Below are 57671 nucleotides of genomic sequence, written 5' to 3' on the forward strand. Positions count from 1 at the left end.
TGGGCTTAAAGATCCCTTTAGCGGTCAATTCCTTTTATGAAACGCATGGCAAAGGGCTAAACACTTCCCTCTTTTTCAAACGCCTTGTGGTGTTCAACGTGAGTTATGTTTATAGTTTTTAGGGGGGGTAGAAATAAGCACCCCTTACATGCTTTAAGTGTATCGCAATCTTTGAATTTTAAAAACTAGATTCAGTTTTTTTGTCTCAAATGATGGACACTCTCGCCCCCAAGACCATAATTATTAGAATCGACCTCATCTATAATAACCACAATAGAAGCCTTATTTTTGTTTAACACCTTAACCATCAAATCTGAAACCCCTTCAATCAATTGCTGTTTTTGCTCATTTGTTGGCCCTCCATTTTCTGGCACAAGTTTGATATTGATAAACGGCATGTTATTCCTTTAATTTGAGATAACGCATTATAGCGTTTTTATTTAAACGCTTTATTAGCACCTTTCATCATTAAACCCTCTTTTAAAAAACAATAAAAGCCCTTTTAGTGGCTTTCAAGTCAAGTTAAGTTTGATATACTAACAAAATGAATACTTATAAAAACAGCTTGAATCACTTTTTAAATTTAGTGGATTGTTTAGAAAAGATCCCCAATGTGGGTAAAAAGTCCGCCTTTAAAATGGCGTATCATTTGGGTTTGGAAAACCCTTATCTGGCGCTCAAAATCACGCACGCTTTAGAGAACGCCCTAGAAAACCTTAAAACATGCACATCTTGTAACGCGCTCAGTGAGAGTGAGGTTTGTGAGATTTGCTCTGATGAGAGCCGACAAAATTCTCAGCTTTGCATGGTTTTACACCCAAGAGATGTGTTTATTTTAGAAGATTTAAAGGACTTTTTAGGGCGCTATTATGTGTTAAATTCTATAGAAGAAGTGGATTTTAACGCCCTAGAAAAACGCCTGATTGAAGAAAACATTAAAGAAATCATTTTTGCTTTCCCTCCCACTTTAGCTAATGATTCTTTAATGCTTTATATTGAAGATAAATTACAACGATTCCATCTCACTTTCACTAAAATCGCTCAAGGCGTGCCTACTGGAGTGAATTTTGAAAACATTGACTCCGTTTCGCTCTCAAGGGCGTTTAATTCAAGGATCAAAGCATGAATTTAAACTTTATGCCCCTATTGCATGCTTATAACCATGCGAGCATTGATTTTCATTTCAATTCTAGCGCTAGGGATTTTTGCGTGCATGAAGTGCCTTTGTATGAATTTAGCAACACAGGCGAACATGCCGTTATTCAAGTGAGGAAAAGCGGTTTAAGCACTTTGGAAATGCTTCACATTTTTTCTCAAATTTTAGGGGTAAAAATCGCTGAATTGGGTTATGCGGGCTTGAAAGATAAAAATGCACTGACGACTCAATTCATCTCACTCCCTAAAAAATACGCCCCTTTATTAGAAAAAAATACGCATAATTTGCAAGAAAGAAACCTTAAAATCCTGTCTTTGAATTACCATCACAATAAAATCAAATTAGGGCATTTAAAGGGGAATCGCTTTTTTATGCGTTTTAAAAAAATGACCCCCCTAAACGCTCAAAAAACAAAGCAGGTTTTAGAACAAATCGCGCAGTTTGGCATGCCTAATTATTTTGGTTCGCAACGCTTCGGGAAGTTCAATGACAACCATAAAGAAGGGTTAAAAATCTTGCAAAATAAAACGAAATTCGCCCATCAAAAATTAAACGCTTTTTTAATTTCAAGCTATCAAAGTTATTTGTTTAACTCGCTTTTAAGCAAACGACTAGAAATCAGTAAAATCATTAGCACTTTTAGCTTAAAAGAAAATTTAGAATTTTTTAAACAAAAAAATTTAAGCGTCCATTCAAACACCCTAAAAGCCCTTAAAAACCAAAATCACCCCTTTAAAATCCTAGAAGGCGATGTGATGCGCCATTACCCTTATGGGAAGTTTTTTGATGCTTTAGAATTAGAAAAAGAAAGCGAAAGGTTTTTGAAAAAAGAAGCTGTGCCTACAGGGTTACTAGACGGCAAAAAAGCTCTTTATGCAAAAAATTTGAGTTTTGAAATTGAAAAAGAATTCCAGCATAACCTTTTAAATAGCCATGCTAAAACGCTAGGATCCAGGCGGTTTTTTTGGGTGTTTGCAGAAAATGTAACTTCTCAATACATGAAAGAAAAAGCGCAATTTGAATTGGGATTTTACTTGCCTAAAGGGAGTTATGCGAGCGCGTTGCTCAAAGAAATCAAGCATGAGAAAGGAGAAAATAATGACGAATTTTGAAAAGATTATCGCGCAAAACAGGCTCAAAACGAACGCGGTTTTAGCCACTTACTGCGCGATTTTTGCTTTTATCGGGTTGTTGGTGGATGCTATTAGAATCAACGCTAATGATTTAGGCATAGCCCTTTTTAAACTCATCACTTTTCAAATTTTTCCTACGATCACCATTATCATGTTTTTAGCGGCTTTTGTCGTTATTGTTATTTGTATCCAAAATTTTAGCTCTATCATGTTAAGCGGTGATGAATACAAGCTTATTGATTCAAGCAAGGTTTTAAGCTCTAAAGAAAATCAAATCCATCGCCTTTTGTTAGAGCTTTTAGAAGAGGCTAAGCTTCATTTTGAGCCTAAACTTTATATCATTAACGCCCCTTACATGAACGCTTTTGCGAGCGGATGGAATGAATCCAATTCTCTTATCGCTCTTACAAGTGCTTTAATAGAGAGGTTGGATAAAGATGAATTGAAAGCCGTGATCGCTCATGAGCTCAGCCATATCAGGCACAACGACATTCGCTTAACCATGTGCGTGGGGATTTTAAGCAATATCATGCTGTTAGTGGCTAATTTTAGCGTGTATTTTTTCATGGGGAATCGCAAGAATAGTGGGGCGAATTTAGCCCGAATGATTTTATTACTCTTACAGATCGTTTTACCTTTTTTAACGCTTATTTTGCAAATGTATTTGAGCCGCACACGAGAATACATGGCCGATAGCGGGGCGGCGTTTTTAATGCATGACAATAAGCCCATGATTAGAGCCTTACAAAAAATTTCCAACGACTATGCGAACAACGATTATAAAGAAATAGATAAAAATAGCACCCGATCGGCGGCTTATCTTTTTAACGCTGAAATGTTTAGCACCCACCCTAGCGTTAAAAATCGTATCCAATCCTTAAGAAAGCGTGTGATTTAAATGGAAAATTTTTTCAACCAATTTTTTGAAAACATCGGCGAAGACAAGAATCGAGAAGGTTTGAAAGAGACGCCTAAAAGGGTTCAAGAATTATGGAAATTCTTGTATAAAGGCTATAAAGAAGACCCTAGAGTGGCTTTAAAAAGCGCGTATTTTCAAGGCGTTTGCGATGAAATGATAGTGGCTCAAAACATTGAATTTTACTCCACTTGCGAGCACCATTTGCTCCCTTTTTTTGGGAATATTAGCGTGGGATACATCCCTAAGGAAAAGATTGTAGGCATTAGCGCGATCGCTAAACTCATTGAAATTTATAGCAAACGCCTACAAATCCAAGAAAGGCTGACCACTCAAATTGCAGAAACTTTTGATGAAATCATAGAGCCAAGGGGCGTGATCGTGGTTTGTGAAGCCAAACATTTGTGCATGAGCATGCAAGGGGTGCAAAAACAAAATGCGATCATTAAAACAAGCGTGTTAAGAGGCCTCTTCAAAAAAGACCCTAAAACCAGAGCTGAATTTATGCAACTCTTAAAATCTTAGGTTATAATTCTATGCATGAGTAACCCTAATTTATCCTTTTATTATAATGAGTGCGAGCGTTTTGAAAGCTTTTTAAAAAACCATCATTTACACCTTGAAAGCTTCCACCCTTATTTGGAAAAAGTCTTTTTTGAAATGGTGCTTAATGGAGGTAAAAGATTCCGCCCTAAGCTTTTTTTAGCCGTGCTTTGTGCGTTAGTGGGTCAAAAAGATTATTCTAACCAGCAAACAGAATATTTTAAAATCGCTTTAAGCATTGAATGCTTGCACACTTATTCGCTCATCCATGACGATTTACCATGCATGGATAATGCCACTTTAAGGAGAAACCACCCCACTTTACACGCTAAATACGATGAAACCACAGCCGTTTTAATCGGCGATGCGCTCAACACTTATTCTTTTGAATTGCTTTCAAACGCTTTACTAGAAAGCCATATCATTGTGGAATTAGTCAAAATCTTAAGCGCTAATGGGGGGATTAAAGGCATGATCTTAGGGCAGGCTTTGGATTGCTATTTTGAAAACACGCCCTTAAATTTAGAGCAACTCACTTTCTTACACGAGCATAAAACCGCTAAATTGATTAGTGCGAGTTTGATGATGGGGCTTGTTGCAAGCGGTATTAAAGATGAAGAGCTTTTTAAATGGCTTCAGGCTTTTGGGTTAAAAACGGGTCTTTGTTTTCAAGTGTTAGATGATATTATAGATGTTACACAAGATGAAGAAGAAAGCGGTAAAACCACTCATTTAGACAGCGCTAAAAACAGCTTTGTGAATTTATTGGGGCTAGAGAAGGCGAATGATTACGCTCAAACTTTAAAAACAGAAGTTTTAAACGATTTAAATCTACTAAAACCCGCTTATCCTTTATTGCAAGAAAATTTAAACGCATTATTGAACACTCTATTTAAAGGCAAGACATGAAAAAAATTTTACTCACCAACGATGATGGCTACCATGCAAAAGGCATTAAAGCTTTAGAACAAGCTTTAGAAGAAATGGCAGAAATCTATGTGGTCGCCCCCAAGCATGAAAAAAGCGCATGTTCGCAATGCATCACGATCACCGCGCCTTTAAGAGCGGAGAAAATTAAAGGCAAAGAAGGCAGGCATTACAGGATTGATGATGGCACGCCAAGCGATTGCGTGTATTTGGCGATCAATGAGCTTTTTAAACATGTTTGTTTTGATTTGGTGATTTCAGGGATCAATCTTGGATCTAACATGGGCGAAGACACGATTTATTCGGGAACGGTGGCCGGAGCGATTGAAGGCACGATTCAGGGCGTGCCTTCCATTGCGATTTCTCAAATCCTTTCCAACAAAAACACCCCTTTCAGTTTTGATCTAGCTCAAAAGATCATCCAGGATTTAGTCCAAAGCGTTTTCACCAAAGGCTACCCTTTAAAAGGGCGCAAACTCCTAAATGTGAATGTCCCTAATTGCTCCTTACAAGAATATCAGGGCGAACGCATCACCCCTAAGGGCTATAGGCTGTATAAAAAAGAAGTGCATAAACGCACAGACCCCAAAAATGAAAGCTATTTTTGGTTAGGGTTGCACCCTTTAGAATGGCAAAAGCGCGAAAATGAAGACAGGCTCTCTGATTTTGACGCTATCGCTTCAAACCATGCCTCTATCACGCCTTTAAATTTAGACTTAACCAGTTATGATGATTTAAAAAGCTTGGAATCTTGGCATGAGGGAATGTTAAAGTGATTAAAAAGCACCGCTTGGCTTTTTTAGGGCTAATTGTTGGGGTGTTTTTTTTCTTTAGCGCATGCCAGCACCGCTTGCACATGGGGTATTATTCAGAAGTTACAGGGGATTATTTGTTCAACTATAATTCCACTATCGTGGTGGCTTATGACAGAAGCGATGCGATGACTTCTTATTATATCAATGTGATTGTTTATGAATTGCAAAAATTAGGCTTTTACAATGTCTTCACGCAAGCGGAATTCCCGCTAGATAAAGCCAAAAACGTGATCTATGCGCGCATTGTCCGCAATATCTCGGCCGTGCCGTTTTATCAATACAATTACCAACTGATCGATCAAGTCAATAAGCCTTGTTATTTTCTTGGGGGACAGTTTTATTGCTCCCAAACCCCTACGGATTATTACGCTATCAATGGCTTTAGCGAGCAAATTTTAATGAGCGCTAATTCGCATTTTATTTTGGATTGGTATGATGTGGTGCTGCAAAAACGGGTTTTATATGTAGATGGGAGCGTGAGCGGAAGGACTTGCGGCTATCAGATGCTTTATAGGGATTTGATTAAAAGCACGATCAAACGCATTGATTTTAACCGCCCTGAACGCTACTACTACAATTTAAGACTGCCCCTTTATCAGCCATGTTATAGGCAATGAGCAATGGTTATCAGGCGATTGTATAAATTTTGCGCTAGCCATGTGGTGCGCAATTGCTCTTCTTTAAAATGCGCTCAAAATATCCATGGGCATAATTATGAAGTGGAAGTCTTTATTGAAACCAACCGCTTGGATAACGCGAACATGGCGTTAGATTTTGGACTGATGCAACAAGAAATGCAAGTTTTCATTGAGTCGTTTGACCATGCCCATCATTTTTGGGATAAAGAAAGCGTTGAGTTCCAGCGTTTTATAGAAAATCATTGCGTGCGTTACGTGAAATGCTCGTTTAATTTGAGCGCGGAGAGTTACGCTCTTATGTTTTTATACTACCTTTCAAGGATTTTACAAAAAAGCGTTTTTTCTAATAATGAAGGGGAGTTAAAAATCTCTAGCGTGCGCGTGCATGAGACTAAAAACGGCTACGCTGAAAGCTTTTTAAAAGATTTAGAAAACCCTCATTTTAAATCTTTAGTGCATGATCATTGCGTCTCTTTCTCGCAAGGCATTCAAAGTTTGTGGCATGATAAGGATTTTTTCCATAAAATCATCAGCGATGAAAAACAATGCTTTTTTCACGCTAAGCCCTTACACCAGATCCCTTAAAAATGAAACTCCCGGTCGTTGAGAGCTTTTTTTCCTTACAAGGTGAAGGAAAAAACATAGGCAAGCCCAGTCTTTTTTTGCGCTTAGGGGGGTGTAACCTTTCATGCAAAGGCTTTAATTGTAAAACCCCATTCAATGATGAAATCCTAACAGGTTGCGATAGTTTGTATGCGGTGCATCCTAAATTCCAAACATCTTGGGATTATTACAATGAGCCTAAGCCCTTGATTGAACGATTAGTTAATTTAGCCCCTAGTTATAAACATTTTGATTTCATTCTCACAGGCGGGGAGCCAAGTTTGTATTTTAATAACCCTATTTTATTGAGCGTTTTAGAACATTTTTATCGCCAAAAAATCCCTTTATGTGTAGAGAGTAATGGTTCTATTTTTTTTGAATTTAGCCCTATTTTAAAAGAATTGCATTTCACCCTAAGCGTCAAACTCTCTTTTTCTTTGGAGGAAGAAAGCAAGCGGATCAACCTCAAAGCCTTACAAAATATCTTAAATAACGCTAAAAGCGCGCATTTTAAATTTGTTTTAGAGAGCAAAAACGCTATTCAATCTATCGCAGAAATTCAAAACCTTTTGAAACAACTCTCCTTAAAAAATAATGAAATCTTTTTAATGCCCTTAGGCACAAATAACAACGAGCTAGACAAAAATCTAAAAACCCTAGCCCCCCTAGCCATAAAGCATGGTTTCAGGCTGAGCGATAGGCTTCATATCCGCTTGTGGGATAATCAAAAAGGGTTTTAAAAAGTTAATCATGACCATCAAAGTTTTTTCGCCCAAATACCCCACTGAATTAGAAGAATTTTACGCTGAGCGCATCGCTGACAACCCTTTAGGGTTTATCCAACGCTTGGATCTTTTGCCTAGCATTAGCGGGTTCGTTCAAAAATTGCGCGAGCATGGCGGGGAATTTTTTGGAATGAGAGAGGGTAACAAGCTCATTGGGATTTGCGGGCTTAATCGTATCAATGAAACAGAAGCAGAGCTGTGTAAATTCCACATAAATACCGCTTATCAATCCCAAGGGTTGGGTCAAAAACTCTATGAGAGCGTGGAGCGATACGCTTTTATTAAAGGCTATACTAAAATCTCTTTGCATGTGAGCAAGAGTCAAATCAAGGCATGCAACCTCTATCAAAAGCTGGGTTTTGTGCGTATCAAAGAAGAGGATTGCGTGGTGGAGTTGGGCGAAGAGACTTTGATTTTCCCTACTCTTTTTATGGAAAAGATCCTGTCTTGATTGGCGCATCCATTTGAAACACGCCTTTTAACCATCAAACTTTTATCAACACAGCCTAATTAATGCTAAATAGTCCCTAAAACAAACGCTTGTTTTTAAAAATTTGTTTCAAGCGCTTCGCAGAGTTTTAGAAGCCCTATTTTAGGGGTTAATGCTAAGATAGGCTATCAAAATTACTTTAATGATTTCATAGGGTTAGCTTATTATGGCATCATCAAATACAACTACGCTAAAGCGAGCAGTGAGAAAGTCCAGCAATTGAGCTATGGCGGTGGGGTGGAATTGTTGGTGGATTTCATCACCACTTACTCCAATAAAAATAGGGGTTAGGGGATTTTAATGAGATTGCAGAGGGGAATATAATATTCCCCCACCCCCTTAAGAGTTTTACAACAAAATGAGATCCAAAACGAAAAAATTTTATCATCACCAAAACCCACCAACGCTATCGGCTAAGTTTTGATTGAATCACTCAAAGGTTTGCGCTTCTTTCATGCCGTGGGCGACACTTCGTGTTGGGGGTTAGATTTGTTGTAAATTGGTGCCATTAAAAGCGATACGATAAAAGCGATTAAAGCAACCACAAAAATATAAAAGCTTAGACCATAACTTTGCAAGCTTTCAGGCGCTGCTATGGCTTTTGCATTCAACCAGCTTGAAAGTTGAGGGGTAAAGCCAGCGGTTATAGCATAGGCTATGTTATAAGCAAAGGAAATCCCGCTAAAACGGATTTTAGCGCTAAACACATCGCTCATGAAAATGGGACAAAAATTCATAATGCCCGCGCAAAAGCAGGCTAAAAAGTATAAAACTATGGTATTGATTAAACTTGGTGCGTTAGAATAAAATTCCTTAAAGAATAAAAAGCCAAAAAACCCAAAGGCCACACTAAAAGCCATACAAACTTTGTGCGGTTTGATTTTATCAGCCAAAAACCCGGTTAAAATAATAGAACTTACAATACCAACAAGTCCTAAAATTTGAAAATAGGTTTTTTCAAACGGAGTGAAATGAAAATTGGGATGCGTAAGAGTAAAATTGGGAACAAAAAGGATAAAAATCAAAATACAAGCGGTTAAAACCCAAGTGATAAGCATGGAGATTGATATACCAAAGAGAGAATTTTTAAACACCTCTTTAAGCGGGAATTTGACTAAGGCATTGTCCTGCTTCATTTGCTGAAAAACAGGAGTTTCTTCTAAAAAGCGCCTCAAATACACAGAAATGATACCAAAAATCCCTCCAAGCCCAAAAGCAACCCTCCAAGCCCAAGCTTCAACAACAGGCTTGTCAAAAACCATGTAAATCCCCATATAAACCAAACTCCCAAGCAAAATCCCAGAAACTACGGAAGCGGTTAAAAAACCGATATAAGTGTTTTTTTGTCCTTGCGGGGCATGTTCATGGACAAAAACCCAAGCGCCAGGCAATTCGCCACCCACAGCGACGCCTTGACAAATCCTAACAAGCACCAAAAAAACAGGAGCTATGTAACCAAGATAATGAGCGTTTTTAGGGGTAAGCCCCATGCTATCCACGCCAAAACCCACCAAATGATTAAAAGTTGGCATCAAAGCTAGTGCAAAGGTTGGGATCACCATTAATAAAATAGAGAGCATGAACATGTTTTTACGGCCAAATCTATCCCCAAAGTGGGCCATCACTATGCCACCAAGCGGGCGTGCCAGATAACCTGCAGCAAAGATACCATAAGTGTTGATTTCAGACCAAATGGGGCTAAGCGTGTTTGGGAAAAAGTGTTTGGCAATGATACTTGTAAAAAATACAAAGATAATAAAATCGTAAAATTCTAAAGTCCCACCAAGCGAAGACAATCCTAAGATTTTCACCTCTTTTTTGCCTAAATATTTCATTAATTACCCTTTCAATTATCCTTTCACTAAGGCTATCGCCCTGTTTTAAACTTGTCATTTTGAAACTAAGATTGATAGAATTAATGTTATATAGCTACCCCACACCTTAACGGCATTTTTTAGATAACAAACATTAAATGAAATTTGATTAGCGTTCAAAAAGTGGGTTATTCTATCTTTTTTATCATTAAACACCACTTAAACAAGTTTAAATTTTGTTTACCCATTTTGTCAAAACGCTTTACCCGATTCTATCAGCCAAAAAAATACTCCTATTAAGACTTGGGTAATAACGCTTCTTTTAATCTTTCAATGATAGCTTCTTCTCTTTTTTCACGAAATTCCTTGATATTTTCCCATTCTAATTTTAAATTAGGGTCAATATAATTTCTTTTTTTATACTCTTCTATGGCTCGCTCATCTTTATATTCTTCTTTGAGCCACACCTCAGGGTCTTTATCCTTTTTAGCGCTGTTTTCTTGGCCTTCTAAAAGCTGGAGATTAAATAAATAATCCCTCCACCCATAGAAATCTTGATTTAATTTTTTATTTTTCTCATTAAACTTGGACTTTGGATAAATATGGTCTATATGAAAAATGGTGGTCTTATAGTTCAAGTTTGGGTATAAGATTTGCAAGATAGGAAAGACTAAAGCATGGCTACTAAAACACATCATTTCTTCTATAGCATCGTTAGTGATTTTTAAAGGCCATGTTTGGTGTTTGGCTAAATTGTGGTTGAATGATTCAAAGGTTTTCACATCCTTCATGCTATGGGCTATGTTGTTTAATTTTGTATCCGTTGAAGGAGTGAAATAACTCGTGATTTGAGCGTTACGGACAAATTTTAGGGCTTGTTCTTTATCGTTCTCATTCATTTTTGGATTTAAAAAATAAAAATAAGCTAAACTGGATAAAATATAAGCTGAACCTAGATAGTCGGCATAACCAAAAGTTTCTAATAGTTTTGCAGCATTATAAATGCTCTCTGTAATTTTTTCCCAATTGTCTTCAATCTCTTTGATATTTTTTTTATTAAAATTTTTTAATTCAAAAGTAGTGTCTTTGCCAATGAGAAGCAAACAGGTTTTTAGCACCTGGTCTTGCTTCATGTTTGGAAAGCCTCTGTCTTTTAAAGCGTCCACTAGCTCATTCATTTTTTCTCTAATATCGCTTGAAAAGCTCAAAATAGACATCAATAAATCAGAATAGCTTAACTTAACCCCGCCACTATTGACACGGATAAAGATATTTAAAACTTTATTAAGATTTTTTTCTGTTTCTTCAAAAAATGAAATGAGTTGTTTGTCGTGAAAAGCTTTGTTTAGTGTTTCTAGTAATTCCAATTCATTACCTTTTAAACCATGTTCGTTCGCATAATTCCAAACATTTTTCAACCCTAAAATATCCCCCACCTTAAACCAGAAATGTTTTTTATCATTCTCAGGCTTTTGAGCATGAAATTCAAACTCGTAATTGTCTTCTGGATTGTCCATGTTTGGCTGGTGTTTCAAGTTCAAATACAAACGCTTCTCTTCATAAGCGTTAGGGTTGTTGATTTTAGCGTTCTTTTTCTTAAGCGTTGCCTTTAAGCCCGATATAAAGCGAGGTTAAACGCTGTTGGCCATCTAAGACAATAGACAAATCATCGCACTTGATTTCTTCAATACGGATTTTTTCATTGTGGGGCTTTCGCGCATCGTAGTTTTCAATGAATTGATAAAGTTGGAAATTGAGTTTATTATTATCTTGTTCGTTACTCGTTGCTATATCTTTTCTTTGTAATTTCCAAAATAAAAAAGAGCCGATAGGATAGCCCCTAAGAATGGAATCAAAAAGTTGCTCTATCTTTTTTTCATCGGCTTTTTTGAGCCACACGTATTCACGCTGAATGTCAGGCAAAAAATAACGCCCATTCAATTCATCTACCACTTCTTTAATGCTCTTATCCAAAAACATACTCATGAGAATCTCCTTATCTTGTATTATTTAGGCTGCATTATAATCAAATATTAGAATGAGCTAACTTTAATTTAAGATTTTTTCCACGCGCTTTTGGATCACTTCTAAAATCAAGCAAAAAAGCCAGTAAATCAAAGCGGCTTCCAAATAAATAGGCAAAAAATCATAGCTGGCGTTCGCTTTTTGCTGCGCGATCCTAAAAACCTCTGCGATAGTGACCACAGAAGCTAAAGAAGTTTCTTTAAAAAGGCTGATGAAAGTGTTACTTAGGCTTGGCGTGGCGACTTTGAGTGCTTGAAAAAAGATGACATGCCAAAAGGTTTGCAAGTAGTTCAAGCCCAAACTCAAGCTTGAATCCCATTGATCTTTAGGGACAGAAAGAAAGCTCGCCCTCAAAGTTTCTGAAGCGTATGCCCCCACATTAAAAGAAAACGCAATAATGCCTGCTGGGATTGGATCCATATAAACCCCAAGGGCGGGCAAGCCATAAAACACGACCACGATTTGGACCAATAAAGGCGTGCCTCTAATGAGCGAGACATAGAAATTCACGCCCGCTAATAAAGCCTTATGAATGAAATGTTTAGGGGGCGCGATTTTAATGAGGGCCACCATAACCGCAATGAATAAGCCCAAAATAAAAGAGATAACCGCTAAAGGCAAAGAAATGCAAAAAGCGGCTTTTAGCATGGGGTAGAAAGCCTCTAATAGTAATTCCAAACGCTCCTTGCTTAAATCTAAAGATTCAAAAAACAAAGACAGATTAGGGCTGGCTGACATCTTTTCCAAAAAATTGTTCGCCTAAGCGTTTTAAAACCCCTTTATTGATCAATCTTTGCATCGCCTGGTTGATAAGCTCTAAAGCTTTTTCTTGGTGCTTGTTAATAACAAAGGAAGCACCCCCATCCTTTTCTTTGGACTCCCATGCGATTTTAAAGGGGCTGTTTTTATGGGTGTTTAGGTAGTTTAAGATCGCTAAAGAACTATTTAAGGTCAAATCGGCTCGTTTTTGCGCCACTAACAACAAAGCTTGCGCCATAGAATCCACCGAAACGATTTGAGCGTCGTATTTAAAAGCGATCTCCCCATAAGTGGAGCTTAAGGTGTTAGCCGCCTTTAAGCCCTTAATATCTTCAATGCCTTTAATGCGGTTTTCATCTTTCCTGACCAGCATGATCGTTCCTGAATAGCTATAAGGCAAGCTTTTGTCAAAAGTCGCTTGGCGTTTTTTAGTCGTCAAACTCACCTGATTAGCGACCATATCAAAACGCCCTGATTTCAAGCCTGTCAGCATAATATCCCATGAAGTTTCGTGGAATTTGATCTTCACGCCAAGCTCTTTAGCCAACTCCCTAGCCACTTCCACATCATAGCCGGTGAGCTTGCCCTCTTTATTATGGTAAGTGAAAGGGGGGTAAATGCCTTCTGTGCCAACGCTGATCGTTTCTTTATTAATAAGTTTTCCATACAGGCTAGAAGCGTTCAAAAAACCCAAAAAAAAGCTTATTACTAATAAAAATAAAACTTTTTTCATTTTATATTTTAATCCTAAATTTTTCAAGCATTCTAGCGCAAAATAAAAATTTTGCATGGTTTGATTTTAAATATAGACACGCTCCAAGCGTTTGGATAGGGTGCTGATGGTTTCATAAGCAATGGTGTTTAAAAGTGCAGCGATTTCGCTTGCGTCATTAGCCTTAGTGCTTTTATCCCCAAATAAGATGACCTCATCGCCCTCTTTAGCTTGAATATTATTGAGTTTGACAAAGCACTGATCCATGCACACCTTGCCAATAAGGGGGGCTAGTTGGTTATTGATCGCTACTTGAATGCGATTGCCTAAAGCGCGCGCTAACCCGTCCGCATACCCTAGCGCTAAAACGCCCACTAAAGTTTCTTCATTGGTATAAAAATGCTCGCCATAGCCAATAAATTCGCCTTTTTTAACGCTTCTGATTTGAACGATTTGCGCTTTTAAACTGATAACATTTTTCAAGATGGTTGGGCATGATTCTTTCATTTCATTAGAGGGGTAAAAACCATAGAGCATGATGCCTGGGCGATAAAGGTTTAAGAAGCGGTTTTCATTCCCGTTACACAAAGAAAGGATGCCGGCAGAATTGTAGGCATGGCGGTATTGGAACTCTATTTTTTGATCCAAAAGTTGCTCTAAAAAAGCGTTAAAGGCTTTCATCTGGTTTTTAGCATGGGTTTTAATCTTAGCGTCAGCGTTGCTTAAATGCGTGAATATCCCCTCTATTTCCAAACCTTTTAAAGCGCGGATTTTTTTAATGGTTTCTATGCTTTTAAAATTAGGCTCTAAACCCAAGCGGTGCATGCCGGTATCAATTTTAAGATGAATTTTTAAGCGTTTTTTGGCTTTTAAAGCCATTTGAGAAAAAATTTCCGCTTGTTCAAGGCTAAAAACCATAGCGCTCAAATCGTTATCAATCAGCATGGAAGCGTTAGCGTTAGGGCTATAACCTAAAATCAAAATGGGGGTTTTAGAAAAATGAGAGCGCAATTCTAAAGCTTCATCTAAGGCCGCTACCCCTAAATAATTAGCCCCTTCTTGTAAAAAAATTTCGCTCGCTTTGATCGCCCCTGCCCCATAAGCGTTCGCCTTGACAACCGCCATGACACAAGCGCCTTTAGGGACAATGCTTTTGACTGCACTAAAATTATGCCTTAAAGAAGCGGTATCCACTTCTACAAAACTCGCCCTTTTTAACATGTTATTTTACTTGTTAGAATGCTTGCTAAAATACCAACGAGTTTCAGAATAAACCACTTTATGCAATAAAATCAAAGCGATTAAATTAGGGATAGCCATAAGCCCATTAGAAAGATCCGCTAAATTCCACACAAAATCAATTTTGGCCATAGCCCCCACCATCACGCTCGCTAAAAAGATCAAGCGGTAATATTTCACTTTTTTTTCACCAAAGGCGTATTCAGTGCATTTTTCCCCATAATAAGCCCAACCAATGATCGTAGAGTAGGCAAAAAAGATCATGGTCAAAAAAATCACCACCGCCCCTAACGAGCCTAGAAAATACTCCGTGCTTTTTAGAGTGAGCAAATTAGCGCTTAATTTTTCCCCATTAGGGAGCAAGGTGTTGTATTCTGGAGCCATTAAAATCACGCTCGCTGTTGCCGAACACACTATTAAGGTTACAATAAAAGTTTGGAGCATGGACACTAAGGCTTGACGCACTGGGTGGCGCGTTTGAGCGCTTGCGGCAATAATGGCTGAGCTCCCCAACCCCGCTTCATTAGAATACAACCCCCTAGCCACGCCCGTTTTTATCATCGTCGCCATTAACGCGCCTGCCGCTCCGCCCACAACGGGTTTAGGGTTAAAGGCTTCTTCAAAAATGAGTTTGATCGCTTGAAGGGCTAAATCAAAATGGCTGACAATAATATAAATGATAGCGATCAAATACAAAAGCACCATAACAGGAGCTAAGTAAGAAGTGAATTTACCAATGGATTTAATCCCCCCTATGACAATGAAAGCGGTTAAAATCGTGAGCAATAAACCTGAAACCCAATTAGGCAGGTTCGCTTGTTCGCTTAAAATGGAAGAAACCGCATTAGATTGCGTCATGTTACCGGTGCCAATGCTCGCAATAATCGTAAAAATCGCAAACGCCATGGCGAGTTTGGGCATGTTAAGGCCGTTTTTAATATAATACATAGGCCCTCCGTTGTATCCAAACGCCCCTTTTTCCCTATATTTCACCGCTAAAATCCCCTCAGAATACTTAGTCGCCATGCCAACAAGCCCGGTAACCCACATCCAAAACACCGCTCCTGGCCCTGCAATGCTGATAGCAGTCGCTACGCCTACGATACTCCCAATGCCTACAGTCGCCCCTAAAGAAAGCATGAGGGCGGAAAATTGCGAAATATCGCCCTTAGATTGGGACTCTTTGTCAAAAAGGATTTTGATCGCATAAAAAATCTTACTGAATTGCAATCCCCTAAGATAAAAGGTTAAAAACAAGCCGGTGCCTACTAATAAAATTTGCATGGGAATCCCCCACACAAAATTAGATAATAAACGCACCACCGAATCAATCGTTTCCATAAAAACTCCTTAATAAACTAGGGTTTAAAAAAGAAATTCCTTAATCCCTAAAAAATGCAGAAAAAAGCATAATATCGGCATTTTTTTCATTCGCTCCGTCTTGGCTTAAATTGGCGATGATTTTACCAATGGCTGGGCCAAAAGTGATACCAAGCCACCCTAGTCCTGTCGCATGGATTAAGTTTTTATAGCGTTTGTCATAGCCCAAATAAGGAATATCATTAGGGGTTAAGGGCCTGAAACCGCACCACTCTGTGGCGTCTTTCATTTCAAAAGGCTGCGTGAAAGCGGCTAAATTCTTTTTCATGTTAGCGATTTGTTCTTTATCAATGAGGGCGTTGTTGGTGTTTAATTCTAATTTAGAAGTGATCCTTACAGTGTCTCTTCGTGGGGTCATTGCCATGAAAATATCCGCAAATAAAGAAGAGGTTTTGGGTTTTAATTCTTCAGGCATTTTAAAGGTGATGCTATATCCTTTAGCCCCCATCATTAAAAAATCGTTCTTGGTTTTTTTAATGAGAGTGGGGTTAGCCCCAGTGGCTAGAATGATTGTTTCTGCTTGGATTTTTTCCTTGTGCGTGATGACGCCATCAATAAGGTTGTTTTTAAACTCAAAATCGATCACTTCTTCATTATAAAGAAACTCCACACCCGCATTTTGTAAATATTCTTGCAAAGAGCGCATCACTTCGCCCGGATCCACATGCGCGTTTTCGGTTAAAAGCACGCTCCCGCAGATATTGTCATTAACAATGGGCATGTATTCTTTGGTCTCTTTGGCACTAAGGATTTTATAAGCGCCACTGTTATCGCAAGTTTTAATCTTTTTTTCAAAACTTTCTTCTAGAGTGTAGATCATTAAAAGCCCGTCTTCTTTATACCAAAAATCCATGCCGTCTTTTAGCATTTGATGATACATATCAACACTCAGCCACCCGTAGCGTTCAAACAACGCCATGGTGCGGTGCGTGGACTTAGCGTTCGCGCTTGTCATAAACTTTAAAATCCATTGATAGAGCTTTAAATTAAGCCCAAAATGGAATTTTAAAGGGGCTTGGTTTTTGAGCATGAGCTTTAGGGTGTCTAACACCACACCAGGGCATGAGAGTGGGGCTTTTTTAAACGCAGAAATAAGCCCAGCATTCCCAAAAGAAGTGCCGTTTGTGCCATCGTTTTTTTCAATCACGCAAACCTTATGCCCTAACTTGTGCATAGAATACGCGCAAGAAAGCCCCACAATCCCACCGCCTATGACCACGACTTCTTTTTTCATGCTAATAGTCCCTTTAATAAATTACTTAATGGCTATCGCTTCAATTTCTACTAAAGCGTCTTTAGGCAGTTTAGCCACTTGAAAGGTCGCTCTAGCCGGATAAGGCTCTTTAAAATAACTCCCATAGATTCCATTCACCACAGCAAAATCGTCTAAACTTTTCAATAAAATAGTCGTTTTAACCACGCTATCCATCCCTAACCCTGCTTCTTTTAAAATCGCTTTGATATTTTCCATGGATTGCGTGGTTTGAGAATGAATGTCTGTGCCTTTAAATTCGCCGGTGCTCGCATCAATGCCTAATTGCCCAGAGACAAAAACAAGATCGTTAGTAGCGATAGCTTGAGAGTAAGGGCCTATAGCCTTTGGGGCTAGCGTTGAATGGATGACTTCTTTCATGATTGAAACTCCTATGATTATGTGTTGTGTCAGCTATTATTATGCAATCAAATTAAAAAGAAATAAAAAATGAGCGCAAAACGCCATGAATTTTCATCTTATTATTAAGGTATTGTATATTTTTTACCCATATTTAGAAATTCTTAAACGGGTTTTATTTGAATTTTAGGCTTTGTTATCATCAATTTTAAAAGCTACCACTCGCTTGCAAGCCCTTTTATTATGACTTATTGTAAAAAATGCTTTTGAGCATTTTTATAGACACTCATTGCCACTAAAAGAGGGCAAAGCCACAATCTGTTTTTAAAATAGAATTAGAAATTTGGACAAAACCTTGACTTTTATTATTGAGTTTAGATACAATAACAATTGTCTTTTTGAATAAAGAGTGCGGGAATAGCTCAGTGGTAGAGCACGACCTTGCCAAGGTCGGGGCCGCGGGTTCGATCCCCGTTTCCCGCTCCATATTTTGATTTAACTTCTAGAGCATGGTTTCTATTTAGTTTGCCCAGGTGGTGGAATTGGTAGACACAAGGGACTTAAAATCCCTCGGTAGCAATACCGTGCCGGTTCAAGTCCGGCTTTGGGCACCATTTTTGAGTGCGATTTGATTTTATTTTTTGGATACGCTAGTGTTAAAAATTAAGGCGACATAGCCAAGTGGTAAGGCATGAGTCTGCAAAACTTTGATTCCCCGGTTCGAATCCGGGTGTCGCCTCCATATTGTAGTCATTTAGGGACTTTTGTAAGGGACTTTTATGAAAATAGCGGGAGATGGCTGAGTGGTTGAAAGCGGCGGTCTTGAAAACCGTTGAGGGTCATACCTCCGGGGGTTCGAATCCCTCTCTCCCGGCCACTTGATTAAAATCTTTTAAGCGATTTGTTTTGGCAAATTCATCTCTTCTTTTAACAAAGAATTTTGTGAATATTGATTGTCTCTTTTAATTGAAATTTAAAGATTAGTTTAAAGGATTTTATTCGGTGGGATTGTCAGCATCAAGCCTTATTGTTCCTCTTAGCGTTATTTTAATGGTGGTTTTCACTAAAAGAGTCGCACTCTCGTTGTTTGTGGGCATTTTAGTGAGCGCTGTTTTAATACATTCGTTACACCTTTCTCAACTTGTAGAATATATTTATCATAAAATCACTTCCGTTTTTTACACTTACGAGCCAGAAAAAGGGCTTCATTTCAATCTTTCCAACCTCTATGTTTTTGGGTTTTTAATCTTTTTAGGCGTCTTAAGCCAGGTGATTTTAAAATCCGGTAGCGTGCAGAACTTTGTCAAAAAAGCTAAAAAATACTCAAAAAACGCCAAAACCCCCGAATTTATCGCTTTTTTTTCAGGCATCATTATTTTTGTAGATGATTATTTTAACGCCCTAACCGTGGGGCAAATCTCAAAATCTTTAAACGACGCTCATAACTCCACACGAGAACGCCTAGCTTATATTATAGACTCCACTTCAGCACCGGTGTGCTTATTAGTCCCTATTTCTAGCTGGGGGGCATATATTATGGGGATCATGAATAACGACAGCTCGCCCTTATTAAAAGATAGTTTTTCGGTGCTTGTGCAAAGCTTAAGCAGTAATTATTATGCGATTTTTGCGCTCATTGCGGTGTTTCTTACTATTTTATGGCAAATCAACCTCCCTAGCATGAGAAAGTATCAAAACATAGGCGTGAAGGATTTTTATAGCGAACAAGAAGAAAGCTCTCCAAAACTAGCCCCCTTAAGCCTGTTACCCCTTTCTATTTTATTATTGATCGTGTCCATTTCATCATTGATTTTTTATACAGGAGTGATCTTAAAAAACACTGATGCGAGTTTTTCGCTCTTTTATGGGGGATTGTTTTCGCTCATTGTTACCTATCTTCTAGCTTATAAGTTTTTAGAAAAAGGGAGTTTTTTTAAACTCATGTTGGATGGCTTTAAGAGTGTGGGGCCGGCAATATTAGTCTTAACGCTCGCTTGGGCTATTGGGCCTGTGATTAGGGACGACGCTCAAACAGGGCTTTACTTGGCTCACATCAGCAAGGGATTTTTAAATAGTGGGGGAGGCGTGTATATGCCTTTAATCTTTTTTTTAATCTCTGGGTTTATCGCTTTTTCTACCGGCACAAGCTGGGGGGCGTTTGCGATCATGCTGCCCATTGGAGCGGGCATGGCCAATGAAAGCGATATTATTTTGATTGTTTCAGCGATCCTTTCTGGGGCGGTTTATGGGGATCACACAAGCCCCATTTCTGACACGACTATACTATCGGCTGCAGGGGCAGGGTGTTCGGTGCAAAGCCATTTCATCACACAACTCCCTTATGCGACTATTGCGATGCTTTGTAGCGCGGTGAGTTTAGGGGTGGCAAGTTTTATGCATTCGCGCTCGCTCGCTCTTTTAATCGGTGTGGCTTTGCTTGTGGGGGTGTTTTATCTTTTAAAAAAATTTTATGGTGAAAATCTAAAAACTTGAATATTGACTGAAATAAAGCTTAAAAATCCCATTTTTTAAAATTAAAATAAGGTTTTAGCGATCCCTATTGGATTAAAAAAGAGTCTTATTCCATTACCAATCAATTAAAAAAGGTTATTCAAAAATAACCATACAATTATAAAAATCTTCACAAACCTCTAAATCGTAACGCTTTTTTAAAAAATACATTTTTTTTAATTTTTTAATCAACCATTAAGGTGTTTTAGGTTAAATTTCCTTATCTGTTAAACATACGGATAATGTTATATCTTAAGGAAAGAAAATGGGGTTAGGACACTAATAAGTTTAGGGATTTTGTTAAGCGTTTTGAATGGCGATGATCTGAGATTGTATCCAAAGCCTTTAGTCTATTCAGCTGGAAGTGGGATTATTGGGATTGATATTGACAAACGGACATTTTACAAACGAGCGTTCGCTTTCACGATGAAATCGTTGTTTGGTGAAAACTTGCTTTTGTTTGTCAAATTAAATCATTCTGCGTTGACGAGCAAACACATGAAAGGGCCTTTGGAAAACCGCCATCATCATTCTTTCACTAAAAATTATGAAAAAGCGGTTAATGGTTGTCAAAAATATGTCCATATCAAATTGCCTGAAGGTGCTCCTAGCAACTTCAAATCAGGTTCATACATGGCCACTATGGTGGTGCGTTTTTAAAGCGTTATTTGGGGTATTCTTTAATACCCTTTTGTCTTTTAAAAACACAAATTTGTTCCTTTAGCCATTTTTTAAATCTTCTTAAAACTCTTTTCATCGTGTTGATTAAGCAAAGTATTTTTAAAATACGGATAAAATTCATAAAAAATTTAAAAAATAAAAAAAGCTCTGTTTTCATCAAATACGGGTTACTAAAACTTTTTATGGCGGGTTAAAACATATTTTTGGCTTTAATTGTTTCTTTTAGGATTAGTTTCATCAAGGTTTAAAGGATTGGTGTCTTTCCTCTTATCATTTGGTGCTAAAAACGACTCCATTAGCCCATTTCTTGAATTTTTTGCAACCATCTATTTTTATCTGCCCTAAAAACATGAAGCCAAACAAACCCCCTACAAAAACGCTTCTAACTTATAGGCTTTTTTATGCTCTTGTTTCAAATCCATGTAAGCGTTTAAAAGCATGTATTCTTCAAAGGATAAAACCGCTAGATGCTCCTTAGCGAGATCGTTCATTTCTAATTCTAACAACACGAATAAAAAGGCTTTTTGCGCCTTATCGTCTTCTTGGCTTAAAATCTCAAAAAACTGGAACCATTGATCGGGGACAAGAAATTTTTGTGCTTTTTGCGCGAGCTGTAAATAATCGTTCTTGTCATAACCCACCCTTTTGCAAAGCTCTGAAATCTTTAAAGTGTCTGTGTTTAAAGATTTTTCAAAAAAGGCTTTTAAAAAAGACTTCACGCACTCTTTATCCAAGTTCTCTTGCATCGCGTTCAAAGCCTTTAAAACCTCTTTTTTGTTGCCTTTTTGGGCGATTTCTATAAAAGCGTAGCGGCGTAATTCCAAAGGGATTTGCGCGTTTGTTAAAACTTCAAAGGCGTTTTTCAAATCGTTATGAATGAAAGCCTTCAAGCGTTTAGAAAAATAAGCATGATCATAAGCCAACGAATGTTTAGCGTGATCTTTAGGCTCAAGGGTGTTGTTTTCTATATTGTGGTAATGTTTAAAAAGGTTATCCACTTTTTCGCACCCGCTATTTGGCGTGTTTAAATCAGCTTTTAAATCATAGCGGGCTAAGATTTGGGAGAGGTTTTTAGCGAGATCGCTTTTAAATTTCGTTTTTAAAAAAGTCTTTTGGGTATCTTGGGATAGGATTTGTTTGAGCAATTTGTCAAAATCCCTTTTTTCATGGTATAAGCGGATTTTATGGCTGAGATTGTGTTTGAATAAAAAAACCCATGAAAAAAAAGCGAACATGCCTAAAACGCCCATAAGCCATACCGCAATGGGAAGATTAAAGCTGTAGCTCCCTAGATTGAAGGCGTAAGCTTGCGGATCAATACTATAAACAAACACACCAAAACCCACAATAAACAAAAATGTAAAGATAATGTAAAAACGCATGCGCACCTCCTATTTGTGGTATGGATGCTTAAAAATAATGCTTAAAGCCCTATAGATTTGCTCGCACAAGACAATTTTAGCCACTTCATGGCTAAAAGTCATCTCGCTCAAACTCCAAGCTTGACAATCCTTCAAAAAATTTTCTTCAAACCCATACGCTCCAGCGATAAAAAAATTAATATTAAGATGATTTTCTAACATTTTACTAAACGCAAAACTATCGCCCCTTTGAGCTTTAGGGTGTAAAGCAATGTTTTTTGCCTTAGGGTTTAAATACGGCTCAAAGGCTAGAGAGTAGCTTTTTTGAGCGAGTTCTCTAGAGATTTTTTGAGCGTTGGCGGTATTTTTAGGGAATAAATCCACTAATTCCAGCTCGCAATCAAACCGCTTGCATTGCTTTTGATAGATTTTCACTAACTCTAAAGGCGAACTTTTAGCGATAGAATACACCACGCAACGCATCAATGTTAAAACTTTAAAAAATCTTTGAAGTCTTATGCGTCATCATAGCGATGAGATCGCTCAAAGTTTTCTTCAAATCCTTCCTGTGCACAATCATATCAATCAAGCCATGCTCTAATAAAAATTCCGCCGTTTGAAAGCCCTCAGGCAAATCCGCCCCTATGGTTTGTTTAATCACCCTAGGCCCTGCAAAACCTATCATCGCCCCTGGCTCTGCGATAATGAGATCCCCTAAAAAAGCAAAAGACGCGCTAACGCCCCCATAAGTGGGATCGCTTAAGAGCGAAATGAAAGGGAGTTTGGCCTCACTCAATCGGTTCAAAGCCGCGCTCGTTTTAGCCATTTGCATGAGCGAATAAGTGGATTCTTGCATCCTAGCCCCCCCACTCGCTGAAACGATCAATAACGCTTCTTTTTTGGCGACCGCGCGATTGATCGCTCTTACGATCTTTTCGCCTTCCACAGAGCCTAAACTCCCCCCCATAAAGCTAAAATCAAACACCACGATCTGCAAAGGCATGCGGTTGATTTTAGCCTCACCGCTGATCACGGAGCTTGGGCGGTTAGTCCTTTTTTCGTATTTTTTGATGCGTTGCTTATAGCTCTCTTTATCCACGAAATTTAAAGGATCATTAGGCCGTAAATGCTTGTCAAACTCTTCAAAACTCCCCACATCGCATAAAAATTCAATCCTTTCAGTCGCGTTCATGCGGAAATGGTAATGGCATTTCAAACACACGCTGTATTTACCAAACACTTCTTTATGATACATTAACGCATAACATTTAGGGCATTTCACCCAATGGCTTGGTTGTTCTTCCTTACTTGGCACTGTCCGCAATTTATTAATCTTAAAATTTTTAAAGAAATCTGCAAATCCCATGTTTTTCCTTAATTTTGCAGTTTTATTAGGATTGTATCCAAGTTTTGCTTATAATAAACCAAATTATCTTAAGAGTAGTGATGCAAGGGTTTCTTTTACAAACACAAAGCATAAGAGATGAAGATTTGATCGTGCGCGTTTTAACCAAAAACCAGCTCAAAACCCTCTATCGTTTCTATGGCAAACGCCACAGCGTGCTGAATGTGGGGCGTAAAATTGATTTTGAAGAAGAAAACGATGATAAATTTTTACCCAAGTTAAGGAATATTTTGCATTTAGGCTATATTTGGGAAAGAGAAATGGAGTGCTTGTTTTTTTGGCAACGCTTTTGCACTCTTTTGTTCAAACATTTAGAGGGCGTGCATTCTTTGGATAGCATCTATTTTGACACTTTAGATGATGGGGCTAACAAACTCTCCAAACAGCACCCCTTAAGAGTGATTTTAGAAATGTATGCAACGCTTTTGAATTTTGAAGGGCGCTTGCAAAGTTACAATTCTTGTTTTTTATGCGATGCAAAATTAGAGCGTTCTGTCGCTTTAGCGCAAGGGTTTATTCTAGCGCACCCCTCTTGTTTGAAAACTAAAAGCCTGGATTTAGAAAAAATCCAAGCTTTTTTTCGCACTCAAAGCACGATTGATTTAGAATTAGAAGAAGTGGAAGAATTATGGCGCACGCTGAATTTAGGATTTTAAAAGGTTAAAGATGAAATTTAAATTTTTGAATATGGATAATGAGAGCGGTTTTATTTTGATTGAAAAGGAATTGAAACGATTGAAGATTACCGCTCAAGTCAAAGAAGATGGCATTGAATTAAAAGGCGAAAACACAGAACAAGCGAGAATTTATCTTCAAACGCTTTTTAACTCTAATATTGTGGAATTAGACGATAATCAAAAAAGCGCAAACGCTGTAATAGAGCGCTTGAAATCTTTAGGTTTAAAAATGGCGGTGGCTGAAAGCTGCTCTGGGGGGTTATTATCGCATGCATTCACTTCCATTAGTGGGGCTTCAGCGGTTTTTATGGGGGGTGTTGTGTGTTACAATGAAGAGGTTAAACGCGAATTATTGAAAGTCAATGCCACGACTTTAAAAGTCTTTGGGGTTTATAGCGAAGAATGCGTGAAAGAAATGCTATTAGGCGTGTTTTTAAATTTTAAAGTGGATTTAGCGCTGGCGATTAGCGGGGTGGCTGGCCCTAATGGGGGGAGCAAGGCTAATCCTGTAGGCACGATTTATATTGGCGCACAAAAGTTAGGATCTCAAGCTTTCATTGATCGTTGTTTTTTTAAAGGGGACAGAGAAAACATTCAAAATAAAAGCGTAGAGCATGCCCTAAACATGCTCGCTAGAATGCTATAAAACTACCTTAACGTGCAAACGCTACCAAATTCTTTTTGAGCGACCTTAGCGATGTAAGCGATTTCATTATCGTTAAGGTTTTCAACGCTCGCTTTTAAATACCTTTTGATTTGCTCAATCTGGCAACCCACTAGCTTGATTTTCACCACAGCCACCTCCGATTTTAAATTCGTATAGGTGTAGGCTACTTGGATCTTAGTCGCTAGGTAATTATAGATAGCGTAGCTGATATTCGTAGCCGTTTGCTCAGACTCATGGAATTGCTCCATGAAGCGTTTTTTATACTTCAACATGATTTCATGAAAAACCACGATCAAGCTCAATTTAGCGTTTAAAGTCGCTTGCTCAATCCCTAAATATTTATTATTAACAGGGATATACGCCACGCCCATTTCTTCGTAGGGGACTTTAGGGTCTTCAAAAACCCAAGCAGGCGCATCAGACAGTTCTGATTTCATGCCCTTTAAATCAGAAACTAAAATCCCATCATCTCTTAAAAGACTCTTAGCGCTTAATGAAACGCTTGAAAACACCCCTAAAAGAGCGATTAAAACCATTCTTTTAAACAAAATACCACTCCTTAAACTTAATTTAGGTTTGATTATAGTTAAAAAGTTTTTGATTTCGTTTAATCACAACCAAGTAATTGCATCAATCTTTGATTTTCTTGATTTTTTGCTCGCTTCTGCCACCCTCTTACCCAAAGCGATCAAACACACGATTTTAGGCTTATTGATACGCTGTTCTAAAATCTCGCCCACTTTCAAAGGATCAAAACCTCCAATAATGCAACTATCCAATCCCATTAAGCTCACGCCCATGCAAATTTGCCCCACCGCAATATAGCATTGCTCCAAAATATAGCTTTCTAATTTTTGCATGCTGTGGTTGAATCTCACGCCAAGCATTTGAGCGAAAGACGGGATCACTCTAACTTTATAAGACTCTGGATAGAGGTTTTGCATGTAATGGCTATGCGGTAACAACTCGCTAGGTTTTAAAGAGCATACCACCATTAACGCTGAAGCGCTTTTAATCATCTCTTCATTAAAATAGCTGTGCGCTGCAATTTGTTTTTTTTAAATCCTTATTAGTAACCATCACAAAATGCCATGGCTGCGTGTTGTAAGAGCTTGGCGATAGCCTGGCGATTTCAGCGATTTCTTCTAATTCTGTGCTAGAGAACTCATAATGGCTGTCAAACATCTTGCAAGAATGGCGCTCGTTCAATAATTGTCTTCTTTTTTCGTGATCCAAAAATTTCATTATTCTTCCTTTATTTTTCTAGAATCTTTCGTAGCATACAATAAAATCCCTAACGAAACAATTACCATAAGTAAGCTTAAAATCTGCCCCATGCTCAAATTCAAAAAATAAACCCCTAATTGGCTGTCTGGCTCTCTGTAAAATTCCGCAATAAAGCGCATCAAGGAATACCCCAAACCATAAACCACGATGAGCAACCCATGCGTTTTGGTGTGTTTTTTAGCCCACATTACCATAAAAAACACGACAACCCCCTCTAAAAACGCTTCAATCAACTGGCTGGGATAACGCAATTGATTATCCACCATAATGCCTATGATTTGCCCTAAATGGCTGTCTTTGGGGACGATTCTCCCAAAAAGCTCCTGGTTTAAAAAATTCCCAATCCTCCCAAAAACATACCCTAAAGGCAGGCTGATCGCAATCAAATCCAAATAAATCAAAAGCTTTTTCAAATCCTTACGGCTATAAAGATACGAAGCGATCAAAAACCCCACCAACCCCCCATGATAGCTCATCCCACGAATGCCTATAAAATTCCCATGGCTATCAAAAGGGTTAAAGATTTGCCAAAAATGCGTCAAATAATAGCTGGAATTAGGCTCATAAATAAGAATGTATCCTATCCTTGCCCCTAGCACAATGCCAAGCTCCGCCCATAGAAAATAACTCTCAAATTCCTTCCTTTCAATGGGGAATCGCTTGGGATCTTTTTGGATCATTCTTAACGCCATGTAAAAAGCGACAACAATCGCGCACGCATACGCCAAACCATACCAATGCACATCAATACCACCAAGACTAAAAGCGATGGGGTTAAATCGTTCATAAATCGTATTCCAAGCGTTCATGCTCATCCTTAAATTTCAAATTCTTTAGGGGGGATCGCTTCAAATTCATACCCTAGCAGCGCGATTTTATGCGCATGGAGCATCAAGCGTTTGGCTGAACTTGGCTCGTTATTATAAAGCGTATCGCCTATAATGGGGTGGTTGATGTGCTTTAAATGGACTCTGATCTGGTGGGTTCTTCCGGTTTTGATCCCCACTTTTAAAAGGGTTTTTTTGTTGATGATTTTTAAGGGCGTGATGATCGTAACCGCTTCTTGCCCTTTTTTAGAGATTTTACTGAAAGCTTTAGTGGTTTTAATCGTAAGAATGGGAGCGTTAATTTCTCGCTCTTCTTCTATAATCCCTTGAACGAGAGCTAAATACTCTTTTTTAACCGCCCTGTCTTTAAAGGCCTTTTTAGCTTTTAAGTGGAACTCTGAATTTTCTTTCACCAATAAAATCACTCCGCTTGTTTCTTTATCCAAGCGGTGCAACAACGCCCAATCCTTGAAAAAAGAGGCTAGATCATAGCTCTCTATAAAAGGGGGTTTAAAAAGGGCTAGAATGTTTTCATCTTCAAAAATCACGCTGGGTTTTTCAACTTTTTGGACGCTAAAGCGCGTGTTTTGGGGTAATTCTTTTCTGGCAACCATCAATTTCTGCCCCCCTATACTCACTAACCCTGAATCGATCAAAGTTTTAGCTTTTTTATGCGAAATGTCTTCTTGAACGCTCAATAATTTGTAAGCTTTTTCCATGTTTATCCTTTATTTTTTTAATGTTTAATGAATGCGAGCAATTCGTTTAAATCATGCCCGTTTTCTAAAAAACGCGCCACGCCTAAATTTTTGTAATCTAAAAGAGCGTCTAACAGATCCTCTTTTGGAACGATTTTATAAGGCTTAACTAATTCAAACAACGCTACTTGGTTGAAAAGATGCTCCCCTGTGATCAGGCGCGTATTAAAAAACGCCGGCTCTAAAGGGTTATGCCCCCCCATTTTGACAAACGAACCCCCTAAAATGACAATATCAGCGATCGCATAGAAGTTATTCAATTCCCCCAACCTATCCACTAACAAAATATCGCATTCCACAAAACCCTTTGAAGAAAAACACTCCAAACTAAAAGGCGTCGTTTTTAAGGTATTTTGCAATAAATCTTGCACGCTTTTAAAACGCTCAGGGTGGCGTGGCACGACAATCAGTCTTGCGTTTTTAAAAGTCTTTTTCAATTCTAAAAACGCTTTTAACCCTAATTCCTCTTCGCCCTCATGCGTGCTGGCTAAAACAATGTTTAAAGCGCTTGGGTTTTTAGGGTAAAACGAAGTGATCACAGGCTTTGAAAAACGCTTGATATTCAAAAAATCCACCACTTTTTTAGCCCCTAGATTCAATAAGCGCTTTTGATCGGCTTTGCTTTGCGCCAAAATCAAATCAATGCGTTTGAATAAAAGCGCATAAAAAAAAGAAAAACGCTGGTACTTGGGGTAAGAGCGAACGCTGATCCTAGCGTTAATGAGCATGGTTTTTGCCCCTAATTTTTGAGCCGTATCAAACGCGTTAAACCACAATTCCGCTTCTGTAACCACCAACGTTTTCAAGCGTTTTAAGTTTTTTTCCCATGCAAACAATAGGGTTTCAAAAGGCAAGTAACGCACTTCTATGTGTTGAGAATGTTGATAAGTTTGAGCGGCTAATTCAAAGCCGGTGTTGGTGGTAACGCTGATTAAAATCGGCTCTTTTAAAGCTTGAACGATCGGCTCTAAGGATTTGACCTCCCCATAAGAACATGCATGAAACCAAAAAACCGGCTCGCTTTTTAAAAGATTGTCTTTGAGAAAAAAACGAGCCTTTAAAGAATGGCGGTATTTTTCCTTAAAACTCCAAAGCAAGATGAAAGGTGCACAAAAAAGATGCCCCAAAGTCAAACATAAAAGGTAGAAAAACTTAAACAATCAAACGGATTCTTGGCTTTCTTTTGGTTGGCTTTCTTTTGGAGGTTGAGCGTTACTTTCATGCGCGCTCTCAGCGTATAAAATACGCCCGCAATACGGGCAAGTGATCATATCCCCACTCGTTAGCACTTCGGTATAAATCTTATCGTTTAGTCTAATAAAACAACCCCCACAAGCCTGTTTTTTGATCGTTACAATGCTCGTGTTTTTCGCCCATCTTCTGATCCTTTCATAAAAGCTATAGATTTTAGGCTCGGTTTTTTCCACGAGTTCTTCTTTCTTTTTAAAGATAATTTGTTGGGTTTCTTTGATGTTTTTGACTTCGTTTTCCACTAAGTTTTCCAATTCCAACGCTAATTTTTCAAGCTCTAGCATTTCCTTTTTCAAAACTTCTTGTTTTTCGCTTTTGCGCTTGATTTCATTTTGCAGGTTTTCAATTTCTCTGTTGGCTTGGTTGGATCGCTCTTTAGCAATATCTTCTTCAATGTTTAAAGAGCGCAATTCCCTTTCGGATTTGATCTCGCTCATTTTCTTTTGAATGCTAGCGATTTTAGCGTTCGTGTCTTGTAGGGTTTGCTCGTTTTTAGAAACCTGTAATTTTAGGGCCAATTTTTCTTCTTCTAAATTCAAAATCGCTTTATTTTTAGCTTCTTTATCATTCAAGGCCTTATCCAAGTCTTTCCGTTTTTCTCTGATCAATGGCTCTAAGGAGTCAATTTCTTTATCCAAATGCGAAATTTCAATCAATTGTTTGAGGTGGGTGTTCATCGCTTTCCTTTAAATGATTTGCAAGGGGTTTTTAAAATTCTCTATTGTAACCAAATAATTGAAAGAATGCAAAATTTCAGCCACAATCAGCGCAAAACCCCTTTCGCTATAATAATGCGTGGCGTCAATCAAACTTATCCCTAAAGATTGAGCGATCATAGCGTCATGGTATTTCACATCGCCTGTAACCAAACAGCTTTGCGCTTTTAAAGAAGAAAACATGGACGCCCCCGATCCGCACACAAACGCTAAATCTTTAATCATTTGAGAACTTTTGACACACGCTAATTGTCCCACCCCTAAAGAAGATTTAATCCTTTTTAACAGCGCATCAAATTCTATATTAGCGTTTTCTTTCACTAACATAAGGCCTTTTTCTATCAAGCCATCAAACCCTAAAAGCGCGCTAGCGAAATGCTTGTTTAAATGCGTTTTGTCAAAATTCGTGTGCATGCTGATGACTGAAATGTTTTTTTGGATTAGGATTTTTAAAATATTCCCCGGATAAGCCTCATCATTAAGCGTTTTTAAGGGCTTGAAAATTAAAGGGTGGTGCGTGATGATTAGGGCGTTTTGTGGGGCGTTTAGAGCGATTTGAAGCGTGATTTCTAAGCATGCGATAATCTCGCTAAACTCGCTATTTTCACTCCCCACATTCAACCCGCTATTATCCCACGATTCTTGAAGTTCAAAAGGCGAAAGGCGATTCAAAACTCCCAACACTTCCTTAACTAACGCCATTTTAAGCCTTTGTTAAAGCGTTTTTTAAGCGCTCTTCCCTCTCTTCTTCTTGTTCTTTATAAAGAAGCGCACACCCTTTAGCTAAATCCCTGATTTGTAAAATATAATTTTGCCTTTCAGCCACCGAAATCGCTTTTCTGGCGTCTAAAATATTGAAAAAATGCGAGCATAGCATCACCAAATCATAAGCCGGTAAGGGGAGCTTGTTTTTTAAGCAATGCAAGGCTTCGGCTTGAGCGTTTTTAAACATTTCTAATAGCCTTTCCACGCTCGCTATTTCAAAATGATACTTGCTGAATTGGTATTCGCTCTCCAAATGCACTTGTGCGTAACGCACGCTGTCATGATTGTTTTTAGCCCATTCAATCTCTAGGATATTTTCCACTTTTTGGACATACATCGCTAATCTTTCTAAGCCGTAAGTGATTTCCACAGGGATAGGGTTACAAGCAATGCCCCCCACTTGCTGGAAATAAGTGAATTGCGTAACCTCCATGCCATCAAGCCACACTTCCCAGCCAAGCCCCCATGCCCCTAAAGTCGGACTCTCCCAATTGTCTTCTACAAATCGTATATCATGCTCATTAAGGTTTATCCCTAACACTTCCAAGCTTTTTAAATACATCTCTTGGATATTAGAAGGGCTTGGCTTGATGACTACTTGGAATTGGTAATAACTCCCCAAGCGGTTAGGGTTTTCCCCATAGCGCCCATCAGTAGGCCTTCTAGAGGGCGCGACATACGCCACATTCCACGGCTTTTTATCCAAACTCCTTAAAAGCGTGGCGGGGTGGAATGTCCCCGCTCCTGCAGGAATATCATAAGGCTGGATCACCAAACAGCCTTGATCTTTCCAATACTCTTGTAATTTTAATAATAAACTTGAAAAATCTTGCATGCTCTCTTTCCTTTTAAGCGCGTCTGATCAAATCGTTCATGCTCTCTAGCACACTCTTACCCTTTAAAAGCAAGGCTAATTCGCTCGCAATGGGCGTATAAATGCCGTATTTTCTAGCGATTTCCACAATGGCGTTGGTCGTTTTCACTCCTTCAGCCACTTCGCCCAATTCTTCTAAAACCACCTCTAAAGGCTTGTTTTGGGCTAGCCCCAAGCCCACACGATAATTCCTAGATAAAATAGAATTAGCGGTTAAAAACAAATCCCCAGCCCCAGAAAGCCCTAAAAAAGTCTCTGTCTTGCCCCCAAAGAACGCCCCAAAGCGTTGCATTTCCACTAAACCACGAGATAATAAACTCGCTTTAGCGCTATTGCCTAATTTCAAGCCATCACAAACCCCCCCAGCAATGGCTATCACATTTTTATATGCACCGGCGATTTCACCCCCTATGATGTCTTGTTGGGCGTAGGCTCTGATAAAAGAGGGGGTTTTATTGGCAAATTCTAGCGCTAAAGCCTGATTATTGGAATGAATGACGAGCGCGCAAGGCAGGCCTTGAATGATTTCAGCCGCAAAACTCGGCCCCGCTAAAAAACACAAAGAATTAGGATCGATAAAATCCTTTGCGATCTCGCTCACAAACGCCCTGTTTAAAACCTCTATCCCTTTAGAAGCGATTAAAACCTTAGCGTTTTTGGGTAAAGAAGCGTTTTGGAACCATTCCCTTAGATGCTGCACGCTAATAGCGATGACATAAAGCGTTGCTTTTAAGCCTCTTTGTAAATCCACTTGCTCTATGGGGGCAGAACCTTTAGAAATCAAGGCGTCATTGAGCTTTTTTAGCGGCTCGTTTAGATCGCGCCTTGAAATGATTTTGACTTCATTCTTTTCTCCAAAAGCAAAGGCTAAAGCCCTCCCCCACGCCCCGCCACCAAATACTGCAATTTCCATTAAATTCCTAATCTCATTGATTGTAAAACTCACCATTTTACAATAATTAAGTTTAAAATAGCCCTTACATTCAAAACGCTGTCTTTGATTAAAAATAGGGTAGTTTAAAAAATTTTTTAAATTTTAAAAAATGGGATTTTGGTTACTTTACTTTAAACTCATTGTTTAAGGGGATAGAGAGCATTTTGAAACTATTCCCCCCTACAACTAAAAACCCTTTCACGCTCTAATCTAAATCACCTCTGTTTTGATCGCCTCCACTCTCGCAAATCGTTTTGAAGCTCCTCATTATTTAAGGACTCTTGATAGTTGTTGTCCGCTTCCTCTTTAAATTCTCTAAGCGTTTGTAGGTTTTCTAAAGAATAATGCAGTTGGAGCAATTCATTATGATAATCCACACTTTTTCTGTATCTTTTGGTTTCTTTTTTGCTCAAATCATACCAATCTAAATGAAACATGGACCAATCCCTAAAATACAGCACCATTTTTTTGATTTCTTCAAATTCCCTGTAGTTTGCTTCATCGTCCTCTTCGTCGTCGTTTTCTGCTTTGTATTTTTCCCAAGTGAAAGCGCTCACGCGATCAAACACCTTATCAATGCTATCTTTAAACAAATCAATCACTCCGTTCAATCGCGCTAAACTCTCTTCTTTGGATCGCTCTTGCTCGGCAAATTCTTTTTTGAGCGAATGAATTTTATTAAAGGTAGCATCGTTGAAATCATCAAAGCCTTTTTGCATCAAATCCAGTTTGACAGAATGCAAAGCCCTTTGGTAGCGTTTGAATTGGCTAGCGTCTTGCTTAATAGCCTTTTCATACATGGAATGCACCTCGTATAAAGATTCTAAAATTTCGTTTTGTTTCTCGCTCCTTTGATTTAACTTCATTAAAAATTTCTCAAGCGAGTTAAAAACTTTGCTTTTTTCGCTGAACTCTTTAATTTCTTGATACCTTGTAGCGCTATAAGCACAAATCCCTTTAAATTCAATGCCATTATCTTTTAAAGTTTCTCTAATTTTAATAGCGACTTCTTCTAATTGGCTTTTGGTGCGCCTATCAGCCCTACTCAATACGATAAAAACCTGCTTGCCTTCTTCGTATAAGTCTTTTAAAAACTCTAAATCATCGCTTTCAATGCCCCCACGCTCGCAACTAACAAGCCATAGAATGTGTTTGGCGTGCTTTAGGGATTCTTTAGAGGCTTCTTTGTCCCCACCCGTATAGCCTTGATTGCCGGGGTTATAGCCAGGCGTGTCTATGAAGCACAGAAATTCAAAAGGCGCACTAGGAGCGCTTAAGAGCATGAAAGGCATGATCTCTTTCAAATTAAAGCCAAGGGATTTTAAAAACTGATGATCAAAAGCGAGATGGGGTAATTCCACCATGCCCCCATTTTGAGAAAACCCCATTAAAACTTCTCTTTTACCCTTTAAGCAATAAGTGGGGATAGCTGTGGTGGGATTCATGTCTTCAGGGAGTTTTAATTTCAAGCCCAACAAATTGTTTAAAAAAGTGGATTTGCCCGCGCTAAACCCTCCCCCCACCGCAACGATGGTTTTTTGGAACAAACTAGGGTAGCTCGCTACTAATTGCAATTCTTTTTGGATTTCTTGGAGCGTCAGTAACGCTATTTCCTTTTCTTTGAGCGAATCCACGCCACTAGCGAACTCTAAAAACTCGTTGTCTAAGATTTGCTGGTATTCTTCTAGCCCTTCATTGTTTGTTTTAGCGTTTAAAATACGAGCGATTAGATCGTAGCGTTCTTTTAACCCCTCTGTATTGTGGTGGTTTTCAGCCCTGCTATTGTTATTAAAAATACCATTAAAAAAATTAACACTCATTAGATCTCCTTTAAAGCCTTGATTTGTGCGTCTAATTGAGCGATGGATTGCACTTTATTTTGGACTTGATTTTGCAAATTTTGCATGTCTTTTTGAAGTTTTTTAAGCGTATCGCTGGCGAAATTTTGCTTTTCTAGATTCTCTCTTAAACCTTGGATATAGCCTTTCACATCTTGTTTAGCCTCAGCTTCAAAACCTCTCACATGATTTTCCACGCTTTGTATGAAAGCATTAGCTTCATCGCCTTTTAAAAAGCCCGTTTTCCCCCTTATCTCGCTAGGAAGCTTATCAGTATAATCAAACTTTTTAAATTCAATGCGATCCAAGACAGCTATCACGCTTTTTTTGAAAGCCACCTCATCAATCAAATCATCATCACGGATTATTTGACGCAATTGAGAAAAGACTTCAGCGTAGAGTTCTTTTTTAAAAACGACTTTAAAAGAATTAGCGCTGTCATTCAAAGCGTTTTCGCAGCTTTCATGCATCTCTGTCAAATAATCAAGCACCGCTCCGGCTTTAATCACTGCTCTTGTGCGTTCTACTTCATTATAGCCCGCATCATCATCAGCCCAACTCAAAAAATTCCTTTTAAAGCTTCCAAAAAGACCGCCTTGCTTCACTCTTTCAGTATAACGCTCTACTCCCTCTTCTTCTTCAGCGCCCACTTTGGCCGTTTGGATAGCTTTCGTTAAGGTTTTATCCAAGCCACCTCTAATATTGTTGATGAAATGCAGGATAAATTCTTCATACGCTTCCCTAAATTTCATTTCAATGTTACCAGAGAGTTTTTCATAAGCCTTTATTTGCTCTTTGATAGCGCTAATGTCAGCGTTTTTAACCCTCTTTTTTTCTTCTTCTAAATCTTGCAACAACTGCGCTATGAATGAATGGAGGTTGTTTGCTTGGCTTTTCGTATAATCTTGCAATTTTTGAGAAATGATTTTTTCTTTCTCTTTTGCGGCTTTTTTAAACGCTCTTCAATCGCACCCATATTGCTTAAAAAGAGTAAGCTTTCTTTAGACTTATCATCGCTATCAAAAGCGTCAGGGTAAGAATCTTTTAAATTCCGTAAGGCATTGTGATACTCTTCTGTTTTTTGGCTTCTTTCCCAAGAAGCTTGGTTGCTAAAGTCTTTATACATGCTAAAGCAAACCCCTGAAGCCAAAATGATGCCATTTTTGATTGCTTTTTCAAAAACCTTTCGTTGGTTAGGGTAGTTTTCAATCAATTTTCCCATGATATTATTTAATTGAGATGAAAGGGATTTTTGCGCGTTTTCAAAGGCTGTAGGGAGGTGTTGGTTGGATTTTTCCACTTCACTCATAGAAAGAACAGCGCTGTCGGCTTGGCTTGCCACGAAATAAATTTCTTGAAGGCCTTCTTTGTTAGAAACCCTGTCAAACAAATCCATATCGCTATCCGTTAAAAACTGACCAGAAGGGCTTACAATAAACACCACATCGCAATCTTTCAATAAGGCTTTGGTGCGCTCTTCTCTGGAAGCGATGGGATCATTCACGCCCGGGGTGTCAATCACTTCCAAATCTTTAAGATTGGGGTTATTCAAAGAAATTTGCACCGCTTTAGTGTAGGGCATGAACTTCCCGTTCGCGCCCACGAATTGGAGCAATTTTTGATTCAGATCTTGTAAATTATTGGCTTGAATGCGCGAATCTTTTGTTTCCGTGTTGATTAGCCCGCTTTTTTTCATTTTTTCGTATTGATCGTATGATGAAACGAGTCTCGCATCCTTTTCTAACTCGTTTTTAGCGATCCTTTCAGCCCTTTTTACTATTTCTTCATCGCTTAAAACCCTCTCTTTGGGCGCTTCTTTATCGCTTTTGTTTCCGCTGATAAATTTGCCAAACTTATTTAATCCCTCTTTAGTCCTATTTGACAAACTCTGTTTTTCTTTTTGCTTTTTGATTTCTTCTCCAACAATCCTGTTAAACTCCCTTACATACCTTTCATGTTCGTTTTTAAGCTCTGCAATATCCTTTGGGCTATAAAACTCCACTTCAGCGCTCAGGGTTTTGGCGTATTTTAAAATGGTAAGGCTAGCGGTCATGGGCGTTGCCGCTTTGGGTAAAACCTCTACACCATCAAAAATCAAAGCGTTTAAGAGCGAGCTTTTGCCCGCTTTCACGCGCCCGATGATACCGACTTTAAGATCCCTATCTTTGACCTGCATCTCTTTTAGCGTTTTCTCTAACTCCTCTGTTTTGATCACAGTGTTATCGCTGATAAAAGGCCTCGCTCTTTCTTGCAAGCCTTGTTCTTGTAGCGTTTTTTCAATTAAAGCGCTTTTTTGAATGAGTTCTTGCACATTCATTTTAATCCTTTAAATATTGTTGTTCTAGATCGCTTAAAGCGTTGATCTTGTTTTCTAAGATTTGTTTTTGATTTTCTAAATCGTTAAGGTGTTTTTCTTTTTCCTTTTGAGCGAGTGCGATTTCTTGTTTTTTATGCGTGATTTCTAATTCGCACCGATCTTTTAAACCTTTTAGGGAATTTTGCAAAGCTTCATTAAACAAGCCCGGTAAAACTTTTTTAAGCTTGTATTGAACCTCTGGTATCACTTTGACTTCAATCAGATTTTCTAATTTCGCCCGCTCTTTTTCCTCATTTCTAAAGAATGAAGCGATGATATTAGGCAGTAACGCCAATAATTCTTTTAAAAGAGGTTTTAACCCTTGCAAGATCAGCGCAAACGGTCTTGTAACCAGGTTCTTGGCTAAGATCACGCTTAAAGCGTTGATCCCTAGTTCAAGGCTACGCTCTAAATTTACAACAGACAAGGTGCTAGAAAGCTTGTTCAAGCTTTCAAATTCTGCATGAAAATCTTTTGAAAAAGAAAGGTTGATCTTTTCAATCTCTAATTTAGCGTTTTTGATCAAGCTTTGTTGCATGATGCTTTCTATTTCGCTATTGAACTCGTTAGGCTTGTTGATTAAAGAGGCTAAATAGGATTTTTGCTCCCTGACCTCTTCTAGCACTTTTTTAACCACCGATCCCACAGCCACGCTAGAATATTCTTCTTCTAAATTAGCCCTTAATTTTTCATAGGTTTTTTCAATGTCTTTAACGCCCAAATCCAACGCTTGTATTTCTTCTAACGCCTTTTCTTTGGAGTAATCAAAGCTTTTAATCACGCTTTTTAAGCTGTTTTGTAACTGGGAATTTAAAAACTTCAATCGTTTCAAATACAAAGCGCTAAAAAGCTTTTCAGCGTCTATTTTATCCGCCACCTCTAAAAGGGCGTTATTGTCTTTATTAGAATAAATAAGATGCGTTGTCAAATCAAGGTGATCTTGGATTTGATCTTGAATGTAGCGAGAGATTTCTTCCACTTGCGAAGGCGTCCTTAAATTCGTTTTACTCAAAATAAAGCTAAGGCCTTTGTCAAACTCTAAAAGGTTTTTTAATTCCCTAACCATGCGTTTAGTAAGGTTGCCCTCTTCTACGCTTACAAGAATGACAAAATGCACGCCCCTTTCCAAATATTCCAAAATGGCATGGGTGTGGCTTGAAATGGGGCTATCAAAGCCTGGCATATCCACAAACACTAAAGGAGCGCTGTTTTTCAAAGCTTCATTATTCAAATAAACCTTAAGGTAGGAATACTTCGCGGCATTCTCTTTAATCGCTTCAAAACTTTGCTCGTTCAGTTCAAAACTTTCCGCTTTTTCATCATTGTTTGAAAAAGCCTCTATGCGTTCATTAGCGCTATAGTGTAACTCAGTGGCTAAAGAAGTCTCTGGCGTGATACCGGTAGGCAAAACGCTCTTTTCTAAAAAGCGGTTTAATAGCGTGCTTTTCCCTGCGCTAAAATTCCCCACAACGGGTATCACAAGCTGTTGTTTTTGAACGCTTTCTAAAAGAATAGAGCATTCTGTTTTATCAATCTCTACTTCTTTTAAAACTTCTAAAACCTGTTCTAAAAACTCCACAAAATCTGTCTGTGCGTATAAAATCATTACCAATCCTTTAAAATTAAAAATTAAAATCTAAACAAGACGCAAAAATCCCTAAAATATAGATAGGGTTTATATGGGTATGGGTTTATATGGGGGTGAAAAGATAAAACGGCTGACTAGAGAGAGAGAGAGAGAGAAAGCGGATTTTTAAGAATAATCATCATTACAAACTCCTAGCACCATTTAATGGTGGGTATTATACTTGATTTTTCACAATCAAAACTAAAAAACTCAAAAATATTAAAGAGCTTGATTTTAATCAAGCGATAATCTCTTGGAAAAAAGCGGAAATAAAGGATATTGAAATTCAATAAGGCTTAAACCCTTACAACCCATGCGTTTGAGAATAAAACAATTTCATTTCTTTAGAAGCGAACTGGTTTTTTAACGCTTGGGCCAAAGATAAAGCGACTTCCTCGCTTAAAAAAAGCTTGAATTTAGCGTAGTCTTTACGCCCGCTCACCTGCTCTTTTTGGCTTAAAAGCAGCGAAGAAGCGGCGTATTTATAGCATTCCACATAAAAAAAATCATCAAAGCCTTTTTCAAATAAATAATCTATTAAAGCGTCTTTCAAGCAAATATCAATATAAATTTCTAAAGCGAGCATGTAAAATCCCTTAATTGATTTTAATCTTTTTAGCGATGAGCATAAACATAGGCGGTAATAAGAGTAAGGTTAGAGTGCTTGAGGTAACCAAGCCTCCAAGCACCACGATCGCTAAAGGTTTTTGGACTTCTGATCCCACGCTATGAGAAAATAATAAAGGGAGCAAACCCAAACCGGCAATGCAAGCGGTCATTAAAACCGGTCTCAAACGCCTTTTAGCACCCAATAAAACGCATTCTTCTACGCTTTTTCCTTGCAAGAGAAGCTCTTTAAAATAGCCTATCATCACCACGCCGTTTAAAACCGCAATCCCAAAAAGAGCGATAAAGCCCACGCTCGCTGGCACTGAAATATACTCCCCTACCGCAAACAACGCAATAAGGCCTCCGGTAACCGCAAAAGGGATATTCAAAAGAATGAGCAAGGCTAAAGGAATGCTTTTAAAAGTAAAGAAAAGAATGAAAAAAATCGCTAAGATGCTTAAAGGGATAACGGTGGAGAGCCTTTTATTAGCCCGTTGCTGGTTTTCAAACTGCCCCCCATAAGTGATATAGTAGCTAGGGGGGAGTTTGACGTTTTGAGCGATGACTTTTTTAGCCTCTTCTACGAAAGAATTTAAATCGCGCCCCACCACATTACTGCGAACCACGCTCATGCGCCTTGAATCTTCGCGCACGATAGAAACAGGACCATCCACTTCTTCAATCTTAGCGATAGAAGTGATAGGCACTAAAACGCCATATTTGGAAGTCAAGGCTAAACTTTTAATCTTTGTGATAGAGCTTGCAAAATCGCTTTCTTGGCGGATCATCACCGGCGTTCGTGAAATCCCTGTAGGGATCACATCCACGATCAAACCCTCTAAAGCGGATTTTAAAAACTTGGAAAATTCATCGCTAGTGATCCCCACATTCGCCATCGCTTCTTTATTGGGCGTTACATACAAATAATTCACGCCCTCATTAAGCGTGGTTAAAACTTCACTAGAGCCTTTAATCCCTTTTAAGACTTGCGCGATTTGAAAGCTCAACCCATTCAATTCGCTAATATCATCTCCAAAAATCTTAACCGCTAAATCCCCCCTAACCCCTGTAAGCATTTCAGAAATCCTCATTTCAATGGGTTGGGTGAAAGAAAAGTTAATCCCCTTAAAGCCTTTTAAAGAATCCATGATTTTTTCTAACAATTCGTCTTTATTTTTCACGCTCCATTCTTTTTTAGGGATGAAAGAAATAAAGGTATCGGTTTGATTCAACCCCCCCAAATCCAGCCCCAATTCATCGCTCCCTGTGCGCGCGACAATGGTTTTGACTTCCTTGACATGCTTTTTAATCGCGCTCTCAATGTTTAACATGAGATCTTTGGATTGATCTAAGGAAATAGAGGGGGTGGTTTCCACGCTCAAAACCACATCGCCCTCATCTAAAGCGGGCATGAAATTCTTCCCCACAAAAGGGAATAAAGAAAGGCTTGCGATTAAAAAAACAAACGCTCCTAAAATCACTTTTTTAGGGTTATGCACAAAAAATTCCAATAAAGGAGCATAGATTCTGTTTAAAAACCTCGTTAAAAAGGTTTCGCTATGGGGCGTGGCTTTTAAGACAAGAGAGCTGACTACAGGAATGATAGTGATAGATAGAACTAAAGTGCCTAAAAGTGCATACACAATGCTTTGCGCTAAAGGCCTAAACATCTTGCCCTCTAAACCCTGTAAGGTTAGAATCGGCACAAAAAACACAATAATAATCACCACCCCGCTCACCACTGAAACAGCGATTTCTTTACAAGAGCGATAGATCGCATGGAGTTTAGTGGTTTTAGTGTTAGCGCTTAATTTTTCAAAAGCGTTTTCCACCACCACCACGGCTGAGTCAATGAGCATGCCTATAGCGATAATCAACCCCCCTAAACTCATCAAGTTTAAGGTCAGATCGCTAAGTTTGATAAAAATAAACGCCACGGACAAGCTTAAAGGTAAGATCACCCCCACAGCCACGCTCGCCCTCAAATTCCCTAAAAATAAAAAAAGCGTGATGATGATTAAGACAACGGCTTCAATGAGGGTTTTAGAAACGGTGGCAATGGCTTTTTGCGTGAATTCTGAGCGATCATAAAAAACATTAATGGACACGCCGCTCGGCAAAAAGGGTTTTAATTCTTCTAGTTTTTGATACACTTGAGTGATGATTTCTTTGGTGTTAGCGTCTTTTAAAGAAAGCACTAATCCTTCTGTGGTTTCGCCCACGCCATCTTTAGTGACAAACCCTAAGCGGGTGCGAGACTGGCTGATGACTTTTGCAAAATCCTTAATGTGCAAATGCCCTAAATTCGTGGAAACGGTGATCTTGCCAATGTCTTCTAAACTCAAAGAAGCGGTTTGGATTTTGACTAAAAAGGTTTCGCCATCTCTATCCACGCGCCCCGCTCCGCTGTTTCTTAAATTCACTCTCACAGCCGATTCTAAATCAGAAATACTCACCCCAAGCCTTGCCATGTCGTTAAAATCCGGCACGATCACAAACGCTCTGCTAAAGCCTCCAATGGAATTGACATCCGCCACGCCGCTAATCATTCTTAATTGCGGGCGGATCACAAAGTCTAAAAGCTGTCGTTTTTCTATTTCGGTGATATTGCCATCAATGGTGAACATAAAAATGTCCGATAAGGGCGTAACAATGGGCGCCATGCCCCCTTCAACCCCAACGGGTAAATCTTTCATCACGCTGCTCAAGCGCTCATTGACAATATTCCTCGCTAAATAAATATCCACGCTGTCATCAAAATCTATCGTGATATCTGAAATAGAATATTTTGAAATACTTCTTAAAGATTTTTGCCCTTTCAAGCCTAAAAGCTCCAATTCTAAAGGGCGTACGATATTGTTTTCCATTTCTTCAGGGCTAGAGCCGGGGAGTTTTAAAATGATTTTGACTTGAGTGGGCGAAATATCCGGGAAAGCGTCCACTGGAGTGTTGATAAAACTATAAGTCCCAAAAAATAAAATAAGAATCGCGCCAACAATCACGATCACTCTTTGGCGTAAGGAAAATTCAATGATGGAAGCGAGCATCATTCTTCCCCTAAATTGTTGATCATGCCTTTTAACCCTATCAATGACCCCACTGCCACGCTGTCATTGGGGTGTAAATTTTGAGCGTTCACGATAAAAATCTTGCTGCGCTCTTCTAAAACTTGAACCGCCACAGGCTTAAAACCTTTAGGCGTTCTCACAAACACTAAGTAATCTTTCCCGTTTCTGATTAAAGCGTTTGAAGGGATTAAAACGGAGTCTTTGGGTTGAGAGCCTTGAATATACATTTCTACCATTTCCCCCACATGGTAATTGCCCTCATCTAATAAGGCGGTGGCTAAAATCGTGTTAGAACCTTTGTCTAACACCACCGAAACGCTTTGGATCTTTCCGATTTTTTCCCCCTCTTCATTATAGACTGGCGAATCTCTTTTAATGGATTTAGAAACGCCTACAGGCAATTTGATTTGAGCGATCAAATCATCGCTTTTTGAAATACGCACATAGCTAGTGAAAGCCAAAATCTTCTCGCCCACATTTTTAGGCGCTAACGCTAAAAGACCGCCATCTCTAGCCACAATCCTAAAACCATACTGCCCTTTAGGGTTTTTGGGATCCACGCCAAAGCTTTTAAAAGTGGATTCTAGTTGATTGACTTTTAAGCCCATTTCTTCACTGGTTAGAAAGCTCGTTTGATACTCCCTTTTAGGGATCACACCGGCTCTATAAAGTTCTAAATCTTTTTTAGTAATATCTTTAGCGATTTTTAATTTATTTTGGTTGTTTTGCAATTCAAAATACAAATTGCTCAAATCAATAGAGCTCACTTCACAGATCGCATCTCCAGCCTTCACCTGCTCGCCCTCTCTTTTATAAACCGCGACCACAGACGCATCAAAACTCAAGCTCTGCACCACAGAACTTTTACTATCAAAATCAATATAAGCGTTAAAAGGAAGCCCTTTACTGAAAATCTCTTTATCTAATTTAATCACCTTTAACCCCATGGGTTGCAAGTTTTTTTCTTCTAAAACAATTTCTGGATACTCTTTGGCTTTTAAAGAAACACCCATTGAAAAAACGCCCATTAACATAAGCCACCATAACGCCCGCTTCAATGCAATACTCCTAATCTGGTCAAGCTCTCCCCTAAAGTCTCTTCTAAAAGCGCGCTAATATCAATGTATTCAATCTTAGCTTCTGCTAGAGTGATGAGGGCGTCCATGTAAGAATTTTGATAAATCAAGTATTCAAAAAGCCCGATTTTTTGGGCTTCATAAGCGATGCGCCCCATTTCCATCAAACGCTTCTTATTGGCAATGGCTTCTTTTTGGGTTTCAATGTATGCTTCTTTGGTTTTGAGCTGGTTTAAGTAGGAGTTAGCGTTGATTCTAATGTTTCGTTTCATCACTTCATTTTGCGCGAGCGTCCCGCTTTGCAAATCCAAGAATTTACGCTTTTGATAGATGTTTTTAGGCGTTACCGGTAAAGGGATATGCACTTCTATAGAAAGGTTAGTGGAAGAGTTATAGCTTTCAGAGCCAATCCCAAATTCAAATGCATTAAACACATCTCTATTAGCCAATTTCGCATTCACCTGATAATCTTTAGCCGTCAAATCTAAAATATCCACATACAACGAGCGATCCAATTTGAACTTTAAGGCTTCAGGCTCTAAGTGCACGTATTCAAAATCCAAACCGATCACCTTGACATCATGCAAATGGTCTAAATAAGTGTCAAAATGTGCCCCCTCTTTGACCGGCTCCACAATCGCTAGCATCGTGTCTAGCATTTTTTCCAAATCTATGAGTTTGGTTTCCACATTGGTTTTAGCGAGTTTGGATTCCAAATAAGAATTATTAAAGTTGATATAATCTTTTTCGCTCATGCTGCCGGCTTTGACTTTTTCTTTAGCGATTTTGAGCTGCGAATAAAAGTTCGCTTCCCGTTGCGCATACACCTGATACTTTTCTTTAGTCATCACATAAGTCAAATACAAGCGTTTAGCGCCAATAAAAGCGAGATTTTTATTCAATTGATAGCTTTTATCGTATTGAATGGTTTTAATAGAAAGGCTTTTGGATAAAAGCGAACTCACCCATGGGAGCTTGGGCCTTACCATTAAAAGGGTTCTGGGCTGCGCTTCTACAATGCCTTGGAAGTTTTTCACCATAGAAGTTTCATTATAAATATAGGGGAAATCCCAAGCGTTCACGGAGCGTTGCTCATTCAAACGGCTTTTAAAATCGGCTTTTTTGCCGATCAACTCCATTGAATTAATTTCTACTTCTTTAAAAAACTCTTGTAGGGTAAAGATTTTCGCGCTAAGCATGCCCGCACCAAACATGCTCATTAAAAAAATTACCCCCAAAAAACGCTGGACTTTGCGTTTGATAGCATTAAATCGCAATTTCTTTAATATCCCCAATTTCTAAGAAACTTTGATACACGCCCCACAAGAAATTTTTACGATTTTTTTGGATTTCTATATCTTTATCCATGACTAGCACGCTTTTAAAATATTCTTCTAAAGGCGCATGCAAACTGAAATAAGCCTCTATTTTGCTATCCAAACTCTCAAAAGCGCTCGTTTTGATCGCATTAAACGCTTCAAAAAGGGCATGCTCTTCTGGTTCTTTAAAAAGATGGGTAGAAAACTCGCTTTTCTCGTTAGGGTTTCTGTCTTTATTGATATTGGCTAGGCGTTTGAAAGCGCTAAAAAGCAACTCTTTTTTTTGAGCGTTTTTAGGATCGTCTAAAAAGCGTTTTAAGGCCTTGACTTTTTGAATGATTGTAACGATGTCTCGCTCGTTGGTGTTTAACACGCTCCTTATAATAGAGGGGTTGCAATCTATTAAATTATTAAAGCGTTCCAATAAAAACTTCTCTAAAATTTCTAAATCAAAGCTTTGATAAACGCCCACTTTTTGAAAAAGGCTTTTTAAATCCGCTTTCAAATCAAATTCTAACCCATAATGCGCGATGATTTTCAATAATCCAAAACTCAAGCGCCTTAAAGCAAAAGGATCTTTAGATCCGCTAGGGATTTTACCCGCACTAAAAAGAGAAAACAGGCTGTCTAATTTCAAGCTCAAAGCCACGATTGAACTAAAAACACTAGAGGGCAAGGGAGCGTTTTCGCTTGCGGGCAAATACTGCTCTTTCAAGCTCAAAGCGACTAACTCGTTTTCGTTTTGTTTTAAAGCGTAGTAATAGCCCATGATCCCTTGAAGCTCGCTAAATTCATACACCACTTCACTGAGTAAATCCGCTTTAGCGATTTGAACGGCTCTTTTAACCAACTCAAGGGCTTTTTCTAAAGGCATGTTTAAAGATGAAATATATTTTTGCGTCAAGTATTGAGCGATGATTGATTCTCGCTCCATTTTATCCTTTAAAGTCCCTAAACCTTGCACAAAAACCACGCTCTCTAAAGGGGCGTTATCTAAAGGCTTTTTGAGATCGTTTTCATAAAAGAAAACCGCATCGCTCAAGCGGGCTTTTAAAACCTTTTGATTGCCTAAAATGATTTTTTGCTTGTCTTTATTGATAGCGTTACTCACCACAATAAAGCCGTTGTGCAATGTTGGGCTTTCTTCTTGGCTTTTTTGACTAAAGGTTGCAAAATAGCGCTGGTTTTCTTTCATGGAAGTAATGATGATTTCACTGGGTAATTTTAAAAACGCCTTGTCAAACTCCCCTAAAAGCGCGCTGGGGTATTCCGTGATCGCTACAACCTCATCTAATAAATCCCTATCAATTTCTACGATAATGTCATGCTTTGTTTCTAGCTCTTTAATTTCTTGTAAGATTTTAGCTTCGCGCTTTTTAGGGTCTAAAATGACATGGTTTTTTTCTAAAACTTCAAAATACGCTTTAGGGCTATCCACTTGGATGAAATCAAAACCCTCTTGTCGGTGCGCTTTGGTGGCTTGTTTGGTTTTAAAGCCATACTCTTTAACTTCAATATCGTTAAAATTTTCCCCATTAAACAACACGCAAATATTATGAATGGGTCTGATAAAGCTTTTTTCCACATTGCCCCAACGCATAGACTTCCCGAAATTCAAACCCTCTAAAAACTCTAACACAATGGGCATGATTAAGTCTTTTGTAGGCTCTTTTTCATGGATTTTAGCGTGATAAAGCACTTCTTTATTGTTTTTAAACGCTGTTTGGAAATGCTGGTGATCCTTTAGTCCTAATTTTTGATAAAACCCTAAACCTAACGCGTTCAACCCTTGCGTTTTATCTTCATTGTTGCATGCGATTTTAACGGGAGGACCAAAAAATTCCTCTTTAGTTTCTTGGGTTAAAAGAGGAAAGTCTTTGATAAACAAACACAAACGCCTGGGGGTGTAAAAAATCTCTATATTTCCCACTTCTAAAGCGCGTTTTTGAAAAAGAGCGTGGAGTTTTTTAGGCATTTCTTTATATTCATTCAATAACGCTTGCGCGGGCAATTCTTCAACTAAAATCTCTACTAACAATTCATCTGAATGCAAAATCTCAATTCTCCCTAAAAAACAAAATCACTTTTAAGACTAAATCATGTTAGAATTATACTTGAATTTATTTTTAGTTTAGTTTATTTTTTAAATACAAAAGGTAGGCGTTTTGAAACATTTGACCCCACTCACTCACACCATCTTTAAAGCCTTATTGTTAGGCACAGCCTTAAGCACATCTTTGAGTTTAGCCGCAACAGAAAGCCCCACTAAAACAGAGCCTAAGCCCGCTAAGGGGGTTAAAAACAAACCCAAATCGCCCGTTACTAAAGTCATGATGACCAATTGCGATAATCTTAAAGATTTTAACGCTAAGCAAAAAGAAGTCTTAAAAGCCGCTTATCAATTCGGCTCTAAAGAAAATTTAGGCTATGAAATGGCAGGCATCGCATGGAAAGAGTCATGTGCAGGGGTTTATAAAATCAATTTTTCCGATCCGAGCGCGGGCGTGTATCATTCTTATATCCCAAGCGTTCTAAAAAGCTATGGGCATAATGATAGCCCCTTTTTGCGTAATGTGATGGGGGAATTGCTCATTAAAGACGATGCGTTTGCTTCTGAAGTGGCCCTAAAAGAGTTGCTCTATTGGAAAACACGCTACCATGACAATCTAAAAGACATGATTAAATCTTACAACAAGGGCAGTCGTTGGGAAAAAAACGAGAAGTCTAACGCTGATGCTGAAAAATATTACGAAGAGATACAAGACAAGATCAGGCGTTTGAAAGAATCTAAAATCTTTGATTCGCAGTCTAGTAATGACCAAGAATTGCAAAAAAGCGCTAATAGTAACTTGGATTTAGACCCTATCGGCAACGCCATGCCCCAAACTTTAGCCCCCCAAAAATCTCAAATAGAAAAATCTCAAATAGAGGAAACCCAAGCAGAAAAACCCCAAGAAATGAAAGAGGCAACTAGCGAGCAAACAACCAGTAAGCCAGAAAAAGAAAGAGATAAACCCATGTATTTGGCTCAAATCAGTAGCGCTGATTTCACACCCGCTAAAAAAAGCCCCAAAAAACCGGCTAAAGTGAGTCCAAAACGCTCCTCTAAAAATAATATAAATAATGTAAAAAGCAACGCTAAAACCGCTTCCAAAAATAAAGAAATGTGCAAAAATTGCTCTCCAGGGCAAAGGAATGCGATTTTAGCTAACCACATCACTCTCATGCAAGAGCTTTAAAAAGTCCTAAAAATGGCGCAAAAAACTCTTTTGATTATCACTGATGGCATTGGGTATCGTAAAGATAGCGATCATAACGCTTTCTTCCATGCTAAAAAACCCACTTATGATTTGATGTTTAAAACCTTGCCTTATAGCCTGATTGATACGCATGGCTTGAGCGTGGGCTTACCTGAAGGGCAAATGGGAAATTCTGAAGTGGGGCATATGTGCATTGGGGCTGGTAGGGTGCTGTATCAGGATTTAGTCAAAATTTCTTTAAGCCTTCAAAACGATGACTTAAAAAACAACCCCGCTTTTTTAAACGCAATCCAAAAAAGTAAGGTCGTGCATCTTATGGGTTTAATGAGCGATGGAGGCGTGCATTCACACATTGAGCATTTTATCGCTCTGGCTTTAGCGTGTGAAAAATCCCATAAAAAAGTCTTTCTGCATTTAATCACCGATGGGCGCGATGTCGCTCCTAAAAGCACTTTAACTTATTTAGAAACCATGCAAAATATCTGCAATGAAAACGTTCAAATCGCTACCATAAGCGGTCGTTTTTATGCGATGGATAGGGATAATCGCTTTGAAAGGATTGAGCTTGCGTATAACAGCCTAATGGGGCTTAATCACACGCCTTTAAGCCCTAGCGAGTATATCCAAAGCCAATACGATAAAAACATTACCGATGAATTTATCATGCCCGCTTGTTTTAAAGATTATTGCGGCATGCAAGATGATGAAAGCTTCATTTTTATCAATTTCAGGAATGATAGGGCTAGAGAAATCGTGAGCGCTTTAGGCCAAAAGGAATTTAGCGGCTTTAAGCGCCAAGCTTTTAAAAAACTCCATATCGCTACCATGACGCCTTATGATAACACTTTCCCCTACCCTGTTTTATTCCCCAAAGAAAGCGTTCAAAACACGCTCGCTGAAGTGGTGTCTCAACACAACCTGACCCAAAGCCATATCGCTGAGACTGAAAAATACGCGCATGTAACCTTTTTCATCAATGGCGGAGTGGAGGTGCCTTTTAAAAATGAAAACCGAGTGCTTATCCAAAGCCCTAAAGTTACCACTTATGATTTAAAACCTGAAATGAGCGCTAAAGAAGTAACCCTTGCGGTGTTAGAGCAAATGAAACTAGGCACGGATTTGATCATTGTGAATTTTGCTAATGGCGACATGGTGGGGCATACAGGGAATTTTGAAGCGAGTATTAAAGCGGTAGAAGCAGTGGATAAATGCTTAGGGGAAATCCTTTCACTGGCTAAAAAATTGGATTACGCCATGCTTTTAACCAGCGATCATGGGAATTGCGAGCGCATGAAAGATGAAAACCAAAACCCCTTAACCAACCACACCGCTGGGAGCGTGTATTGCTTTGTTTTAGGGAATGGAGTCAAATCCATAAAAAACGGAGCGCTGAACAATATCGCTAGCAGCGTGTTAAAGCTCATGGGCATCAAAGCCCCAGCAACGATGGACGAACCCCTATTTTAAACTAAAGGAAAAGAATGCAAATTGATGATAAACTATTGCAACGCTTAGAAAAATTGAGCATGCTAGAGATTAAAGACGAGCATAAAGAGAGTGTTAAAGGCCATCTAGCGGAGATTTTAGGCTTTGTGGAAAACATTTTCGCTTTAGAAACTAGTGTGCTAAAAACAGATACAGAACTATGCACCCCTTTAAGAGAAGACGAGCCTAAAAACCAACCCCACATCGCCAAAGAGATTTTAAGCCACAACAAACACAGCCAGGATCATTATTTCGTTGTGCCTAAAATCATTGAATAGGTTTGATTGAATAGGCTTAATATCAAGTGAAAAGCTTGATTTTTAAAATCAAAGAGAAAAAGAGGCTATCGCTTGACTAAAATTCAAGCTCTTTACTATTTGTTTTCAGCCTTTTTTAATTCATCAATCACTTCCACTAACCCCGCAATCGCCTTTGTGATTTCTTCATGCGTGATAATATAAGGGGGCATGAGGTAAATGGTGTTGTTTAAAGGGCGTAATAACAAGCCTTTTTTTAGAGCTTTTTTAAAAACCGCCAAACTCAAACGCTCTTTGGTTTGAATAAAGACTTCAAAGGCAAAGACCATGCCCAAATGCCTTAAATCAGACACCACTTGTTGCTCTATCAAGGGTTTTAGTGCGTTTTGGAGCGCGCTAAAAATAAACCCGCTTAAAGCCTTGTTTTTTTCAATAACATTTTCTTTTTCAAAAATATCCAGCGTGGCGTTCGCGCATGCGCATGATAAGGCGTTTCCTGTGTAGCTGTGCGAATGCAAAAACGCTTTATTTTCTTCATAGGGGGCGTAAAATTGGTTATAGATTTCATTGCGGGTTAATAATGTGCTTAAAGGCAAATACCCCCCACTAATCCCCTTAGACAAGCATAAAAAATCAGGCTCGATCCCGCATTGTTCATAAGCAAACATGCTCCCTGTGCGCCCAAACCCGGTAGCGATTTCATCAAAAATAATGTGGATGTCTTTTTGCTTGCATAATAAAACGGCTTGTTTTAAATACTTCGTGCTATAAATATGCATATTCCCTGCGCATTGCAAAAGAGGCTCTGCAATGAAGGCGCAAATTTCTTCATGATGCTTATCTAACAAACGCTTTAAAGCGTTCAAACTATTTTCTATTTCATTGTCGTTTTTAGGCACGGGCGTGATGAGATTCTTGAGCAATAAGGGGGTGTAAGTGTCTTTATAAAGTTTCACATCGCCCACGCTTAACGCTCCCAAAGTCTCGCCATGATAGGAATTAGAAAGCGATAAAAAAAGCTTTTTAGGGCGTGTTTGATTCTTTAAAAAATGGGCGTGATAGCTCATTTTCAAAGCGATTTCAATGCAAGATGAGCCGTTATCCGCATAAAAGCATTTATCCATATGAGTGAGCTGGCAAAGCCTTTGAGAGAGCGTGATAATGGGCTTATGGCTAAAAGAGGCCAAAAGGACATGCTCTAGATTATCAATTTGATTTTTGAGCTGTTGGCTGATGTAGGCGTTATTATGCCCAAAAAGATTCACCCACCATGAGCTGATTAAATCCATGTAAGCGTTATCATTAAAATCATAGAGATAAATCCCTTGAGCCTTTTTAATGGGGATAATGGGGAAATTTTGATGCTCTTGCATTTGCGAGCAAGGGTGCCAAAGATACTCCAAATCCAAAGCGGCTAAATTTTCTTGAAAATTCATGTTAAAAACTCTCTATAATAAGGATAATTTTAATAACCTTTGGTTAAAATAAGGTTATTTGATTTTACTATAAGGTTGTTTAAACCTGAATTTCACATTTTTGATTTTTTAAAAGGGATTAGAGTTCTTATGATTGAATGGATGCAAAATCATAGAAAGTATTTAGTAGTTACAATATGGATAAGCACGATCGCTTTTATTGCCGCCGGGATGATAGGTTGGGGGCAATACAGCTTTTCTTTAGATAGCGATAGCGCTGCCAAAGTGGGACAGATCAAGATTTCTCAAGAAGAATTAGCCCAAGAATACCGCCGCCTTAAAGACGCCTATGCTGAGTCTATCCCTGATTTTAAAGAACTCACTGAAGATCAAATCAAAGCCATGCATTTAGAAAAAAGCGCTCTAGATTCGCTCATCAATCAAGCCCTATTGAGGAATCTCGCTTTAGATTTAGGGCTTGGCGCTACGAAGCAAGAAGTGGCGAAAGAAATCAGAAAAACGAGCGTTTTTCAAAAAGATGGCGTTTTTGATGAAGAATTGTATAAGAATATCTTAAAGCAAAGCCATTACCGCCCCAAGCATTTTGAAGAAAGCGTTGAAAGGCTTTTAATCCTTCAAAAAATCAGCGCTCTATTCCCCAAAACCACCACCCCTTTGGAGCAATCCAGCCTATCGCTTTGGGCAAAATTGCAAGACAAATTAGACATTCTTATCCTAAACCCTAATGATGTTAAAATCTCTCTTAATGAAGAAGAGATGAAAAAATATTACGAGTCCCATAAAAAGGATTTTAAAAAGCCCACAAGCTTTAAAACACGCTCTTTATATTTTGACGCTAGTTTAGAAAAAACTGATTTGAAAGAGTTGGAGAAATACTACCATAAAAACAAGGTGTCTTATTTGGACAAAGAGGGGAAATTACAGGATTTTAAAAGCGTTCAAGAGCAAGTCAAGCATGATTTAAGCATGCAAAAAGCGAATGAAAAAGCCTTAAGGAGCTATATCGCTCTAAAAAAAGCGAACGCACAAAATTACACCACGCAAGATTTTGAAGAAAACAACTCCCCCTATACTGCTGAAATCACGCAAAAACTCACCGCTCTCAAGCCCCTTGAAGTCCTAAAACCAGAGCCTTTTAAAGATGGTTTTATCGTGGTGCAGCTCATCTCTCAAATTAAAGACGAATTACAAAATTTTAATGAAGCTAAAAGCGCTCTTAAAACCCGCCTAACTCAAGAAAAAACCCTTATGGCGTTGCAAACTTTAGCTAAAGAAAAGCTTAAGGATTTTAAAGGCAAAAGCGTGGGCTATGTAAGCCCTAATTTTGGAGGCACTATTAGTGAGCTTAACCAAGAAGAAAGCACTAAGTTTATCAACACCCTTTTTAACCGCCAGGAAAAAAAAGGGTTTATTACTATTGGTAATAAAGTGGTGCTTTATCAAATCACAGAACAAAATTTCAACCACTCATTTAGTGCAGAAGAAAGCCAGTATATGCAGCGTTTAGTCAATAACACTAAAACGGATTTTTTTGATAAAGCGTTGATAGAAGAATTGAAAAAACGCTATAAGATAGTCAAATACACTCAATAAATGCAAGGGGAAATCATGGAACATAAAGAAATCGTTATAGGGGTTGATATAGGCTCTAGAAAGATTTGCGCGATAGTGGCTGAATTTAAAGAAGGGATTTTGCGCATCATTGGCACGGCCCATCAAGACTCCAAAGAAATCAATTCAAAAGCCATTAAAAGAGGGCGTATCAATAGCCTTGCTCACGCTTCTAACGCCATTAAAGAAGTGATCAATAGCGCTAAAAAAATGGCGGGTTTGAACGCTGATGAAGACAGGAATAACCCCATCTCCTTTAGGGAATCGTATTGCCCTAAAACTAAAGCGATTGTTTCTTTTTCTGGGGCTTATACTGAAAGCATTAGAGATGTTACCGGTGTGGCTAGCACTAAAGACAATGTGGTTACTATAGATGAAATCAATCGCGCTATCAATAACGCATGCGCTAAAGCAGGCTTAGATAACGACAAACATATTTTGCATGCTCTCCCCTATCGCTTCACTTTAGACAAACAAGAAGTGAATGACCCCTTAGGGATGAGCGGGACTCGCTTAGAAGTCTTTATCCACATTGTCTATACAGAAAAAAACAACATTGAAAATTTAGAAAAAATCATGATCCAATCTGGAGTAGAGATTGAAAACATTGTGATCAATTCTTATGCAGCCTCAATTGCCACCTTGTCTAATGATGAAAGGGAATTGGGCGTGGCTTGCGTGGATATGGGCGGAGAGACATGCAACCTTACGATTTATAGCGGCAATTCCATACGCTATAACAAATACTTACCCGTAGGCTCTCACCATTTAACCACGGATTTATCGCACATGCTCAACACCCCATTCCCTTACGCTGAAGAAGTTAAAATCAAATACGGGGATCTTTCTTTTGAAGGCGGAGAAGAAACGCCCTCTCAAAATGTCCAAATCCCTACCACCGGCTCTGATGGCCATGAAAGCCATATTGTGCCGCTTAGTGAAATCCAAACTATCATGAGGGAAAGGGCTTTAGAAACTTTTAAAATCATCCACAGGAGCATTCAAGATAGCGGTTTAGAAGAGCATTTGGGCGGGGGCGTTGTGTTAACCGGTGGGATGGCTTTAATGAAAGGGATCAAAGAATTAGCCAGAACCCATTTCACTAATTACCCGGTGCGTTTGGCGGCCCCTGTGGAAAAATACAATATCATGGGCATGTTTGAAGACTTGAAAGATCCTCGCTTTTCAGTCGTGGTTGGCTTGATTTTATACAAAGCAGGGGGGCATACCAATTATGAAAGAGACTCTAAAGGGGTTATCCGCTACCATGAAAGCGATGATTACACAAGAACAGCCCATCAATCAAGCCCTACCCCCCATATCCATTCATCGCCAACAGAAAGGAATTTGAGCGATTTAAAAGCCCCTAACGCTCCTTTAAACACCGCTAAAAACGATGACTTCTTACCCATAAAAACCACCGAACAAAAAGGTTTTTTTAAAAGTTTCCTTGATAAGATTTCTAAAATCTTTTAAGATACAGCCATTTCTTTATGCGATAAAAACGCCTTGATAGTTATCAAAAGCCAGAAAACATGGTATAATCCTTTAGCTATTTATCAAAGTTTAAGATTTGCAAAAATCGTATCTCAAGGGGAATGTGGCTATGGTTCATCAATCAGAGATGGAAAATTATAATATCGGTCAAGCGAGCATTGAAGAAGTAAGCGATCCAGCTTATAAAGGGGCTAAGATTGTCGTCATCGGTGTTGGAGGTGGGGGGTCTAACATGATCAAACACTTGGTTGAATACGGCGTGCATCAAGATGTTACCCCCATTGCGACGAACACTGATGGCCAACATCTCAAAAACAATCCCGCTCCGGTTAAAATCCTTTTAGGCAAAGAGTCTACTGGAGGTTTAGGCGCTGGAGGGGTTCCTGATATTGGTAGGAAAGCCGCTGAAGAAAGCGCTAATGAAATTAGAGAAGCGATTAAGGACGCCAAATTAGTCATTGTCTCTACAGGGCTTGGAGGAGGGACTGGGACTGGAGCCACCCCTACTATCGTTAAAATCGCAAAAGAAGTGGGAGCGCTCACGATTGCTATCGTTACTAAGCCTTTCAAATACGAAGGGTCTCAAAAAAGCAAGAAAGCCGAAGAGGGGTTAAAGGAGTTGGAGCAATCTAGCGATTCTATTTTGGTTATCCCTAATGATAAAATTCTTTTGACCATGAAAAAAAATGCCAGCACCAAAGAATGCTATAAAGAAGTTGATGATGTCTTGGTTAGGGCTGTGAGCGGCATTTCTACGATCATCACTAAACCCGGTGATATTAATGTTGATTTTTCCGATTTAAAAAGCGCTCTTGGTTTTAAAGGCTTTGCGTTAATGGGTATTGGTGAGGCCACTGGCGAAGAATCCGCTAAATTAGCAGTGGAAAATGCGATCCAATCGCCTCTTCTTGATGACGCTTCTATTGATGGGGCTAAGAGCATTATTGTCTTTTTTGAGCACCACCCTGATTATCCTATGTATGCTTATTCTCAAGCTTGCATATCTATTCAAGAACGAGCCAATCAAGATGTTGATGTTAAGTTTGGCCAACACACGAGCGAGAGTATCCCCATTGATCATGTGCGCGTTACTATCATTGCAACCGGTGCTGAAAGAAACAGCGGTGGAGCGGGTTTGGAATCTATCGCTACGCCCTCTCAGCCTATGGTGAAACAAACAAGAAAAGTGGGTAATAGCGATTTTTTAAGAATCCCTACCGAAGAAGAACTATCCACGCCCACAGCCATAAGGATCCAGCAAGATTAATTGCAGATCTCGCTTTCCCCCCTATTTTTATAGGGTCATAATAAAGCGGTTTGTTGGGTTTGCTCTCATTTATTTTTTTAGAATAAAATTAAGAAGCTTTGATTTTAAAACTTTGATTTTGGTGTGCTGATTTTTAGAGCGTTTAGAGAGATTTTAAAGTGCTTAAAGGGGAATATCCCAAAGCACCTCCTAGTTAATGAAACGCTAGAAACCCATTTGACAAAAACCAAGAGCTTTATTTTTCACACTCACCACCCCTGAAACTATACGCTCCGTTACAAATTTGTGAGGTCAATGCATTTTTAACTTGATTGAGTTCTGCATTCTTAAGGACGGATTTGGGGGACTTCAATGACTAGCTGATTGAAATCCTCACCGCTTTATCAATCTCAAAGATAAAATCATAGCGCTTATTCAAGCTGTTATAAGTGGTGTCTTTAATCAAAGCATAAACTAGGTCTATGTTTTCTGTTTGTCTTATCGCTAATAAGGTGTCGTGGGATAGTTTCGTGCTCACATTGATGAACTGATTGAGTAGGTCTTGTTCGTTAATGGAACAATACCCAGCGTTAGTATCAAATTGATTAGTTTTAAGGGGTTTGGGTTTGTATGTGTTATCTAGAACGCTATCCATAGTAAAGGAAGCGTTCAAGTCATAGGAGTATCCAGGAACCCACTTGCTCCAATTTTCCCAACCACCCCTAGTTCCTCTTATTTTTCTCTGTCCGTTCTCTATCAAATTGGCTTTTAATTTAGCAAGAACACTGTTAGCGATAATGTCTTTTTGTTCGGTTGCCTTATAAGTTCTTGCTATACTTTCATAGGTAGAGAACCCAAACCTAGCGGATTTAGATTTATCATCTCTTTTGATTTTATCTTTTTTAGTTTCGCTGTAGCTGTGTTTAGCAATGCTACGCATAAACTCCGTGAAAGCAATCAAAAAATCAGGGTTTGACTGACCATTAGGTAAGGCTTCATCAGCGATAGAGTTCCTAAATTTAGGGTCTTTTAATTCAGCAAAGGGTTCTCTAAGTCTTGTTTTTTCCCCATCAAGCATCAAGTAGGGGTAAGGGGTAGTGCATATTAAAGTGAATACAGCCCCACGCTTATCTTTAGGGCTGTTGATAATAATGCTGTCTTGGTTGAACTCCCTACCCAAATTCACTATGATGTCTTTGAACTGATTTTTATTATGGAATGGTTTGAGTTCAAAACAAATGAAGCTAGTTTCTATATTAGCTTGTGGCATACCTGCTTCTCTGTATAACCTTTAACAATTTTGTATCCTATGTAGCCCTTGTATAGGTCTAGCTTTTTTCTCAACCACTTGGTTCTTTTTTCGTTATCAGCGTTAGTGAACATAAAGGGTTTTAAAAGGGCTTCAACTTCCTCTTTTTTCTCGCCCTCTGTTGTCGCATTCAGTTCTAAAATCTTGGTGGCTTCTTTTAATCCATAATCCGCAATAATGGCTTTATCGTTATAAGTTCTATAACCAGAGATAACTGCTACTGGGCAGTTTAGCATCCGATCGCATAATCGGCTCATAGATAAAGCGGTGGTATTCATTTTTTGAGCCATAGTCAAATCATCATAATGCACCAGGTTATTGTCTCTTTTTGACCTTGTGTTTAAAACGGCTCTTAACGCTGACTTTTTCTTATCATACTCGTTCAATTGAGCGGATAGGGGTTGGTTAGAGTTGACAGAGATTTTAAAGAGAGGTAGTTGGCTTTTAGCTTCCTTGTATTCCTTAAAGGCGGGCATCAATGAGAGATGATAACGAGTTAGAATGGATAGGGTTTTTTTCGCTATTAAGCTAACTTGGTGCGTTTAGAATTATCCGCACCGATGAAAAGGTTTTTAAAATCGCTTGACATAAGGTCTCCTTTAAATTTTAAGTATCACTGCAATCAATGCGTCTCACACCAATCACTTAGAAGAATCTTGATTTTTAATAGCAATATCTAGCTTGTTGAAAGGGATTTCAATGTGGTTAGCGTCTAGAGCGTTTTTGATGCGTTCAATGAGTTCGCTCCTCACATTAAAGATCCCATCTTCAATCTTTGCCCAAACCCTAATGGTAAAATTCAATGAACTTTGTCCAAAATCCGTGATCCCAATAAAAGTGGGCATGTTTTTATCAATTTTTTCCATTGAGTCAATAACATCTTTTATAGTCTTATGCACCAGTTCAATATCGCTCCCATACCCTACCCCACAGACCCATTCAATGCGCCGACACGCCGTGTTATTGCTATTAATAATATTAGAATTAGCAACACTTCTATTGGGTAAAACCGCCAAACGCCCGTCATGCAAGCGTAAAGAAGTGTTAAAAAAATTAAGCGCTTCTACTTTGCCCTCTAGGCCAGAGATTTCAATGATGTCTCCTTTTTTGAAAGGGTGCAAGATAATAAGGATTATCCCTCCAGCAATGCTTGAAAGGTAATCTTTTAAAGCCAACGCCACCGCAATCCCCACCGTTCCTAAAACAGTGATAATAGAGGTGGTTTGCACGCCTAGCGTGCTGAGCGCAATGATTGTGGTGATGATAAGGATTAAGATAAAAGTAACCTGCGCGACAAAATTCGCTAAAATCTCATCCTTTTTGGATAAAAGTTTCATGGTTTTGTTCCGTAAGAAAAACGAAAAATAAAAACCTATACAAAAGACAATGACAGCCTTGATCAAGATTATCCCAAAA

Annotated in this window: 52 protein-coding genes, 4 tRNA genes and 3 pseudogenes (1 of these 59 running past the window's edge); 26 read left to right on the forward strand and 33 right to left on the reverse strand. The window is 38.8% G+C overall.

Going from position 1 to position 57671, the window contains the following annotated elements:
• On the forward strand, nucleotides 1-122 hold a 122-nt coding region (locus IC572_RS06235), incomplete at its 5' end, for an outer membrane beta-barrel protein (protein ID WP_073423031.1).
• A gap of 69 nt (nucleotides 123-191) precedes the next feature.
• Here IC572_RS06235 and IC572_RS06240 read toward each other — a convergent pair.
• Entirely contained in the window at nucleotides 192-398 is a 207-nt protein-coding gene (locus IC572_RS06240; protein ID WP_001115881.1) for a 2-hydroxymuconate tautomerase family protein, read from the reverse strand.
• A gap of 146 nt (nucleotides 399-544) precedes the next feature.
• On the opposite strand from IC572_RS06240, the gene recR reads away from it, so the two are divergent.
• The 11 genes from recR (at nucleotide 545) to IC572_RS07810 (ending at nucleotide 8297) form a co-directional block, all read left to right on the forward strand.
• Complete coding sequence (gene recR / locus IC572_RS06245; RefSeq protein ID WP_001099626.1) at nucleotides 545-1126, forward strand: recombination mediator RecR; 582 nt, start codon at nucleotides 545-547, stop codon at nucleotides 1124-1126.
• Nucleotides 1123-2268, forward strand: a complete 1146-nt coding sequence (truD, locus tag IC572_RS06250; RefSeq protein WP_187855439.1) for a tRNA pseudouridine(13) synthase TruD — start codon at nucleotides 1123-1125, stop codon at nucleotides 2266-2268. The genes recR and truD overlap by 4 nt, the downstream gene beginning before the upstream one ends.
• Nucleotides 2255-3187, forward strand: a complete 933-nt coding sequence (gene htpX, locus IC572_RS06255) for a zinc metalloprotease HtpX (protein ID WP_232263352.1) — start codon at nucleotides 2255-2257, stop codon at nucleotides 3185-3187. The genes truD and htpX overlap by 14 nt, the downstream gene beginning before the upstream one ends.
• On the forward strand, nucleotides 3188-3730 hold the full coding sequence (gene folE, locus IC572_RS06260) for a GTP cyclohydrolase I FolE (RefSeq protein ID WP_000426968.1): 543 nt from the start codon (nucleotides 3188-3190) through the stop codon (nucleotides 3728-3730).
• A 15-nt stretch (nucleotides 3731-3745) separates the two neighbouring features.
• On the forward strand, nucleotides 3746-4657 hold the full coding sequence (locus tag IC572_RS06265; RefSeq protein ID WP_187855443.1) for a polyprenyl synthetase family protein: 912 nt from the start codon (nucleotides 3746-3748) through the stop codon (nucleotides 4655-4657).
• Nucleotides 4654-5451, forward strand: coding sequence for a 5'/3'-nucleotidase SurE (surE, locus tag IC572_RS06270; protein ID WP_187855445.1), 798 nt, complete (start codon nucleotides 4654-4656; stop codon nucleotides 5449-5451). The genes IC572_RS06265 and surE overlap by 4 nt, the downstream gene beginning before the upstream one ends.
• Complete coding sequence (locus IC572_RS06275) at nucleotides 5448-6107, forward strand: hypothetical protein (RefSeq protein ID WP_001956841.1); 660 nt, start codon at nucleotides 5448-5450, stop codon at nucleotides 6105-6107. The genes surE and IC572_RS06275 overlap by 4 nt, the downstream gene beginning before the upstream one ends.
• Nucleotides 6108-6110: 3 nt before the next feature.
• Nucleotides 6111-6713, forward strand: coding sequence for a 6-pyruvoyl trahydropterin synthase family protein (locus IC572_RS06280; protein WP_187855447.1), 603 nt, complete (start codon nucleotides 6111-6113; stop codon nucleotides 6711-6713).
• Nucleotides 6714-6715: 2 nt separating this feature from the next.
• Nucleotides 6716-7471 (forward strand): 7-carboxy-7-deazaguanine synthase QueE, encoded by a 756-nt coding sequence (locus IC572_RS06285; protein ID WP_187855449.1) that lies wholly within the window; start codon nucleotides 6716-6718, stop codon nucleotides 7469-7471.
• A 10-nt stretch (nucleotides 7472-7481) separates the two neighbouring features.
• A complete protein-coding gene (locus tag IC572_RS06290; RefSeq protein WP_187855451.1) occupies nucleotides 7482-7967 on the forward strand; it encodes a GNAT family N-acetyltransferase in 486 nt (161 codons plus the stop codon).
• Between the two features lie 213 nt (nucleotides 7968-8180).
• On the forward strand, nucleotides 8181-8297 hold the full coding sequence (locus tag IC572_RS07810) for a hypothetical protein (protein ID WP_232781546.1): 117 nt from the start codon (nucleotides 8181-8183) through the stop codon (nucleotides 8295-8297).
• 161 nt (nucleotides 8298-8458) lie between these two features.
• Here the strand turns inward: IC572_RS07810 and IC572_RS06300 are convergent, their stop codons facing one another.
• The 8 genes and pseudogenes from IC572_RS06300 to IC572_RS06335 all read right to left on the reverse strand — a co-directional run bounded on the left by IC572_RS06300 (nucleotide 8459) and on the right by IC572_RS06335 (nucleotide 17568).
• Nucleotides 8459-9841, reverse strand: coding sequence for an MFS transporter (locus tag IC572_RS06300; protein ID WP_187855453.1), 1383 nt, complete (start codon nucleotides 9839-9841; stop codon nucleotides 8459-8461).
• Nucleotides 9842-10116: 275 nt separating this feature from the next.
• Nucleotides 10117-11806: pseudogene (locus IC572_RS06305) on the reverse strand (DUF262 domain-containing protein).
• Nucleotides 11807-11869: 63 nt separating this feature from the next.
• Nucleotides 11870-12583, reverse strand: a complete 714-nt coding sequence (locus IC572_RS06310; protein WP_187855505.1) for an amino acid ABC transporter permease — start codon at nucleotides 12581-12583, stop codon at nucleotides 11870-11872.
• The gene (locus IC572_RS06315) at nucleotides 12567-13337 is read right to left on the reverse strand and encodes an amino acid ABC transporter substrate-binding protein (RefSeq protein WP_187855455.1); all 771 of its coding nucleotides are present in this window, start codon (nucleotides 13335-13337) and stop codon (nucleotides 12567-12569) included. The genes IC572_RS06310 and IC572_RS06315 overlap by 17 nt, the downstream gene beginning before the upstream one ends.
• A 66-nt stretch (nucleotides 13338-13403) precedes the next feature.
• Nucleotides 13404-14537, reverse strand: coding sequence for an alanine racemase (gene alr / locus IC572_RS06320; protein ID WP_187855457.1), 1134 nt, complete (start codon nucleotides 14535-14537; stop codon nucleotides 13404-13406).
• A gap of 6 nt (nucleotides 14538-14543) precedes the next feature.
• Complete coding sequence (locus IC572_RS06325; protein WP_120832172.1) at nucleotides 14544-15896, reverse strand: alanine/glycine:cation symporter family protein; 1353 nt, start codon at nucleotides 15894-15896, stop codon at nucleotides 14544-14546.
• A gap of 40 nt (nucleotides 15897-15936) precedes the next feature.
• On the reverse strand, nucleotides 15937-17169 hold the full coding sequence (locus tag IC572_RS06330; RefSeq protein WP_187855459.1) for an NAD(P)/FAD-dependent oxidoreductase: 1233 nt from the start codon (nucleotides 17167-17169) through the stop codon (nucleotides 15937-15939).
• Nucleotides 17170-17190: 21 nt separating this feature from the next.
• A complete protein-coding gene (locus IC572_RS06335; RefSeq protein ID WP_017282048.1) occupies nucleotides 17191-17568 on the reverse strand; it encodes a RidA family protein in 378 nt (125 codons plus the stop codon).
• Nucleotides 17569-17958: 390 nt separating this feature from the next.
• On the opposite strand from IC572_RS06335, the gene IC572_RS06340 reads away from it, so the two are divergent.
• From IC572_RS06340 to IC572_RS06365, 6 genes are all read left to right on the forward strand, one after another.
• Nucleotides 17959-18033, forward strand: a tRNA-Gly gene (locus IC572_RS06340).
• Nucleotides 18034-18074: 41 nt separating this feature from the next.
• Nucleotides 18075-18161: transfer RNA gene (locus IC572_RS06345), tRNA-Leu, on the forward strand.
• 53 nt (nucleotides 18162-18214) lie between these two features.
• A tRNA-Cys gene (locus IC572_RS06350) sits at nucleotides 18215-18289 on the forward strand.
• Between the two features lie 47 nt (nucleotides 18290-18336).
• Nucleotides 18337-18424 (forward strand) — tRNA-Ser (locus IC572_RS06355).
• A 125-nt stretch (nucleotides 18425-18549) separates the two neighbouring features.
• Nucleotides 18550-20040: a Na+/H+ antiporter NhaC family protein gene (locus tag IC572_RS06360; RefSeq protein ID WP_187855461.1), complete on the forward strand. Its 1491-nt coding sequence runs from the start codon at nucleotides 18550-18552 to the stop codon at nucleotides 20038-20040.
• A 315-nt stretch (nucleotides 20041-20355) separates the two neighbouring features.
• The gene (locus tag IC572_RS06365; RefSeq protein WP_187855463.1) at nucleotides 20356-20718 is read left to right on the forward strand and encodes a hypothetical protein; all 363 of its coding nucleotides are present in this window, start codon (nucleotides 20356-20358) and stop codon (nucleotides 20716-20718) included.
• Between the two features lie 389 nt (nucleotides 20719-21107).
• Here the strand turns inward: IC572_RS06365 and IC572_RS06370 are convergent, their stop codons facing one another.
• Genes IC572_RS06370 through accD form a run of 3 tightly spaced genes read right to left on the reverse strand, consistent with a single transcriptional unit; the run spans nucleotide 21108 to nucleotide 23466 of the window.
• Nucleotides 21108-22121, reverse strand: a complete 1014-nt coding sequence (locus tag IC572_RS06370; protein ID WP_156592834.1) for a LapA family protein — start codon at nucleotides 22119-22121, stop codon at nucleotides 21108-21110.
• 9 nt (nucleotides 22122-22130) lie between these two features.
• Nucleotides 22131-22583: a 23S rRNA (pseudouridine(1915)-N(3))-methyltransferase RlmH gene (gene rlmH, locus IC572_RS06375; protein WP_001203879.1), complete on the reverse strand. Its 453-nt coding sequence runs from the start codon at nucleotides 22581-22583 to the stop codon at nucleotides 22131-22133.
• Between the two features lie 13 nt (nucleotides 22584-22596).
• Nucleotides 22597-23466 carry an acetyl-CoA carboxylase, carboxyltransferase subunit beta gene (accD, locus tag IC572_RS06380; protein ID WP_078252058.1) on the reverse strand — a complete coding sequence of 290 codons (870 nt, stop codon included), beginning with the start codon at nucleotides 23464-23466 and terminating at the stop codon, nucleotides 22597-22599.
• 80 nt (nucleotides 23467-23546) lie between these two features.
• Here accD and recO point away from each other — a divergent pair, with 80 nt between their 5' ends.
• Nucleotides 23547-24161 carry a recombination protein RecO gene (recO, locus tag IC572_RS06385; RefSeq protein WP_187855464.1) on the forward strand — a complete coding sequence of 205 codons (615 nt, stop codon included), beginning with the start codon at nucleotides 23547-23549 and terminating at the stop codon, nucleotides 24159-24161.
• 10 nt (nucleotides 24162-24171) lie between these two features.
• On the forward strand, nucleotides 24172-24828 hold the full coding sequence (locus tag IC572_RS06390; RefSeq protein ID WP_187855466.1) for a CinA family protein: 657 nt from the start codon (nucleotides 24172-24174) through the stop codon (nucleotides 24826-24828).
• A 2-nt stretch (nucleotides 24829-24830) separates the two neighbouring features.
• Here the strand turns inward: IC572_RS06390 and IC572_RS06395 are convergent, their stop codons facing one another.
• The 17 genes and pseudogenes from IC572_RS06395 to glyS all read right to left on the reverse strand — a co-directional run bounded on the left by IC572_RS06395 (nucleotide 24831) and on the right by glyS (nucleotide 46207).
• Entirely contained in the window at nucleotides 24831-25397 is a 567-nt protein-coding gene (locus IC572_RS06395; protein ID WP_120970322.1) for a hypothetical protein, read from the reverse strand.
• A 63-nt stretch (nucleotides 25398-25460) separates the two neighbouring features.
• Nucleotides 25461-26094, reverse strand: a pseudogene (rdxA, locus tag IC572_RS06400) (oxygen-insensitive NAD(P)H-dependent oxidoreductase RdxA).
• Nucleotides 26094-26945 carry a prolipoprotein diacylglyceryl transferase gene (gene lgt / locus IC572_RS06405; protein ID WP_187855468.1) on the reverse strand — a complete coding sequence of 284 codons (852 nt, stop codon included), beginning with the start codon at nucleotides 26943-26945 and terminating at the stop codon, nucleotides 26094-26096. The pseudogene rdxA and the gene lgt overlap by 1 nt, the downstream one beginning before the upstream one ends.
• Before the next feature lie 8 nt (nucleotides 26946-26953).
• Nucleotides 26954-27682, reverse strand: a complete 729-nt coding sequence (locus IC572_RS06410; RefSeq protein ID WP_187855470.1) for an RluA family pseudouridine synthase — start codon at nucleotides 27680-27682, stop codon at nucleotides 26954-26956.
• A gap of 17 nt (nucleotides 27683-27699) precedes the next feature.
• Nucleotides 27700-28881, reverse strand: a complete 1182-nt coding sequence (gene waaA, locus IC572_RS06415) for a lipid IV(A) 3-deoxy-D-manno-octulosonic acid transferase (RefSeq protein WP_187855472.1) — start codon at nucleotides 28879-28881, stop codon at nucleotides 27700-27702.
• Nucleotides 28882-29649 carry a zinc ribbon domain-containing protein gene (locus tag IC572_RS06420; RefSeq protein WP_187855474.1) on the reverse strand — a complete coding sequence of 256 codons (768 nt, stop codon included), beginning with the start codon at nucleotides 29647-29649 and terminating at the stop codon, nucleotides 28882-28884. It lies immediately after the preceding gene.
• Nucleotides 29650-29658: 9 nt separating this feature from the next.
• Entirely contained in the window at nucleotides 29659-30390 is a 732-nt protein-coding gene (locus IC572_RS06425; protein WP_187855476.1) for a GTP cyclohydrolase I, read from the reverse strand.
• Nucleotide 30391: 1 nt separating this feature from the next.
• Nucleotides 30392-31288 (reverse strand): glycine--tRNA ligase subunit alpha, encoded by an 897-nt coding sequence (glyQ, locus tag IC572_RS06430; RefSeq protein WP_187855478.1) that lies wholly within the window; start codon nucleotides 31286-31288, stop codon nucleotides 30392-30394.
• Nucleotides 31289-31301: 13 nt separating this feature from the next.
• Nucleotides 31302-32240: an NAD(P)H-dependent glycerol-3-phosphate dehydrogenase gene (locus IC572_RS06435; protein WP_000401715.1), complete on the reverse strand. Its 939-nt coding sequence runs from the start codon at nucleotides 32238-32240 to the stop codon at nucleotides 31302-31304.
• Between the two features lie 236 nt (nucleotides 32241-32476).
• Nucleotides 32477-34081, reverse strand: a complete 1605-nt coding sequence (locus tag IC572_RS06440; RefSeq protein ID WP_187855480.1) for a dynamin family protein — start codon at nucleotides 34079-34081, stop codon at nucleotides 32477-32479.
• Nucleotides 34081-36416, reverse strand: a pseudogene (locus IC572_RS06445) (dynamin family protein). Before IC572_RS06445 ends, IC572_RS06440 begins: the two are co-directional and overlap by 1 nt.
• Before the next feature lies 1 nt (nucleotide 36417).
• The gene (locus tag IC572_RS06450; protein ID WP_187855482.1) at nucleotides 36418-38061 is read right to left on the reverse strand and encodes a dynamin-like GTPase family protein; all 1644 of its coding nucleotides are present in this window, start codon (nucleotides 38059-38061) and stop codon (nucleotides 36418-36420) included.
• A 325-nt stretch (nucleotides 38062-38386) separates the two neighbouring features.
• Nucleotides 38387-38668, reverse strand: coding sequence for a DUF3240 family protein (locus tag IC572_RS06455; RefSeq protein ID WP_000880331.1), 282 nt, complete (start codon nucleotides 38666-38668; stop codon nucleotides 38387-38389).
• 10 nt (nucleotides 38669-38678) lie between these two features.
• Nucleotides 38679-41738, reverse strand: a complete 3060-nt coding sequence (locus IC572_RS06460; protein ID WP_187855507.1) for an efflux RND transporter permease subunit — start codon at nucleotides 41736-41738, stop codon at nucleotides 38679-38681.
• On the reverse strand, nucleotides 41738-42817 hold the full coding sequence (locus IC572_RS06465) for an efflux RND transporter periplasmic adaptor subunit (RefSeq protein WP_187855484.1): 1080 nt from the start codon (nucleotides 42815-42817) through the stop codon (nucleotides 41738-41740). Before IC572_RS06465 ends, IC572_RS06460 begins: the two co-directional genes overlap by 1 nt.
• Nucleotides 42814-44112: a TolC family protein gene (locus IC572_RS06470; protein ID WP_187855486.1), complete on the reverse strand. Its 1299-nt coding sequence runs from the start codon at nucleotides 44110-44112 to the stop codon at nucleotides 42814-42816. The genes IC572_RS06465 and IC572_RS06470 overlap by 4 nt, the downstream gene beginning before the upstream one ends.
• Nucleotides 44102-46207 carry a glycine--tRNA ligase subunit beta gene (glyS, locus tag IC572_RS06475; protein ID WP_187855488.1) on the reverse strand — a complete coding sequence of 702 codons (2106 nt, stop codon included), beginning with the start codon at nucleotides 46205-46207 and terminating at the stop codon, nucleotides 44102-44104. Before glyS ends, IC572_RS06470 begins: the two co-directional genes overlap by 11 nt.
• Before the next feature lie 112 nt (nucleotides 46208-46319).
• Between glyS and IC572_RS06480 the strand changes: the two genes are divergently transcribed.
• Genes IC572_RS06480 through gatC form a run of 3 tightly spaced genes read left to right on the forward strand, consistent with a single transcriptional unit; the run spans nucleotide 46320 to nucleotide 49177 of the window.
• The gene (locus IC572_RS06480) at nucleotides 46320-47393 is read left to right on the forward strand and encodes a hypothetical protein (RefSeq protein ID WP_187855509.1); all 1074 of its coding nucleotides are present in this window, start codon (nucleotides 46320-46322) and stop codon (nucleotides 47391-47393) included.
• A 12-nt stretch (nucleotides 47394-47405) separates the two neighbouring features.
• On the forward strand, nucleotides 47406-48881 hold the full coding sequence (gene gpmI / locus IC572_RS06485) for a 2,3-bisphosphoglycerate-independent phosphoglycerate mutase (RefSeq protein ID WP_187855490.1): 1476 nt from the start codon (nucleotides 47406-47408) through the stop codon (nucleotides 48879-48881).
• 14 nt (nucleotides 48882-48895) lie between these two features.
• Nucleotides 48896-49177 (forward strand): Asp-tRNA(Asn)/Glu-tRNA(Gln) amidotransferase subunit GatC, encoded by a 282-nt coding sequence (gene gatC / locus IC572_RS06490; RefSeq protein WP_001165260.1) that lies wholly within the window; start codon nucleotides 48896-48898, stop codon nucleotides 49175-49177.
• A 95-nt stretch (nucleotides 49178-49272) separates the two neighbouring features.
• On the opposite strand, the gene IC572_RS06495 is transcribed toward gatC, so the two are convergent.
• A complete protein-coding gene (locus IC572_RS06495; RefSeq protein WP_187855492.1) occupies nucleotides 49273-50592 on the reverse strand; it encodes an adenosylmethionine--8-amino-7-oxononanoate transaminase in 1320 nt (439 codons plus the stop codon).
• Nucleotides 50593-50721: 129 nt separating this feature from the next.
• Between IC572_RS06495 and IC572_RS06500 the strand changes: the two genes are divergently transcribed.
• The 3 genes from IC572_RS06500 to ftsZ all read left to right on the forward strand — a co-directional run bounded on the left by IC572_RS06500 (nucleotide 50722) and on the right by ftsZ (nucleotide 54967).
• Complete coding sequence (locus tag IC572_RS06500; protein ID WP_187855493.1) at nucleotides 50722-52185, forward strand: peptidylprolyl isomerase; 1464 nt, start codon at nucleotides 50722-50724, stop codon at nucleotides 52183-52185.
• Nucleotides 52186-52200: 15 nt separating this feature from the next.
• Complete coding sequence (ftsA, locus tag IC572_RS06505) at nucleotides 52201-53679, forward strand: cell division protein FtsA (protein ID WP_187855495.1); 1479 nt, start codon at nucleotides 52201-52203, stop codon at nucleotides 53677-53679.
• Between the two features lie 130 nt (nucleotides 53680-53809).
• Nucleotides 53810-54967, forward strand: a complete 1158-nt coding sequence (gene ftsZ, locus IC572_RS06510) for a cell division protein FtsZ (protein WP_079336012.1) — start codon at nucleotides 53810-53812, stop codon at nucleotides 54965-54967.
• Nucleotides 54968-55322: 355 nt separating this feature from the next.
• Here ftsZ and IC572_RS06515 read toward each other — a convergent pair whose 3' ends face one another.
• From IC572_RS06515 to mscS, 3 genes are all read right to left on the reverse strand, one after another.
• Nucleotides 55323-56216, reverse strand: coding sequence for a hypothetical protein (locus IC572_RS06515; protein WP_187855497.1), 894 nt, complete (start codon nucleotides 56214-56216; stop codon nucleotides 55323-55325).
• A complete protein-coding gene (locus tag IC572_RS06520; RefSeq protein ID WP_187855499.1) occupies nucleotides 56198-56731 on the reverse strand; it encodes a hypothetical protein in 534 nt (177 codons plus the stop codon). The genes IC572_RS06515 and IC572_RS06520 overlap by 19 nt, the downstream gene beginning before the upstream one ends.
• A 165-nt stretch (nucleotides 56732-56896) precedes the next feature.
• On the reverse strand, nucleotides 56897-57671 hold the 3' portion of the coding sequence (gene mscS / locus IC572_RS06525; protein ID WP_000343463.1) for a small-conductance mechanosensitive channel MscS. The gene runs 50 nt beyond the window's last position; the window shows 775 of its 825 coding nt (coding positions 51-825); its start codon lies off the right edge, out of view; the stop codon is at nucleotides 56897-56899.

It is taken from the genome of Helicobacter pylori, from assembly GCF_014496485.1.
In the GTDB taxonomy this organism is placed as follows: Bacteria; Campylobacterota; Campylobacteria; order Campylobacterales; family Helicobacteraceae; genus Helicobacter; species Helicobacter pylori_DD.

Excerpts from the sequence above, each read along its gene's own strand:
- surE (WP_187855445.1), top strand. The coding sequence starts at position 4,654 with ATGAAAAAAATTTTACTCACCAACGATGATGGCTACCATGCAAAAGGC.
- IC572_RS06460 (WP_187855507.1), bottom strand. The coding sequence starts at position 41,738 with ATGCTCGCTTCCATCATTGAATTTTCCTTACGCCAAAGAGTGATCGTG.
- IC572_RS06335 (WP_017282048.1), bottom strand. The coding sequence starts at position 17,568 with ATGAAAGAAGTCATCCATTCAACGCTAGCCCCAAAGGCTATAGGCCCT.
- IC572_RS06315 (WP_187855455.1), bottom strand. The coding sequence starts at position 13,337 with ATGAAAAAAGTTTTATTTTTATTAGTAATAAGCTTTTTTTTGGGTTTT.
- IC572_RS06240 (WP_001115881.1), bottom strand. The coding sequence starts at position 398 with ATGCCGTTTATCAATATCAAACTTGTGCCAGAAAATGGAGGGCCAACA.
- recO (WP_187855464.1), top strand. The coding sequence starts at position 23,547 with ATGCAAGGGTTTCTTTTACAAACACAAAGCATAAGAGATGAAGATTTG.
- IC572_RS06300 (WP_187855453.1), bottom strand. The coding sequence starts at position 9,841 with ATGAAATATTTAGGCAAAAAAGAGGTGAAAATCTTAGGATTGTCTTCG.
- truD (WP_187855439.1), top strand. The coding sequence starts at position 1,123 with ATGAATTTAAACTTTATGCCCCTATTGCATGCTTATAACCATGCGAGC.
- IC572_RS06450 (WP_187855482.1), bottom strand. The coding sequence starts at position 38,061 with ATGATTTTATACGCACAGACAGATTTTGTGGAGTTTTTAGAACAGGTT.
- IC572_RS06285 (WP_187855449.1), top strand. The coding sequence starts at position 6,716 with ATGAAACTCCCGGTCGTTGAGAGCTTTTTTTCCTTACAAGGTGAAGGA.
- rlmH (WP_001203879.1), bottom strand. The coding sequence starts at position 22,583 with ATGCGTTGCGTGGTGTATTCTATCGCTAAAAGTTCGCCTTTAGAGTTA.
- IC572_RS06515 (WP_187855497.1), bottom strand. The coding sequence starts at position 56,216 with ATGCCACAAGCTAATATAGAAACTAGCTTCATTTGTTTTGAACTCAAA.
- IC572_RS06280 (WP_187855447.1), top strand. The coding sequence starts at position 6,111 with ATGGTTATCAGGCGATTGTATAAATTTTGCGCTAGCCATGTGGTGCGC.
- IC572_RS06435 (WP_000401715.1), bottom strand. The coding sequence starts at position 32,240 with ATGGAAATTGCAGTATTTGGTGGCGGGGCGTGGGGGAGGGCTTTAGCC.
- IC572_RS06440 (WP_187855480.1), bottom strand. The coding sequence starts at position 34,081 with ATGAGTGTTAATTTTTTTAATGGTATTTTTAATAACAATAGCAGGGCT.
- IC572_RS06325 (WP_120832172.1), bottom strand. The coding sequence starts at position 15,896 with ATGGAAACGATTGATTCGGTGGTGCGTTTATTATCTAATTTTGTGTGG.
- accD (WP_078252058.1), bottom strand. The coding sequence starts at position 23,466 with ATGGGATTTGCAGATTTCTTTAAAAATTTTAAGATTAATAAATTGCGG.
- IC572_RS06265 (WP_187855443.1), top strand. The coding sequence starts at position 3,746 with ATGAGTAACCCTAATTTATCCTTTTATTATAATGAGTGCGAGCGTTTT.
- recR (WP_001099626.1), top strand. The coding sequence starts at position 545 with ATGAATACTTATAAAAACAGCTTGAATCACTTTTTAAATTTAGTGGAT.
- glyQ (WP_187855478.1), bottom strand. The coding sequence starts at position 31,288 with ATGCAAGATTTTTCAAGTTTATTATTAAAATTACAAGAGTATTGGAAA.
- ftsA (WP_187855495.1), top strand. The coding sequence starts at position 52,201 with ATGGAACATAAAGAAATCGTTATAGGGGTTGATATAGGCTCTAGAAAG.
- IC572_RS06455 (WP_000880331.1), bottom strand. The coding sequence starts at position 38,668 with ATGCTCGCTTTAGAAATTTATATTGATATTTGCTTGAAAGACGCTTTA.
- IC572_RS06290 (WP_187855451.1), top strand. The coding sequence starts at position 7,482 with ATGACCATCAAAGTTTTTTCGCCCAAATACCCCACTGAATTAGAAGAA.
- IC572_RS06310 (WP_187855505.1), bottom strand. The coding sequence starts at position 12,583 with ATGTCAGCCAGCCCTAATCTGTCTTTGTTTTTTGAATCTTTAGATTTA.
- folE (WP_000426968.1), top strand. The coding sequence starts at position 3,188 with ATGGAAAATTTTTTCAACCAATTTTTTGAAAACATCGGCGAAGACAAG.
- IC572_RS06495 (WP_187855492.1), bottom strand. The coding sequence starts at position 50,592 with ATGAATTTTCAAGAAAATTTAGCCGCTTTGGATTTGGAGTATCTTTGG.
- IC572_RS06425 (WP_187855476.1), bottom strand. The coding sequence starts at position 30,390 with ATGGCGTTAGTTAAGGAAGTGTTGGGAGTTTTGAATCGCCTTTCGCCT.
- gatC (WP_001165260.1), top strand. The coding sequence starts at position 48,896 with ATGCAAATTGATGATAAACTATTGCAACGCTTAGAAAAATTGAGCATG.
- htpX (WP_232263352.1), top strand. The coding sequence starts at position 2,255 with ATGACGAATTTTGAAAAGATTATCGCGCAAAACAGGCTCAAAACGAAC.
- IC572_RS06370 (WP_156592834.1), bottom strand. The coding sequence starts at position 22,121 with ATGCGTTTTTACATTATCTTTACATTTTTGTTTATTGTGGGTTTTGGT.
- lgt (WP_187855468.1), bottom strand. The coding sequence starts at position 26,945 with ATGAACGCTTGGAATACGATTTATGAACGATTTAACCCCATCGCTTTT.
- IC572_RS06420 (WP_187855474.1), bottom strand. The coding sequence starts at position 29,649 with ATGAACACCCACCTCAAACAATTGATTGAAATTTCGCATTTGGATAAA.
- IC572_RS06500 (WP_187855493.1), top strand. The coding sequence starts at position 50,722 with ATGATTGAATGGATGCAAAATCATAGAAAGTATTTAGTAGTTACAATA.
- IC572_RS06520 (WP_187855499.1), bottom strand. The coding sequence starts at position 56,731 with ATGCCCGCCTTTAAGGAATACAAGGAAGCTAAAAGCCAACTACCTCTC.
- ftsZ (WP_079336012.1), top strand. The coding sequence starts at position 53,810 with ATGGTTCATCAATCAGAGATGGAAAATTATAATATCGGTCAAGCGAGC.
- gpmI (WP_187855490.1), top strand. The coding sequence starts at position 47,406 with ATGGCGCAAAAAACTCTTTTGATTATCACTGATGGCATTGGGTATCGT.
- alr (WP_187855457.1), bottom strand. The coding sequence starts at position 14,537 with ATGTTAAAAAGGGCGAGTTTTGTAGAAGTGGATACCGCTTCTTTAAGG.
- IC572_RS06390 (WP_187855466.1), top strand. The coding sequence starts at position 24,172 with ATGAAATTTAAATTTTTGAATATGGATAATGAGAGCGGTTTTATTTTG.
- IC572_RS06410 (WP_187855470.1), bottom strand. The coding sequence starts at position 27,682 with ATGGAAAAAGCTTACAAATTATTGAGCGTTCAAGAAGACATTTCGCAT.
- IC572_RS06330 (WP_187855459.1), bottom strand. The coding sequence starts at position 17,169 with ATGAAAAAAGAAGTCGTGGTCATAGGCGGTGGGATTGTGGGGCTTTCT.